Here is a 43,026-nt window from a genome sequence, read left to right on the forward strand (position 1 = left end):
GACCAAGAGTAGTCAAGAGGGTGAAGAAACACGCTACTTTATCTTGAGTAGTCAGGTTAGTGCGAAGGAATTATGCGACTATGTACGAGGTCATTGGCAGATAGAGAGTATGCATTGGTTATTAGATATTGTTTTTCGAGAAGATGCGAATAAAACTTTGAACAAGCAGTTAGCGTTTAATTTGAATGTGATGGACAAATTCTGCCTAGCTGTCCTAAAACGGTTGGATTTTGGAAAGAAAATGAGCATGCGTCGTAAGAAATATGTCCTTAGTCTATCCTTTGACCAGTATTTAAAACGATTACTTTAAATCAAAAAAGTGTTTGAGGTAGAAAAAAGCCGAAGACCGTTTCATGCGTTTGTCGTGGCTAAAATAACAAATCCCTTGCCAAATCCTGTGAAATTTGGTAAGATGATAGAGTTGCGATACGCAATAAATACTCATCTCAAATCCATTGTGGGCCTGTTGCCAAAAGGTTGGACTGCAAGCTGACGTTTGAGAGAGGAGAAAAAACAAAAAGGAGACATTACTCATGGCAGTAATTTCAATGAAACAACTTCTTGAGGCTGGTGTTCACTTTGGTCACCAAACTCGTCGCTGGAACCCTAAAATGGCGAAATACATCTTTACAGAACGTAACGGTATCCACGTTATCGACCTCCAACAAACTGTAAAATTGGCTGACCAAGCATACGACTTTATCCGTGATGCAGCAGCAAATGATGCAGTAATCTTGTTCGTTGGTACGAAAAAACAAGCTGCAGAAGCAGTGAAAGACGAAGCTATCCGTTCTGGCCAATATTTCATCAACCACCGTTGGTTGGGTGGAACTCTTACAAACTGGGGAACAATCCAAAAACGTATCGCTCGTTTGAAAGAAATCAACCGCATGGAAGAAGAAGGAACATTTGACGTTCTTCCTAAGAAAGAAGTAGCCTTGTTGAACAAACAACGTGCTCGTCTTGAAAAATTCTTGGGCGGTATCGCAGACATGCCACGTATTCCAGATGTCATGTTCGTTGTTGACCCACATAAAGAGCAAATCGCTGTGAAAGAAGCAAAAAAATTGGGAATTCCAGTTGTTGCGATGGTTGACACAAACACTGACCCAGATGATATCGATGTAATCATCCCAGCAAACGATGATGCAATCCGCGCTGTTAAATTAATCACTGCGAAAATGGCTGACGCAATTATCGAAGGCCGTCAAGGTGAAGATAGCGTTGAATCAGTAGAAGCAGAATTGGCGGCTACTGAAGCAGAAGTAACATCAATCGAAGAAATCGTTGAAGTTGTAGAAGGCGACAACAACTAATCACTCGAAAACATCCTAAGGGGCGGGGCTCAGCCCTCCCCTTTTTTACTTAAATATTAAAATAGGAGATATACTATGGCAGAAATTACAGCTAAACTTGTAAAAGAATTGCGTGAAAAATCTGGTGCTGGTGTCATGGACGCGAAGAAAGCCCTTGTTGAAGTAGATGGTGACATCGAAAAAGCGATTGAATTGCTTCGTGAAAAAGGAATGGCAAAAGCAGCTAAGAAAGCTGATCGTGTAGCAGCAGAAGGTTTGACTGGTGTTTACGTGGATGGAAATGTAGCAGCAGTTGTTGAAGTAAATGCTGAAACAGACTTCGTTGCGAAGAATGCTCAATTCGTTGAATTGGTCAATGAAACAGCTAAAGTAATCGCAGAAGGTAAACCAGCTAACAATGAAGAAGCTCTTGCTCTTACAATGCCTTCAGGTGAAACGCTTGAAGCAGCTTACGTAAATGCAACTGCAACAATCGGAGAAAAAATCTCATTCCGTCGCTTTGCCTTGATTGAAAAAACAGATGCCCAAGCATTTGGTGCTTACCAACACAATGGCGGACGTATCGGTGTTATCTCTGTCATCGAAGGTGGCGATGAAACGCTTGCAAAACAAGTATCAATGCATATCGCTGCGATGAAACCAACTGTTCTTTCATACAAAGAATTGGATGAGCAATTCGTGAAAGATGAATTGGCACAATTGAACCACGCAATCGAACAAGACAATGAAAGCCGTGCAATGGTTGGTAAACCAGCCCTTCCATTCTTGAAATATGGATCAAAAGCACAATTGTCTGACGATGTGATTGCACAAGCAGAAGAAGACATCAAAGCAGAATTGGCTGCTGAAGGCAAACCAGAAAAAATCTGGGATAAAATCCTTCCAGGTAAAATGGATCGCTTCATGCTTGACAACACAAAAGTTGACCAAGCTTACACACTCCTTGCACAAGTCTACATCATGGATGACAGCAAGACAGTTGAAGCTTACCTTGACTCAGTAAACGCTAGCGTTGTAGCATTTGCGCGCTTCGAAGTGGGTGAAGGAATTGAAAAAGCAGCAAACGACTTTGAATCAGAAGTTGCTGCAACAATGGCTGCGGCTCTTGGTAAATAAGAAGTGTAACTAAAAAGAGAGGAACAAGTGTTCTTCTCTTTTTTACTGTTTATCGTAGGATATAAGTATCCCAATGTTCATCTGTGACATCTGTAAAGACTGATTTAAGCGTCATCGCACAGGGATCCACATCATCTGCTTCAAAGATAATGGAGCTATATTGCTGAAAGAGGTAGGGAATCAGTTAATTGAGAAAGACTTGGAGGCAGTCTATGCTCTTTGCCCACAGATAGGCAATTTCATTTCCGTCAAGAAAAGCTAGACAAGTGATATCGTCTTTTTCAATGTGATAGCAAACAGTGGAAGGAAGTTCCTTGAAAAACTCGTCTTTCTCTCCTGTAAATGGACTGATTGCCTGATGTGTATTCTGGTAATGATTCAGCAACAGATTGCAACAACGATAGTAGATGTTTTCCGTTTGTTCTGCTATTTGAAATTGAATGGGGACAGGATTTCCAAGGTAATCTTGTATGCTAACTTCCATCTCATAGCATTTTCGCAGGCATTTAAAACCTCCTGCCTCTAAAAAAGCGATGAGGGTCTGGTCTGTAGAATCAAGCGTGACCTGTAAAGGGCGCTTGGTATGCTGGAGAATGGCTTGAAAAAGCGAAGGAGCAAGGCTTATATCATACTGCTTCAACTGAAAATTTAGATAAATATTTTGGTTGTGATAAGGATTTTCCTTGAAATAGATTGTTCCAAATGATTGATTTTTGTGGTAGAGGGTCACAGAATCGGTCTGAAACTGAAATTGTAGAGCTGTCATATTAGCCTGCTAAGAAGTGACGGATTTCTTCTTCTGTCATAGAACTGTCACAGCGAACCTGAACACCCGCTGCACTTGTGTATAAGAGGGCTGGAACTGTAGCTACTTGGTAGCGCTGACGAAGTGCTTGGAGTTGTGGATCAGGATTAGAGCTGTCGATAAAATAGACGGTTAATCCAGCAGCTTGTGCAACGTTATGGAGTTTTGGTACAAAACGTTGGCAATAAGGGCAGGTCGCACGTCCTAAAAAGAGAATGGCTGGTTCTTCCTGCGCGAGTAAACGTTCGGCTTCTTCGATAGAAATTGCTGTAAAATCTTGTACGAGCTTTTGAAATGAATTGGTAAACATCGTAACTCCTTTCTATATCTTAGTATAGGAAAAATGAGGAAGAAAGGCAAGAGATAAAGAAGTATAGTCCAATTTGTAGGTGAAAAAATGGACTGATACTCCCTAATGTATATTACCATTTATATCCCTTGAACAAACAGAACAGCGTGGCTTTTGCTTTTCAAAGTTTGTGATTTACGATATAATAGTCAAAGATAGTCAGAGAAAGAGGTGGATTCTATGGTGATGAAAAATACATCTGATTATATCGAAGAGCATATTAAGGCGCTTTTAGAGCAAGTAAGTGTAGCAGAGTTGCGTAGGAGTGAGTTGGCTAGTCGGTTTGAAGTGGTACCAAGTCAGATTAATTATGTGATTAAGACACGGTTTACGGCTAGTCGTGGCTATATTGTCGAAAGTAAGCGTGGTGGCGGTGGCTACATCCGCATTGGGCGTGTCACCTTTTCGGACAAGCATGAGTTGGTTCACGACTTACTACATAATATGGGGAAAGAAGTGTCTGGCACGGTCTTCGCGGATATTTTACAGCTGTTATTTGATGAGCAGCTGATGACAGAGCGAGAAGGCAATCTCTTGTTGTCAATTGGGAGCGATGAGGTGTTGGGAACGGATGCCCCTGCCATCCGTGCACGGATGCTACGACAACTACTACGACGATTGGATAGGAAAGAGGATTAGGATGAAATTTTCAAAAGGATTACAACGTGCCTATGAAGATGCGCAGTTTATTGGACAGCGCTATATGTGTGACTACCTAGAAACTTGGCATTTATTATTGGCTTTTGTGATCAATCCAGATACGATTGCAGGAGCTGTTTTGGCAGAATATCCTACAGATATTGCAGACTATGAGCAGGCAACTCGTCTGGTAACAGAGCGTAGCTATCGTGAAGAATTGGAAGAGTTTGCGCTGTTGCACACGTCAAAACGTTTGAATGAAGTGATTGGGTTTGCCCATAAGATTGCGGAAATTGTCAAAGCAAAGCAGGTGGGAACAGAGCATGTTTTTATGGCAATGTTACTCGATAAACGTTCGGTTGCTTCACAGATTTTAGATAGGGCCGGTTTTCATTTTGAAGATTCAGATGATAAGATTCGCTTTATTGATTTGCGGAAGAATTTAGAGGCAAAAGCTGGATTTACGAAAGAAGATTTGAAAGCTATTCGTAGTACGATGAAAGGTAGTCGTGCCAATCGTCCAACTATGGCCAATATGATGGGCATGTCACCAGCACCGCAGACAGGTGGTTTAGAAGACTATACACGAGATTTGACTGCGTTGGCTCGTGCAGGACAGATTGAGCCAGTGATTGGACGTGAGTCAGAAATTTCTCGAATGATTCAAGTTTTGTCACGCAAGACCAAGAATAATCCTGTCTTAGTAGGAGAAGCAGGGGTTGGGAAAACAGCGCTTGCCTTGGGGTTGGCTCAACGGGTAGCAGACGGTGAAGTGCCAGCTAGTCTAGCTAAGATGCGGGTCTTGGAGTTGGACTTGATGAATGTCATTGCAGGAACACGTTTTCGTGGCGATTTTGAGGAACGAATGAACAATATCATTAACGATATTGAAGAAGATGGGAATGTTATCCTTTTTATTGATGAGCTCCATACGATTATGGGATCAGGTAGCGGAATTGATTCGACTTTAGATGCAGCTAATATCCTAAAACCAGCTCTTGCACGGGGAACTTTGCGAACAGTTGGTGCAACGACCCAAGATGAATATCAAAAACATATTGAAAAAGATGCGGCTCTCTCCCGTCGATTTGCCAAGGTGACAGTCGATGAACCAAGTGTGGCTGATAGTATTGCTATTTTACAAGGATTAAAACCGGCCTATGAACGCCACCATAAAATACAGATTACAGAGGAAGCTGTTCGTACGGCTGTGCTGTTTGCTAAACGGTACTTGACCAGCAAAAATTTGCCAGACTCAGCTATTGATTTACTTGATGAAGCGAGTGCAACAGTACAAAATCAGCAAAAAACCAGCGGTAAACAGTCTGAATTGTCTGCGGCTGATCAGGCACTGATGGATGGAAAGCATAAGACAGTCAGTCAGCTGTTGATGAAGGAGTTAGAGGAAGAAAACCAAGAAATACTAGGTAATGCCAAAGTAACAGAAGAAGATGTGTTGCTAACTCTTAGTCGCTTATCCGGTATTCCAGTTGCGAAGCTGAGCCAGACAGATGTGAAAAAATATTTGAATTTAGAAGCTGCATTGCATAAGCGTGTGATTGGGCAAGAAGCTGCTATTTCGGCGGTCAGTTGTGCTATTCGCCGAAACCAATCTGGCATTCGGACAGGCAAGCGTCCTATTGGTTCCTTTATGTTCTTAGGCCCTACTGGGGTCGGAAAAACAGAGTTGGCAAAGGCTTTGGCTGAGGTATTATTTGATGATGAATCGGCTCTCATTCGTTTTGATATGAGTGAGTATATGGAAAAATTTGCGGCTAGTCGGTTAAATGGTGCCCCTCCAGGCTATGTTGGCTACGAAGAAGGCGGTGAGCTGACGGAAAAAGTCCGTAACAAACCCTATGCGGTTCTATTATTTGATGAGGTTGAAAAAGCACACCCTGATACCTTTAATCTTCTCTTGCAGGTATTAGATGATGGAGTCTTGACAGATAGTAAGGGACGGAAGGTTGATTTTTCAAATACCCTCATTATCATGACCTCCAATCTTGGTGCAACAGCCTTACGCGATGATAAGACAGTTGGTTTTGGAGCACTTGATTTGTCACAAAGTCAGGAACATGTTGAAAAACGTATTTTTGAAGAGTTAAAAAAAGCCTATCGCCCAGAGTTCATCAACCGAATTGATGAGAAGATTGTCTTCCATAGTTTGAGTGATCACGATATGCAAGAAGTGGTGAAAGTGATGATTCGTCCCCTTCAAACCGTGATGGATGAAAAGGGTATTCAGTTCAAGATTCAACCTTCTGCATTGAAATTACTAGCAAAAGAAGGTTATGACAGAGAAATGGGAGCGCGACCACTCCGTCGTATCATCCAAAAGAAAGTCGAAGATCCACTAGCAGAAATGATGCTGCGTGGGGAATTACAAAATGGCAGTACACTAAAAATTGGTGTAAAAGCCGGCGAATTGAAATTTGATAGTACCCGATAGGGCAAAATAAGAGGTTGGGCACGTTCGTCCCAACCTCTTTAACATGTTTTGATGATGTTGCTGATCAGATATTGATTTTTATAGAGCATGACAAGCTGTGCAGATCTGTTTTGCGACCTTATTTTTTATAATTTTCACGTGCTTGGTTAAAGAGTGCTTCAACTTCTGCAACAGTTTCGGCACGGGCGACTGTTCCACGGATCTTAGCGGCACCAGCTGTTCCACGTAGATAATGGGGAGCCAATCCACGGAATTCACGGACGGCAATGCTTTCTCCTTTGAGGTTGACCAAGCGAGTAAGGTGTTCAAAGGCAATCTTGAGCTTATCTTCAAAACTCAAATCAGGCAAGATTTCGCCTGTTTCGAGATAATGATTGATTTGCTCAAAGATATAAGGATTCCCCATAGCAGTTCGTCCGACCATAACAGCATCTGCACCGACTTCTTCAATCCGTTGGCGAGCGTCTTGGACGGTGCGAATGTCGCCGTTTGCGATGAATGGAATTTTAGTGAGGGCCTTTGCGACCTTGCTGAGGGTGTCAAGGTCAACAGTTCCTGTATACATTTGTTCCCGAGTGCGACCGTGCATGGCAAGAGCAGCTACTCCAGCACTTTCTGCAGCGAGCGCATTTTCAATAGCTAGGCTAGGATCAGCCCAACCAGTCCGCATTTTTACAGTGAGAGGAATGTCAAGAACAGATGTTACTTGCTTGATAATGTGGTAAATTTTATCAGGGTCTTTGAGCCATTTGGCACCTGCTTCATTTTTGATGACCTTGTTAACGGGGCAACCCATGTTGATGTCCACGATATTTGCCTTGGTATTTTTTTGGATAAATTCTGCGGCACGAGATAATCCGTCAGCGTCTCCACCAAAGAGTTGGATAGACATTGGGGCTTCGTTTTCCTCGATATGCAACATGTGCAAGGTTTTTTCGTTGTTGTAGAGCAGTCCTTTTTCAGAAATCATTTCCATGACCACGAGCCCTGCGCCCATTTCTTTTGCAATAGTACGAAAGGCAGAATTAGTGACACCAGCCATAGGGGCTAGGACTGTTCGATTGGGGATTTTGACATTTCCAATCATAAATGGGGTGTTGAGATTAGTCATTGATGAGTTCCTCCAAGTCGTTTTCGTCAAAGTGATAATGGGTTTGGCAGAATTGGCAGGTAATGTCTATCCCCTTATCTTCTTCCTTCATTTCTTGTAAATCTGTTTTTGGCAAGCTAGCAAGAGCATTTAAGAAGCGGTCTTTTGAGCAATCACAGTTAAAGCTGAGTGTGTCTTCCGATAAACGTTTGAAAGGTTGCTCACCATAAATAGCTTCCAGTAGGGATTCGATATGATTGTCAGACTCAAGCAAGCTAGAAATAGCAGGCATATTCTGAATCCGTTGTTCAAATTGTGCAATTTCTGCTTCTGTGGCATCTGGTAAGGCTTGCACCAGAAAACCACCTGCCACCTTGACCTTGTCTTCTTCGTCAAGCAAGACATTGAGTCCAACTGCTGACGGCGTTTGTTGGCTTTCAGTCAAAAAGTAGGCAAAATCTTCACCGATTTCTCCTGAAATCAGCGGTGTCATCGAGTGGTAGGGATGTCCCATACCATAGTCGGTAATCACTAAAAATTGTCCTTGGCCAACTAGCGGCCCTACGATAACTTCTCCTGTTGCTGTTTTTTTCAAATCGATGTCTGGGTTTTGAATATAGCCCTTGACATGACCATTTGTATCTGCCACGCTGATAATGGCACCAAGTGAGCTGTTGCCAAGGATTTTAAGGGTCATTTTGGTATTGCCCTTTTCATTTGCAGCCAGTATCTGGTTGGCGATTAAGGTACGCCCCAAGGCCACAGTTGATGAAGCCATAGTATTATGTTTTTCTTGAGCAGTTTGAACCGTTTCTGTGCTATCTAATACAAAGGCACGAAAGTGCCCATTTTCTGAAATTGTTTTAATCATTTTGTCCATAGGAATTATTATAGCACAAGAGTGGTAAAATGCCAGTAGATGGGCTTTAAGGGAAATATGAAAAGACTGAAAACTGCTTCAGTCTTGCTAAATGATCTCAGGGAACAATTTTGCGATAATCTTGGGTGTTAGTTCTTGGCCTGGCCCTTGGTAGCAATAGGTGTGCATATACATGGACGGATTGAAATTGAGTTCGATACAGGTACAGTTTGGTTTGCTTTTGGTAGCCGGCAGTGTTAGATCTGGAATAATCAAGTCAACACCGCACGCCCAAGCTCCGATAGCTGTAGCCATATCAGCTGCTAGTTGCTTATAGCTCTCATCCATTTGATCTGTTACATCAATTGAGTCACCGCCTGTTGAAATATTGGAGTTACCCCGTAGCTCAGCTTTTTGATCAGCTTCTAGAACGGTATCTGGCTGATAGCCCTGCTGGCTCAGCATGAGCTTTTCAATGTCTCCTAACTGAATGATTTCAAGGGGAGAACGGTGGTCACGTCCACGCAGTGGATCTTGATTTTTGAGGTCAACCAATTCGCGGATTGTATGAATCCCATCTCCTACCACATTTGCAGCTACACGTAGTAATACAGCCTCGCATTTTCCGTCTAGAACAAAGAAACGGTACTCAGTGCCTGCAATGAATTCTTCCACCAAGACCTGTGTGTCTTCGGTAAAGGCGATGTTAAGGGCTTTTTCATAGTCTTCTAGGCTAGCGCCATCTTGGAAAATAGAAATACCTAGACCGAAGTTGGTTGATTTTGGCTTGATAACAATGGCCCGCTTTTCAATCTGTCCGTAGTAGCGTAGGGCATCTTCCTTGGTTGAAAATTCTGCCCCTACTGGGACTGGAAATCCAGCAGCTGCGAGGATTTTTTTAGTGACCGTTTTATTGGCCATAGCAAGAGGGACAACATAGTTGTCTTTTGAGGTCATGTTGCCATTTTTGACATACTCGACATGATCCTTGTGCCAGAGTTTGAGAAATTGATCTTCTTCATCAAGAATCTCAAGGTTAATTCCTTTTTGCAGAGCATCAAATATCAGCATTTGAGTAGAAAGTTCCATGTTTTCATAGCCTTTAAGAGCGTAGGGCGCATTCCAAGCATAGGCATGAAAGTCTCGTCCTTGTTGGCGTCCAAAATCCTCTAAGGAAAGACCTTCTAGTTGGTCGACCAATCGTCCTGATAGGGTCAGTTGTGGTTGAGCAACTTGCTGTTTGACAGTTTCTACTAATTCTTGATACTTCTCATCTAATTGGAAATGACTAACAACAGCCTGCATGGCTTCAATAATAGTTTGCGTATCAGCCTCTTTTGGTAGGGGAGTTAGAGGATGAGAAAGGGCAATTTTGTCGTTTAGTTGAGCAGCGGCTAAAAGTGCATCATCTATATTTTTAGGGCAATCAATCCAAAGGAGGGCAAGAGCAAAGAGATGGACAGTATCTAAGGTTTCTTGACTAATGGCCAGAAAATCAAAAGGATTTAGGTCAAAACAACGAAACTCGAGATAACGAATGCCTTTTGTGAGATAGTCTCGATTGTGCTTGTGACCCCGCAGGCGGACGGCTGAATAAAATTCTTTTTCAGCAGAAAGCTGCCCTGTTTTGACATAGTGCTCAATATCATGGACATAGGTTTCTAAATCAGCAAAGGAAACATGAATATCCGCAGAATTAACATAACCATAGGAGCTGTTGCGCAAGGAACGAACAGGGAGATCTAATGCTTCCTGTAAAAATCCTGTTTCGGCTACTACACTAGCACCGTACAAATAGGTTAAAAACCAGCGATAGCGTAAAAATTGCTGTGCTAACTTGAGATAGAGATCATTTTTAAATGTAAGTAATGAGCTATAGTGGCTTTGTTCAAACAATTGCTGGATAAGGTCTGCGCCTAGTTCTATATTATAATGAATCCCAGACATGGATTGGAGTAATTTTCCATAGCGCTGACCAAGACCTTGTCGGTACTGGTATTCATATTCATTTGCCAGTTGAGCAATGCGAATCTCATCTTCTCCTGCTTGAGGAGGCATAGATAGTGGCCAGAGATATTCCTCTGGATTCATGGAGCGATAGGCAACTTCTGTGATGGCGCCTAGCACCCGTCTAGCTTCGATTGTCGAGTTGCTAACTGGGGTAATCAATTCCAATTGAGATTCGCTATAGTCGGTCTGTATATAAGGGTGGAACTCCCTAGAACCTAGTTTTTCGGGATGAGCAGTTTGCGTGATACGGTGTTTGGTATTCATGCGTAGTGATTCGCGTTCTAGCCCAAAACGAGCCTGCAAAATAGGAAGATTTTTCGGTGCTTGCTGCAGTAGATGGTTCATATTCATAGTCGTATTCCTCGTCCTATCTGATAGTAATATTGTAGCGATTTTAGAATTGAAAAACAAATTTTTGCTACATTTCTCTAGCGTTCCTTCTTGTGAAATGGAAAATAGTAGAAGGTTTTTTCTGAAACGTGGTATAATATAAACTGCATAAGGAGACATCATGGTTGCAATAGGAAGATCAACAGGAAAGATTATTTTAATGGGAGAACATGCAGTAGTTTATGGTCAGCCAGCTATTGCCATGCCCTTTTCTGCTGTTCAAATTACGGCTGAAGTTCGAGCTGAAGGCCATGCGCTTTCTGTTAGTTGTGATTTTTATCAAGGTCTGGTTCATGAAATGCCCAAAATCTGGGAAAGTTTGAAACATGCCATCCGATTCTCGCTTTATCGGATTGGGGCACCGACTGATCCCGCTATTCATATTGAAATTCACTCAACCATTCCGGCAGAAAGAGGGATGGGTTCTAGTGCAGCAGTTGCTACCGCAGTGGCACGAGCTTTATTTACTTTCTATCAAAAAAACTTGTCAGATGAAGAACTGTGGGAAATCGTCCAGTCGTCTGAAAAGATTGCGCATGGAAATCCGTCAGGAATTGATGCGACAACGGTGACAGGGACCTCACCTATCTTTTTTGTGAAAGGTCAAGCAATTGAGTCGGTGGCCCTTTGCTTGAATGCTTATCTGGTTGTCGCAGATACAGGAAAGACGGGAAATACCCTAGAAGCGATTACTGATGTAGCACACCTTTGTCAAGAGCAGGAAGAAGCTATCCATTGGATTGAGGCTCTGGGAGAGTTGACCAATCAAGCGAGGGATTATTTGGCGCAGAATCAAGCTGTTGAACTTGGTCAAGTTATGAACCGTGCACATAGTTATTTGCAGAAGTTGAGTGTATCTGATGAAAGTTTAGATAGATTGGTTGCGATTGCGCGCCAAAAGGGGGCATTGGGGGCCAAATTAACTGGTGGTGGCCGGGGAGGTTGCATGATTGCTCTTGCAAAGACCAAGGCAGAAGCGCAAAATATTGCTCAGGCACTCGCATCAGCAGGTGCAAGCCAAACATGGATACAGTTTTTAGGAGAAGGACATGAGTAAGAAAGTGGGAATTGCGCGTGCCCATACCAATATTGCGTTAATTAAATATTGGGGAAAACGGGATAAGGATTTATTTTTACCGATGAATTCCAGTTTATCCTTGACCTTGGATGCCTTTTATACAGATACCAAGGTTGTCTTTGATGATTCATTGACGACAGATGAGTTTTTTTTGAACGACCAAAAGCAATCTGAAAAAGAAGTAAAAAAAATTTCGCAATTTTTGAATTTGTTTCGCGAATATATAAGTGAGGGCAGATTTGCCCGTGTAGAAAGTTTGAATTTTGTCCCAACGGCTGCTGGTCTAGCTAGTTCAGCTTCCGCTTTTGCAGCTTTGGCATTAGCTACTGCAACTGCTTTGGACTTGGACTTGTCTCGCGAGGAATTATCAACCTTTGCTAGACGAGGGTCAGGCTCTAGTACCCGTAGTCTTTTTGGCGGCTTTGTCGAATGGGATATGGGGACAGGGTCAGCAGATTCTATGGCACATCCAATTGACGATGCGGATTGGGACATTGGGATGATTGTTCTTGCTGTTGATACGGGAAAGAAAAAGATTGCTAGTCGTGAGGGCATGGAGCATACGGTTCAGACTTCCCCGTTTTATCCGATTTGGGTTGAAACCGCTGCTCGAGATTTGCAAAACATCAAGGCTGCCATTGCGCAGCGAGATTTTGAGCGAGTGGGTCAACTGACGGAACACAATGGCATGAAAATGCATGCGACCACCTTGTCCGCGAATCCTCCCTTTACCTATTGGACAGCGGATAGTCTAAAAGCGCAGGAGGCTGTTCGTCAGGTAAGAACGGACTTGCATTTGCCGGCTTATATGACCATGGATGCCGGTCCGAATGTCAAAGTGCTTTGTAGAGCTAGTGATATGGATCGTTTAGTCACAGCCTTGAAAGCATATTTGCCAGCAGAGCAAATTTTAACTAGTCTTCCAGGGTGCGGGGCCTATGTTTTATCAAGCGCAGACTGGCAGGAATCAGAACGTAATTTTTCTAGAGGTGTGGAGCATGATTGAAGCAAGCGCACCGGGGAAATTGTATTTAGCGGGTGAATATGCAGTTGTTGAAGCTGGTTATCCGGCAGTGATTGCAGCGGTTGAACAGCGATTGTTTGTTTCTTTACAAAAGGCAGAGGTAGGGACGATTCATTCTACTCAAAATCCTGAACTGGAAGTGGCTTGGTCCCGTCAGGGGCATCAGATTTGCGCAGGTTCGTCTAATTCCTATCAGTTGATTATCAGTAGTATGCAGGTGGTTGAAGACTATGTCCGCACGTTGGGCGTAGATGTATCTGCACTCTATCGCGTTGCAGTACGATCGGATTTGGATGATCAAAAATCAGGTACCAAGTATGGCTTGGGCTCCTCAGGAGCTGTAACGGTTGCAGTGATTCGGGCCTTATTAGCCTATTATCAGCAAGAAGTTGTACCGATGTTGGTGTATAAACTGGCAGCAATTGCTCAGTTAAAAATTGATATGGTAGGTTCCTTTGGTGACCTTGCTGCCTCCAGTTTTGGTGGGATTGTCGCCTATCATTCTGTTGATCGGACTTGGCTTAAAGACGCGATGGAGTACTTACCGATTCTTGAATTACTCGCACAAGACTGGCAAGGCCTGTTTATCGAGTCACTTGCTTTACCAGATGGTCTAGACTTACTGGTTGGCTGGACTGGGTCGGCAGCTTCGACAGACCAATTGGTGGTAACCATGCATCGTCAGCTGAATCAGGAAGAAAAAGAAGTTCACTACCGGCAATTTTTAACAGAAAACAAGCACTGTGTACAAAAAATGATTCAGGCTTGTAAAGAAAATGACAAGGAATCCGTTAGAGAAGCTGTGGTGATGAATCGTCAACAGTTACAGGAGTTTTCGACAAGTATGGGGATTATCATCGAAACACCTAAGCTCGCCCAACTATGCCAATTAGCAATAGAGCAAGGAGCTGTTGCTAAATCCTCTGGAGCGGGAGGCGGTGATTGTGGGATTTGCTTGGTAGAGTCCGCTGGTCAAAAAAGAAGAATTGGTCAGGCTTGGCAGCAGGTAGGAATTGTCCCCCTCAATATTTCTATAGCTCGAAAAAAATAAGGAGATATCATGTTTGAATACGCATTTACTGGTCCAAATCGAAAAGATCAACACGTGGCATTAGCCAATCAGCAGTTTCATATGGAGTCTGCAAAAGATTTTGAACAAACGCGCTTTGTACATCAATCGTTACCTGAATTAAAGGTAGAGGATGTTTGTTTGCAGACCTCGGTAGCTGGTTTGACCATGGCAACACCATTCTTTGTTAACGCTATGACAGGTGGTAGCGAACGAACAAAGTTAATCAATCAATTGCTTGGCATCATCGGCCATTTAACAAAGGTGCCATTGGCTTCAGGTTCGGTGAGTGCAGCTCTAAAGGATCCAAGTGTAGCAGACAGTTTCCGTATTTTACGTGGGGAAAATCCGCATGGGATTATCTTTGCGAATCTAGGCGCGAACCACGATCTTGAGAATGCAAAACGAGCAGTTGATTTGCTGGAGGCAGATGGTCTACAAATTCATCTCAATGCCCCACAAGAATTAGTGATGCGCGAGGGTGATCGTGATTTTTCGATATGGTTGAAAAATATTGAAGCCATTGTTCGTGGAATTGAAGTTCCTGTTATTGTGAAAGAAGTTGGTTTTGGAATGAGCCGTGAAACGGTTGCACGTCTAGCTTCTATTGGTGTACAGACGGTAGATATCTCAGGCACAGGTGGGACAGATTTTGCCTTGATTGAAAATATTCGTCGTGGCGGAGATGGTTATCCACTGTTAAATGGTTGGGGGCAGTCGACAGTTATTTCTCTTGTAGAAGCAATGAGCTTACCAGAAGAGGGGCGTCCAGAAGTGATTGCTTCTGGTGGTATCAAAAACGAGCTCGATATTATCAAGTCTTTGGCGCTTGGAGCAGAACTTGTAGGAATTTCAAATCGGATTTTGCAGATGGTTCAAAATAGCCAAAATATTGAGCGAGCTATCTATGAGGTGAGACGCCTTACGGAACGAGTTGCGGAGATGATGGTACTGGTTGGTGCGAAAAATATAGTAGAGCTGCGTCAGAAAGATCTCATTTTAGGGCCGGATGTACAGGCGTGGTGTAATGCCAGAGAAATTGACTGGAAGCAGTATGCCAACCGCTCAATCAAGCACCTATAAATAAAAAATGAAAAGAGATTGAGGTACAAGCTATACTCTCTAGTCGGAGTATGGCAACTACCCAATCTCTTATGTTTTAGACTGACTTTTTGAACTGAAGGAAGAAGCGCATGACAGGGTGATCTGTTGGTATTTACAAAAATATCGGCAACATCTTTGCCGATTGGACGCTTCTTTTTTTGTGTTATACTCATTGAAATTCAAAAATAACCAACTTAGCCACCATTTATAACCATAAAAAATATAAATTGGTTGCATCGACAAAGTTAGGTTAGTGCTTGTGTCAGGTTGGAAATCCAGTAAGCCGAAGGAGATTGCTTGCGTCCGCACTATCTAATAAAGTATCGAAAAATGCTCATTTTGATAGTAATAGAGTATTACTGTTTTTGAATCGCAACCTGCATTTTGATAAACATATCGCGTTCTTGCTCGAATAGATTTGGTTGTTCGTGGATGACTTCGCAGATATAAGGACCAATTGGAGTCAATTGCTCGGCTATTAGCGATTTAAAAAAGAGAGGGAGGCGGGTAATTTCTTCCTCAAAGGAAGAGCAATAGCTAACAGCATATGAGCCAGCTGCTAGTGTGACTTCTTTGACAGCAGGGGAGTGAAGGTAGGGATTATAGAGGAGGGCAAATTGAGTAGAAATCCACTGTTGATTACTGAAATCCTCTAACTGCATGAGCGAGCCGACTTTACCAAAGTGTTCATAAAATGGATTTTGTGAGAAGATTTCTTGCTTTAAGTAACGGAGATAGAGCTCGTATTCTTCTTGGTTCATCTGGTAGATGTTTTTCGGCAAATCAAAGGTCCAAATATTTCGTTCAGGTAGAATTTCTATCTCAAGATCCTTACTGGTTTTGTGTTCGGTATATAATAAAGCCCCTGAGCGGAAGACTTCGATTTCTGCAATCCGATGTTCCAGAGCCTTCTTTTCTCGAAGTAAATCTTGATAGCGATCCTCAATCAGTTGATGAAGATGGGGACTGCTCTTATTAGATAAAATTTCCTTAATGTCTTCGAGAGAAAAATCCAGTTGTCGCAAGTATTGAATGGAATCGACGATAGAAGATTGCTTGATATGATAGTAGCGGTAATTGGTCTCTGGATCAATATGATAGGGGTGGAGTAAGCCGATTTGGTCATAAAAGCGTAAGGTTCGGATAGAAATACTATTTATTTTGGAAAATTCACCGATTCGTAAAATATTTTTCATTTTTTTGAAACTCTCTATTGACTCTCTAGTTACTAGAGACATTATACTATAATTGTGAAATAAATAACAATAAAAAGGAGGAGTTCACAATGAGAACTTCAAAAGTACGCGCAGTCCAATATGGTTGTGGAAAAATGTCCAAAGTTTTGTTCCGCTATTTGGTGGAGCATGGGGTAGAAATTGTTGGGGCAATCGATAATAATCCAGCTGTTGTTGGCCAAGATGTCGGTGATTTTGCAGAGCTAGGATATAAGACAGGGGTTATTATCTCAAATGATGCAGATGCAGTATTTTCAAGTTGCGATGCAGATATTGCTATTGTCACTATTTTCTCTTACATGCCTGAAATGTACAATTTCTATGAAACAGCCATTAAACATGGGGTAAATGTCATTTCAACCTGTGAGGAAGCCATCTATCCTTGGACAACTTCTCCGTCAGAAACAAATCGTCTTGATAAATTGGCAAAAGAGCATGGTGTGACCATTATGGGCTCAGGTATGCAAGATATTTACTGGATTAATATGCCATGTCTCATGATGGCAGGAATGAATAAAATCACCAAGATTAAAGGTGCTGTAAGCTATAACGTTGAAGACTACGGACTAGCCCTTGCTGAAGCGCATGGTGCGGGTTATGATGTAGAACGTTTTGAAAAAGAAATTGCTTCTGCTGAAAGTTTCCCTTCTTACATGTGGAACTCTGCTGAAGGCATCTGTGCAAAAATGAACTTGACCATCAAAGATATTTCTCAAAAGAGTGTGCCATATATCCTCGATGAGGACATTTATTCTGAAACACTTGGTCGGACGATTCCAGCAGGAGAAGTGACAGGAATGTCAGCTGTTACAACCATTCATACCAACCAAGGCATTGAGTTAGAAGTAGAATGTATCGGAAAAGTGTACCGTGAAGATGATGGGGATATGTGCGATTGGGAAATCTTTGGTGAACCTGATTTGGTATTCTCTGTTAATAAACCAGACACAGTGGCGCATACTTGTGCGACAATCGTAAACCGTATCCCGACCGTAATGGATGCACCAGCCGGATTTGTAACATGTGAAAAAATACGTGACGTAGAATACTTGACATACCCAATGCACACGTATGTAGGAAAATAATCGATAAAACCAATTCTATATGCCAAATGGCAAAAGAGAATGATAATGGCTTGTTCCCTTATTGTCGGGGACAGGCCTTTTCTAGCTTTTTTCCGAATATTTTTTTAAAAATGATAATGACTTTTAGAGCTTACTTTGCTTTTATGGTACAATGGTGTCTAGAAAATAGAAGAAGCGAGGTAGAAGATGATAGCAACCCTATTTTTTGTGACAGAATGTCCAGATACAGCTCCGTTTGTGGCTGGCTTAAAAGAATTGTCCTTCGACTATGAAGATGTTGAAATTACGGCTAATCTGGCCAATTTTAAGCGTTTTATCCGTTTGCGAGACCAGCATCCAGCCTTTCAACAAGCGAAAGAAAATGGCTATGTAGGAATGCCAGCCTTGCAAATCGGAGAAGAGGTCTTTTTAGATCTTTCTGAGGTCAAAGACTTTTTGGACAATGTGAAATGATGTAGAAAAAGAAAGAGGAATGGTATGAAAGCAATTATTACAGTTGTTGGGAAAGATAGGACAGGTATTGTAGCAGGAGTTTCTGCTAAGATTGCAGAATTAGGGCTTAATATTGATGACATTTCCCAGACCGTTTTAGATGAATTATTCACGATGATGGCAGTGGTGTCAAGCGATGAGAAAAAGGATTTTACAGCCTTGCGTCAGGAATTTGATGCCTTTGGTGAGAGCTTGAATGTCAAAATCAATATCCAAAGTGCGGCAATTTTTGAAGCCATGTATAACATCTAAGAGGTAGCGGAATGGATATTAGACAAGTGACCGAAACCATTGCTATGATTGAGGAGCAGAATTTCGATATTAGGACCATTACCATGGGGATTTCGCTTCTTGATTGTATTGATTCGGACATCGACCGTGTGGCTGATAAGATTTACGAGAAAGTGACGACCAAGGCGCGTGATTTGGTCGTAGTTGGCGATGAGATTGCGGCTGAGTTGGGGCTTCCCATTGTCAACAAGCGGGTCAGTGTGACTCCGATTGCCTTGATTGGTGCAGCAACAGATGCAACTGACTATGTTCCTCTAGCCAAAGCGCTGGACCGAGCAGCCAAGGAAATTGGAGTTGATTTTATCGGTGGATTTTCTGCCTTGGTGCAAAAAGGGTATCAAAAAGGAGATGAAATTCTCATCAACTCTATCCCTCGCGCGCTTGCAGAGACCGATAAGGTCTGCTCTTCGGTCAACATCGGCTCTACCAAGGCAGGTATTAACATGACAGCCGTGCGAGATATGGGACGGATTATCAAGGAGACAGCCAGCCTTTCTGAAATGGGCGCCGCAAAACTCGTTGTCTTTGCTAATGCAGTCGAGGACAATCCTTTTATGGCTGGGGCTTTTCACGGTGTTGGCGAAGCAGACGTGGTCATCAATGTTGGTGTATCAGGACCTGGAGTTGTCAAGCGTGCTTTAGAAAAAGTTCGTGGAGAGAGCTTTGATGTTGTAGCTGAAACCGTTAAAAAGACAGCTTTTAAGATTACCCGTATCGGTCAATTAGTGGGGCAAATGGCGAGCGATCGTCTCGGTGTGAAATTCGGGATTGTCGATTTGAGTCTAGCTCCAACACCCGCTGTTGGTGATTCGGTAGCACGCGTTTTAGAAGAAATGGGACTTGAAACAGTTGGAACGCATGGAACGACAGCAGCCCTTGCCCTCCTCAATGACCAAGTGAAAAAAGGCGGTGTGATGGCTTGTAACCAAGTTGGTGGTCTGTCTGGTGCCTTTATTCCTGTCTCTGAGGACGAGGGCATGATTGCGGCTGTTCAGTCTGGCTCGCTGAATTTGGAAAAATTAGAAGCCATGACAGCTATTTGCTCGGTCGGACTTGACATGATTGCTATTCCAGAAGAAACGCCTGCTGAAACCATTGCAGCCATGATTGCAGACGAAGCAGCAATCGGTGTTATCAATCAGAAAACCACTGCTGTGCGGATTATCCCAAAAGGTAAAGAAGGGGATATGATTGAATTTGGCGGTCTCTTAGGAACAGCTCCTGTCATGAAAGTTAACCAAGCCTCATCTGCTGATTTTATCGCTCGTGGTGGACAAATTCCAGCGCCAATCCATAGTTTTAAGAATTAACAAAGTAGGAAACGATTGTCTTAGGCAGTCGTTTTTTGATATAATAGAATGAGGAAAACGAGGAGGAACAACAATGGCAGAAACTAGATTATATATTGCTCGCCATGGCAAAACCATGTTTAATACCATTGGTCGGGTGCAAGGTTGGTGTGATACTCCCTTGACAACGACAGGTGAGATTGGTATTCGCGAATTAGGTCTTGGTTTGAAAGAAGCTGGTTTGGAATTTAAGGTTGCTGTATCCAGTGATTTAGGTCGAACAGTTCAGACGATTACCATTGCTCAAAGAGAATTGGGGATTCTTGGTAAGATTCCTTATTATCAAGATAAACGGATTCGTGAATGGTGCTTTGGTAGCTTTGAAGGGATGTATGATGCAGAATTGTTTAGTGGCGTATTGCCACGAATTAGCGGCATTGTCGATGCTAATACGATGACCTTTGAAGAAATTGCCAATGGTGTGCATGAAGCGGATTCTGCTAATTGGTCTGAGCCGTGGGCTGTCTTAAAAGAGCGTATTTTGACAGGCTTTGAAAGTATTGCAAAAGATGTGGAAAAACAAGGTGGAGGGAATGCCTTGATTGTTAGTCACGGTATGACGATTGCAACTTTAGTAAATCTCTTAGAACCAGAACGTCCAACCAATTTAGCACTAGACAATGGTTCGATGACTATTTTGAGATATGAAAATGGGCAATTTAGCATAGAAGCAGTAGGAGATATGTCGTATCGTCACCGTGGGGCAGAAATCATAATGCAAGGACAATAAAAAGAGGCATTTGCCTCTTTTTCTGTGCTTAACTTTCTTTTTGCACATAAACTTGAATGGTATCGCAGACATATTGAGCAACACCTTGCCCAAATTTGTCAATGTTACCTTGAAATTCTGGATTATCCACATAGCCTTTGCCGATAAAACCAAAGACTTCAAGTGAACAGTCAAAGCTATAGGTACGGATATGTTGCAAAAGTTGAACTGCTAGCTCCTGATTTTCTTTTGCCTCAACTGTAAGTCCAGAGACTAGGTTATCTGCAAATTGTTGGAAGATGGTATTAAAACCTTCCGTTACTTCTATTTCATGCCCTTTCTGCTTGTCCAAACTGTTTTCAATCATTTCTTTACCATATTTTTGAATGGCTTCATCTTGATAAGCGAGCCCATCTTCGTAGCGAAAGCCGATAAATTTTTCTTCTGTGGTCATTTGAATTATTCCTTTCTTGGTTTGAATCGTTTTTGTCAGGGTGTCAATAAGGCTGGCTAATCGCTTTTGCTCAGCGGTCAATAAGAGGAGTTGATCCTCTAGTTGAGCAAGATAATCTGTGTCGTTTCCCAAGAGTTCCCTGATGTTCTTGAGTGGAAAGCCCAGATATTTATAGAAGAGAATCTGTTGTAATTGTTCAAGATTTTCTTCTGTATAGTAGCGATAGCCATTTTCTGCCTTCCATGGGCAAAGAAGGCCAATATGATCATAGTGGTGTAGCGTTCGGATGGAAACGCCTGAAAGTTGCGCAACTTCTTTAACGAGATACATATCTTCCTCCTGACGATTTTATTATAAACCATTACGATGCGTGAGGGTCAATACTTTTTAAACATTTTTTCAAAAAACTTGATACCTACATCGAGGTGTGATATACTTTGTATATCGAAATGCGATATATCGAACTGAAAGGGGTGATAAAATGGAAGAAAAAATCAGACGGGTCTATCTTCCAATGACGGAAACAGCATTTTATATCTTGTTTGCCTTGCAGGAAGAGCGGCATGGGTATGACATTACCCAAAAGACCAAGGAATTGACAGATGGTCAGGTCGGGATTAGTCCAGGGACCATGTACGGAACCCTTTCTAAAATGGAAAAGGACGGTCTGATTGCCTTTGTCCGCGAGGAGGAAAAGCGCAAGCTCTATCTGATAACGGAGTTAGGACGAGAGGTTTTGGGCATTGAATTAGCTCGGATTGAGCGCCTTTATCGAAATAGCCGAGGTGAGCGATATGAAACAACAGAAATTTAACAAATTTAATCCTAGCCAAACAGAAAAGCATTTAAGCCAGATGCACTTATCAGGTCAGGCTTTAAAGCAGGTATCGTCTTGGAGTGGGAAGATGGAATTTGTAGCCTGCCCTTCTGAAGCAATGTTCTATCGGATTGATGTGTATCAGCCTAGTAAGAAAGAAGTCGGATTTTTTCCAGAATACGATGCGCATTATCTGAGTTTCTTTCAAGATGCAGGCTGGGAAATGGTCTGTGGTGTATCACCTTATGTTGTCTGGCGCAAGCCTGCCTCAGCAGTAGAGCTTCCAGATGAATCGCTCCTTTACAATGACCGCGACAGTATCTACCAGTACCAGAAGAAAATTGTGAGATACCGTATTTTGACCACATTCATCATTCCTTGGCTGTCCCTTAGCAATAGTTCGGCTTGGCGCATTGCGGAGTGGAAATGGCAGCAGTTTGCCTGGAATGGGACTATTTTACTGATTTGGATCGGTTTTGTAGCTTGGCAGCTTTGGAAGTTGCATCGCTTGAAAGAGGAGTTGTAAGATGAAAAAAGAATGGAAGTTGTTCTTCATTACAGATTTTGAAAAGGAAGAAGAGTACTTAACCGACATGCACCGTAAGGGTTGGAAGCTAAAAGAAGTACGCTTTCCCTGTCTATTCATTTTTGAGAAATGCCAACCGGAAGAAGTGGCCTATTGCCTTGATTTCAAGCCGAGATTGGGAGAGGATCAGGATGCCTATTACCAAATGTATGAGGACTACGGCTGGAAGGAGCTCGGAACTTGCAATAATTTTGTCTATTTTCGCAAACCTGTGACACCAGATGAAGAAGCAACTATTTATAGCGACCGCCAAAGCAAACTTGACATGATTGGACAAATCTTCAAGTGGCGATTTTTGGCTGTCGTACTAATCGGACTAGCTGTCTTTTGGCGGGTTCTTTATCCGCGAGATGTGAATGATTGGTCCTTGTGGATGTGGAGAGTTTTGTCTCTTGCCTACCTTTTTGTCTTTTTCTATTGCGGGATTGGTTTTTACAAATTGAGAAAGCGTTACGCTGAAAGGAGTTAAGATGAACAGTAAACAGTGTCCGAAAGTAGCAATTGCAGCCATACCTATGTTAGTTATCAATTTTTTGCTAAATCTGCATCGGTTGCGATTTGAGCAGTTGACACTTGCCAAGGTAATCACCGATGTGATAGTGCTTATTCACCCCGTCTTGATAGGGGTTATCTTGTACCGCTTCTTGAAAGGGAAGAACACAGAACAGGACTAGACAGGTAGTTGGTTATCTATTACACGTCTAGGTCTTCAGACTGATTTTTAGCACTCTTGGCAAAAGAGTGCTAATTTTTTGGTTTTTTCCCTTGACTTTAAGAATAATCAGTGTATAATAGAATCATGAGTTAGCACTCGAAAGATTAGAGTGCTAAAGGTGGAATTCTTGATTGGAGGTGAAGGTTTGGTAACAGAACGCCAACATGAAATTCTAAATTTGATTGTTGAAATCTTTACGAAAACGCACGAGCCAGTCGGCTCAAAAGCCCTTCAAGATAGTATTGCCTCAAGTAGTGCAACCATTCGAAATGAAATGGCGGTGCTCGAGAAAAAAGGGCTACTTGAAAAAGCTCATACTTCGAGCGGCCGAATGCCTAGTGTAGAAGGTTTCAAATACTTCGTGGAGCATTCTTTGACTTTTGATAGTCTTGCTGAAGAAGATATGTATCAGGTTGTCAGAAGTTTTGATCAAGAATTTTTCCGACTGGATGATATCTTGCAAACGGCGGCGACAATCTTGTCGGATTTGACGGGCTGTACGGTAGCGGTGCTTGATGTTGAACCTAGTCAGCAGAAACTCACAGCTTTTGACATCGTTATTCTTAGTCAACATGCAGCTTTGGCTGTGATGACCTTGGATGAATCAAAAACTCTGACCAGACAATTTGCCATTCCTAAGAATTTTCTCCGTGAAGATTTAAGGGAAGTCAGAAATCTGGTACTGGAACGACTGCTGGGAAAAACAGTACTGGATATCCACTACAAACTTAGGACCGAAATCCCGCAGATTATCCAACGGCATTTTGTCACGACAGATAATGTACTTCAGCTATTTGAACACATCTTCTCAGACCTCTTTACAGAGGATGTCGTGACTGCTGGAAAGATTCGCTTGCTTGATTTTGCAGATATTAGAGCCTATCAGTTCTTTGATTTTCCGCAAAAAGTAGCCCTTGAAATGCGAAGCAACCTAGCAGAAGATGAAATGCAGAGCGTCAAGGTGGCAGACAGTAGAGAACAATCACTCTCTAGTCTAACCGTAGTGACGACCAAGTTTCTGATTCCCTACCGTGGATTTGGGCTCTTGTCTGTTATCGGACCAATCAACGTGGATTACAACCGCATGATGAGTCTCATTAACCTCGTCAACCGCGTCCTCATGATGAAACTCACCGATTTCTATCGCTACTTAAGTAGCAACCATTATGAGGTGCATTAAGATGTGAGAGTGTTAAAAAGTAAGGACACTATATACAGGCGTTAGAGAATAGTTGAAATAAATAAAAAGGAGGTTTCGTGTGACCGAAGAAATCAAAAAAGAAGAACAGCTTGAGGAAGTGGAAGGAACAGAAGAAGTTGTTCAAGAAGAAACTCAAGAAAAGTCAGAATTAGAACTTGCAAATGAACGTGCTGAGGACTTTGAAAATAAGTACCTACGAGCTGTAGCAGAAATGCAAAATATCCAACGTCGTAGCAATGAAGAACGTCAAACCTTGCAACGCTATCGCAGTCAAGATTTGGCTAAAGCAATCTTGCCGTCGCTTGATAACCTAGAGCGTGCGCTAGCTGTAGAAGGGCTAACAGATGATGTAAAAAAAGGTCTTGAAATGGTTCAAGAAAGCCTGATTCAAGCACTAAAGGATGAAGGAATTGAAGAAGTAGCCGCAGACGGAGAATTCGATCCAAATGTCCACATGGCTATCCAAACCATGCCGGCAGACGACGAACACCCGGCTGACACCATTGCACAAGTCTTCCAAAAAGGCTATAAACTGCATGAAAGGGTGTTGCGCCCTGCTATGGTAGTGGTGTATGCTTAAGATGTGAGAGCGTAAAAAAGTTGGAACAAAAATAGGAGATTGGCGCAGTGAGCGATGCTCGCAAGACAAGCTATCTTTTTTGCCAAACTTTTAGCTCGAACTCAATTCTGCGTCCTCTTTCATTTTATACTTTGTTAGCTCTCCTTGCCGTACGCTCAGTACTGTCATCGTCGAGCTACCTCGTCTAAAAGAAAAGATAAACGCTTCAGAATGATTAGAAAACGCCTTGTCTAGATTAAAAATAGAATCATTTTGGACCGAAATGTCAATAAACTAATTAAAAAGTAATAAAAAAGAAAAACTTATTTTAAAAATTCGAAAGGAATTGAACGTTATTTTCAGTCGCTAGAGGAAGAAACCTACGTTTTCTCTATTCCCCGATTGAAACAGTCCACAGGACTGTTCCAACGTTCTTGGTATCTTATATTATGTCTAAAATTATTGGTATTGACTTAGGAACTACAAACTCTGCAGTCGCTGTTCTTGAAGGAACAGAAAGTAAAATCATTGCAAACCCAGAAGGAAATCGTACAACTCCATCCGTTGTATCATTCAAAAATGGTGAAATCATCGTTGGTGATGCAGCAAAGCGCCAAGCTGTAACAAATCCAGATACGATTATCTCCATCAAATCAAAAATGGGAACTGCTGAAAAAGTTGCCGCAAATGGCAAAGAATACACACCACAAGAAATCTCTGCGATGATTCTTCAATACTTGAAAGGGTATGCGGAAGAATACCTTGGTGAAAAAGTAACCAAAGCAGTTATCACAGTTCCAGCTTACTTCAACGATGCCCAACGTCAAGCGACAAAAGATGCTGGTAAAATTGCAGGTCTTGAAGTAGAACGTATCGTCAACGAACCAACAGCAGCAGCCCTTGCTTACGGTCTTGACAAGACAGACAAAGAAGAAAAAATCTTGGTGTTTGACCTTGGTGGAGGAACATTTGACGTTTCAATCCTTGAACTAGGTGACGGTGTCTTTGACGTTCTTGCGACTGCTGGGGACAACAAACTTGGTGGTGATGACTTTGACCAAAAAATTATCGACCACATGGTTGCTGAATTCAAGAAAGAAAATGGCATTGACTTGTCCGCAGATAAAATGGCGGTTCAACGCTTGAAAGATGCGGCTGAAAAGGCGAAAAAAGATCTTTCAGGTGTGACTTCTACTCAAATCAGCTTGCCATTCATCACTGCAGGGGAAGCAGGACCTCTTCACTTGGAAATGACTCTTACTCGTGCGAAATTCGATGACTTGACGCGTGACCTTGTAGAGCGCACAAAAGAACCAGTTCGCCGTGCTTTGTCTGATGCAGGACTTTCTATTTCAGAAATTGACGAGGTTATCCTTGTTGGTGGTTCAACTCGTATTCCAGCGGTTGTAGAAGCGGTGAAAGCTGAAACTGGTAAAGAGCCAAACAAATCTGTAAACCCAGATGAAGTAGTCGCTATGGGGGCTGCAATCCAAGGTGGGGTTATCTCTGGTGATGTCAAAGACGTTGTTCTTCTTGACGTAACACCATTATCACTTGGTATTGAAACAATGGGTGGTGTCTTTACAAAACTCATTGACCGTAATACAACTATCCCAACTTCTAAATCACAAGTCTTCTCAACTGCAGCAGACAATCAACCAGCGGTAGATATTCACGTTCTTCAAGGTGAGCGTCCAATGGCGGCAGATAACAAAACACTTGGTCGTTTCCAATTGACAGATATTCCAGCTGCACCTCGTGGTATTCCTCAAATCGAAGTAACCTTTGATATTGACAAAAATGGTATCGTATCTGTTAAAGCCAAAGACCTTGGTACTCAAAAAGAGCAAACTATCGTTATCCAATCAAACTCAGGATTGACAGACGAAGAAATCGACCGCATGATGAAAGATGCAGAAGCAAACGCAGAAGCAGATAAAAAACGCAAAGAAGAAGTAGACCTTCGTAACGAAGTAGACCAAGCAATCTTTGCAACTGAAAAAACAATCAAAGAAACAGAAGGCAAAGGATTTGACGCTGAACGTGATGCGGCACAAGCAGCTCTTGACGAATTGAAAGCAGCTCAAGAAGCGAATAACTTGGACGACATGAAGGCGAAATTGGAAAACTTGAATGAAAAAGCTCAGGGTCTGGCTGTTAAGATGTACGAACAAGCGGCGGCAGCACAACAAGCAGCAGGGGGTGCAGAAGGTACAGCGAACCCAGGCCAAGCAGGCGATGACGTAGTAGACGGAGAGTTTACTGAAAAATAACTCGTTAAGAATGACTAACCACTAAAGTGGTTGTCATTCTACGGCAATCGCTATGGCGAATTGCCTAAACGACTTACTAGCTCGAAAAGCATTTAATGTCGAAATGCTTTTCTCACGTCGTAAAACAGTCAACAGTAAATCTCAAAAATATTAACTATCAAAACTCAATCACAGAGGTTGAAATCCAGCCTCTGTTTTTGGGTAAGTAACATATGCTGTAACAGAAAATATTTTATAGATTTGAATACGCCTACGAATCTGTGAAAAAAGATAAACGTTACCTAGGTGCAAGGCATCGTCATCAGGTTTCTCATTTTTCTTCAATTTGTTTAACGGCTTACTATCTTGATATGATTGAATGCGAGTAAAAAAGCTTGTTCCTATTCCAATATTTTACAAGAAAGGATAGATGGTTTAAGTAATTGAACCCGCCCGAACGTCTGTGTCAAAAAGACAAACGTTTCCTAGACGCGAGCGTCTTCGTCACATTTGCTATTTTGACTTTGCTCAATCTACATTTTTATAGAAAGGAATACAAGTGTTCTTAACTGAACACGGGCTACTACGGACTGTGCCAAAAAGATAGATTTTCCTAGGACGTAAACGTCCGTTGTCAAATCTTCTATTTTGACTTTGTCCGCTTAACGCCCTTTGTATCTTAACAGAAAGGAAATGAACCCGCCTAATGTATGCGGGAAGCTTGTCTCCATTTTAACTTTACAAGAAAGGAACTAAATTGAACGCGAGCGGAAAGCTAGGAAAAAAGATAAAACTTCTAGTGTCTACGACACGTCGGCGTTTTCCTATTTTTCAGTCGCTTTCTGATCGCTCTTAGTATCTTAATTATGAACAATACAGAATTTTACGATCGTCTTGGGGTGTCTAAGGATGCGTCTCAGGATGAGATTAAAAAGGCTTATCGGAAGATGTCCAAAAAATACCACCCTGATATCAACAAGGAGGCTGGTGCGGAGCAAAAATACAAGGACATTCAAGAAGCTTATGAAACGCTTAGTGATAGTCAAAAACGGGCTAGCTATGATCAATTCGGAGCTGCTGGCGCCCAAGGTGGTTTTGGTGGTGGAGGTTTTAGTGGCTTTGACGGAGCAGGTTTTGGAGGCTTTGAGGATATTTTCTCTAGTTTCTTTGGAGGTGGTGGAGCAAGCCGCAATCCAAATGCACCGCGTCAGGGAGACGATCTTCAATACCGAATTAATTTGAAATTTGAAGAGGCGATTTTTGGGGCAGAAAAAGAAGTCAGCTATAATCGTGAGGCGACCTGTCGAACTTGTACGGGTTCTGGTGCCAAACCTGGTACTAGCCCTGTAACCTGTGGTCGCTGTCATGGTGCTGGAGTTATTAACGTTGATACCCAAACACCGCTTGGTATGATGCGCCGTCAGGTAACCTGTGATGTCTGTCATGGTCGTGGAAAAGAAATCAAAGATCCATGCCACACGTGTCATGGTACAGGTCATGAAAAGCAGGCTCATACAGTTACTGTAAAAGTTCCTGCTGGTGTGGAAACAGGACAGAAAATCCGTCTTGCAGGTCAAGGGGAAGCTGGATTTAACGGTGGTCCTTACGGAGATTTGTTTGTAGTGATTCAAGTGCAGGCTTCAGACAAGTTTGAGCGTGATGGAACGACCATTCACTATAAATTAAATCTAAACTTTGTTCAGGCTGCCTTGGGTGATACAGTACATGTACCGACAGTCCATGGCGATGTCGATTTGGTGATTCCTGAGGGTACGCAAACGGGCAAGAAATTCCGCTTAAAAGGAAAAGGGGCGCCGAGTCTGCGTGGAAGTGTTGTTGGTGATCAATATGTGACTGTCAATATCGTCACTCCAACTAATCTCAATGACAAGCAAAAAGCAGCTTTGAAAGAATTTGCGGCAGCAGGAAATATCGCTGTTCACCCACAGAAAAAAGGATTTTTTGATAAGGTCAAAGATGCTTTTGACGACTTATAAAAAACGAGTTTGAGATACTGTATTTATCTCAAACTTTTTTAATTCTTTTCCATCTTGATTGTAAACGTCTAAATTGGGAACCGTCTTATGTAGTATTCTACACCGAATTTGATAATTCAGAATTGGAAAAAATCATATGATTTTCTTACTCAGCAAGTCCGACTTGCTGATTTTTCTATTTCGTGATAGGCTAGCATTTAGAGGGCAGAATGGCTAAACGAGACTTGAAAAGGAGAAGGACAATGTACCAAGATGCGACAGCTATGGCAGAGGCTATTAGAAATGGCGTGGTGTCAGCGGAAGAATGTGTTAAAGCAAGTATTGACAAGATTGAGGAATTGAACCCAGTTTTGAATGCAGTTGTAAGTACTCAATATGAGCGAGCGCTGGAGCAGGCTAGAAATGTGAAAATAGATAATCAACCCTTTGCAGGTGTTCCGATTCTGTTAAAAGATTTGGGGCAGGAGCAAGAAGGGGAATTATCCACATCTGGCTCTCGCTTGTTTGCTAACTATAGGGCACAAAAGAGTGACCTTTATACGCAGCGTATGGAAGCGCTAGGTTTTATTGTGCTAGGACGGACCAATACGCCAGAATTTGGTTTTAAGAATATTTCAGACAGCCAAGTGCATGGTCCTGTGAATTTACCGATGGATGTGATGCGAAATGCAGGTGGATCAAGTGGTGGTTCAGCAGCTGCTATCGCATCTGGTATGGTGCCTCTGGCGGGTGCCTCCGATGGCGGTGGTTCTATCCGTATTCCAGCTAGTTTCAATGGCTTAATTGGTTTAAAGACTAGTCGAGGACGGATACCAGTTGGGCCTTCTTCTTATCGAGGTTGGCAAGGGGCTTCTGTCCATTTTGCTTTGACCAAATCGATTCGAGATACCAAGCGATTACTCTATTATTTGCAGACCTATCAAGTGGAAGCACCTTTCCCTTTGCAAACCCTATCTTGGGATTGTTTGTTTGCTCCAGAAAAAAGACCGCTCAAAATTGCCTTTTCGCTTAAATCCCCCATTGGAACGCAGGTAGAAAAAGAAGCACAGGAGGCTGTTTTAAGTATTTTGCCGCTCTTGAAGCAAATGGGACATCAAGTAGTTGAATTGACGAGAGATCCGCTAGATGGGATAGAAGCCATTCGTTCTTATTATATGATGAATAGTGTTGAGACGGCACAGATGTTTGCAGAAATTGAACGTGGTTTGGGGCGCAAGGTGACAATTGATGATATGGAATTGATGACCTGGGCGATTTACCGCAGTGGTCTAACAATCCCAGCCTATCGTTATAGTCAGATTTTACAGGACTGGGATCAATATAGTGCAAAAATGGCAGCTTTTCACCAACAGTATGATATCTTGTTGACTCCTACTGCGGCAAATGTTGCCCCCAAACATGGTCAATTTGCACTAGACAAGCATATAAAAGAAAAGCTACGGAATATGGATGAGTATGATATGGAGGAGCGGCAAGAATTGATTTGGCAGATGTTTTCGAATAGTCTAGCTTGGACTCCATTTACTCAGCAAGCCAATCTAACAGGTCAACCCTCTATCAGTTTACCGATTTACCAAACAACTCAAGGTCTGCCAATCGGGATTCAACTAACAGCCGCTAAAGGGCGTGAGGACATTCTCCTATCCCTATCAGAAGAACTTGAAAATGAAGGAAACTGGTTTGGTAAAGCGCTTTAAATTTTCAGTTAAAATAATTGCGAAAAGCATCTTGATGTGGTACCATTTTCTTGTATGTTTTTTGGTCTTGAGATAGAGACTATTCAACCAACAAAAGGAGATTTTTATGTTGAAAAAATTACTTGCCTCAGCTATACTTATGTCCTCCTTGGCACTAGCTGCGTGCTCTGGAAATGCAGAGAAATCCTTTTCCGCAAATCAGACAGAGTGGAATCGCATTAAAGAGGCAGGAGTGCTGAAAGTCGCAACCCCAGGAACGCTCTATCCAACGTCTTATCATAATGATGACAATGAATTGGTTGGATATGAAATTGATATGCTCAATGAAATTGGTAAGCGATTGGACATTAAAGTTGAATACCAAGAAATTGGTGTGGCGGAGGCCTTTACATCTGTCGATAGTGGAAAGGTTGACATTGCTGTAAATAATTTTGATACAACAAAAGAACGGTTAGAAAAATACAATTTCTCCATTCCTTACAAATACTCTATTGGTGGTATGATTGTTCGTGAAGACGGTTCATCAGGTATTGAAGCAGCTGATTTGAGCGATTGGAAAGGCAAAAAAGCTGGCGGCGGTGCTGGAACCCAGTACATGAAGATTGCAGAGAAATTAGGTGCGGAGCCTGTGATCTATGATAATGTTACAAATGATGTCTACCTGCGTGATGTATCAACAGGTCGAACAGACTTTATTCCAAATGATTATTATACTCAAGTGATTGCGGTGAAATATATTACGCAACAATTCCCAGATATCAAGGTGAAAATGGGAACCGCTAAATACAATCCGACTGAGCAAGGGATTGTCATGAGTAAGGCTGATACGAGCCTGAAAGAAAAGCTAGATGAAGCCCTCAAAGCGATGAAAGAAGATGGAACGCTCAAGGCAATTTCTGAAAAATACTATGCTGGTCAAAACTTGACAGAACCTGAAAAAGGAGTAGAAAGTTTACCAGTTATTGATACATCAGATGTCAAATAGATTTGTAGCAAGAGAATAAATGGGAGTGAAGAAGAACCGGTTTGAATCGAACTGGGAACTTCCGCTCCCTTTTCTATGGTGGAGGAGAAAATATGAATTGGCAAGCTATTTTTAATTTGGAGCTAGCAAGAGAGGCGATTCCTAAGATTTTAGAAGGTTTGCCTTACACTCTTTCCTTATCCCTCATTGGTTTTGTCTTGGGGACTATTTTGGGCTTTTTTGTAGCCCTGTGTCGGATGTCACGCCTAGCTGTTTTTCGCTATTTAGCTATGCTCCATATTTCCTTGATGCGAGGGATTCCGCTAATGGTCTTGCTCTTTTTTATCTATTTTGGTTTACCTTTTATGGGATTGGAGCTTGATGCGATTAGCGCTAGTATCATCGCATTTACCCTCATGTCGAGTGCCTATATTTCAGAGATTATTCGTTCCTCGCTTTCTGCGATTGATCACGGGCAATGGGAGGCGGCTCGTTCTCTCGGATTAAAGACTTCGATTATTTATCGGAAAGTGATTATTCCCCAAGCTTTTCGGATTGCAGTGCCGCCCCTTAGCAATGTTTTGTTAGATATGGTAAAAAGTACCTCGCTGACTGCTATGATTACCGTACCAGAATTATTTAATAAGGCTAAAATTATCGGTGGAGCTAAGTCAGACTACATGACAGTTTATATCTGTGTGGCCTTGATCTACTGGCTTATTTGTACCCTCTATGCACTAGGACAAGTTCATCTAGAAAAACGCTTGGCAACCTATTGAAGAATGAAAAAAGCCTAGGACAGAAACGATAATTCCTGTTCTAGACTTTTTTGTGTTTATTGGCAATCTGGGCAAATGCCATAAATGGTTAAGAGTTCTTTGGTAATCTGATAGCCTGTCTGAGCCTCTACCTGATGTTCGAGGCTGGGCATATTTTCAGCGATTAAATCAGTGATTTTTCCACAGCGTTCGCAGATGACATTTAAATGGTCGTGCCCCATGAAGTCATAGTAGGTGGTTGTATCGTTATTGCGTTTTAATTCAGTGACAAATCCTTCTTCGACTAAGACCTTGAGATTGTTATAGACAGTGGCTAAACTCATATTGGGATAATTTGGGCGTAGGTCTTTGTAAATCATCTCGGCACTTGGATGGTCGGAGCTGTCAATAAGATAGCGAATGACCGCTTTTCTGGTCTCGGTCATCCGCACTCCCTTTTCTTTTAGGTGATTGACGACGTGCGCATAGGCTTCTTGATGATCAGTATGATGAATAGGACTGGACATGGCACGCCTCTCTTTCTAATAGTTTTCTTTATTATACATTATTTGGGACAAAAGAGCGAATAAAATTTCCTTTCTCTATCTGTCATAGGACAGATGAGTATTAACCATCTTGCAAGAGAGTTTTAGACTGTGATACAATCATGCTATGACAAGATATAAAGCGATTATTTCCTATGATGGATACGATTTTTCAGGTTTTCAGCGACAACCCCATGCACGGACTGTTCAAGAAGAATTGGAAAAGACCTTGCGACGTTTAAATAGTGGACAAGAAGTAGTAGTACATGGAGCGGGACGGACAGACAGTGGGGTACATGCTTATGGACAAGTCATTCATTTTGACTTGCCAGGCGCCCGTGATGTCGAAAAGCTACGCTTTGCACTGGATACGCAAAGTCCGGAAGATATTGATGTGGTAGCTGTTGCGCAAGTGGCAGACGACTTTCATTGTCGTTATGCTAAACACCAGAAAACCTATGAATTTTTAGTGGATATTGGTCAGCCGAAGAATCCTATGATGCGACGCTATGCGACTCATTTTCCTTATGATTTGGAATTGACCCGAATGAAAGAAGCGATTCAGTCTTTAGTTGGGACTCATGATTTCACAGGTTTTACAGCCTCTGGGACTGCAGTGGAGGACAAGGTACGGACGATTACGGAAGCGCGTGTGGAAGTAGACACGGCTCGGAATTTACTGGTTTTCACCTTTACCGGAAATGGCTTTCTCTATAAACAGGTGCGTAATATGGTGGGGACCTTGTTGAAAATTGGCAATCATCGTATGCCGGTTGAACAGGTAGAGTGCATTTTGAAAGAAAAAGACCGACAGTTAGCAGGTCCTACTGCTGCGCCAAATGGCTTGTACTTAAAGGAGATTCAGTATGAAGAGTAAATACATAGTAGCCCTTTCAGGAAATGATATCTTTAGTGGTGGCGGACTGCATGCGGATTTGACAACTTATACGGTCAATGGATTGCATGGTTTTGTGGCAGTGACTTGTTTAACAGCTATGACAGAAAACGGCTTTGAAGTCCTGCCGATTGATGAAGCAGTCTTTGCGAAACAGTTGGCTAGCTTAAAAGATGTCCCCTTTGCAGGTATAAAATTGGGGTTACTGCCCAATGTAGCCATTGCCAAACTAGCGTTTGAGTTTGTACGTTCTCATCAAGATATTCCGATTGTTCTTGATCCGGTCTTGGTTTGCAAGGAAACTCATGATGTAGAAGTGAGTAATCTGCGCGATGAGTTGCTAGCATTTTTACCCTATGTTACCATTGTCACTCCGAATGTGGCAGAAGCGGAGCTATTGACCAAAAGAAAAATCCAAACGCTTGATGAAATGAAAGAAGCTGCCCAGATCTTATACGATTTAGGAGCTAGTCATGTGGTCATTAAAGGTGGTAATCGCCTCAATCATGAACGTGCGCTGGATGTTTACTATGATGGAAAGACAGTTCAAGTGCTAGATTCGCAGATTTTGAACAACAATAATACAGGAGCTGGTTGTACATTTGCCTCAAGCATTGCCAGTCAGTTGGTTTTAGGCAGCAAGGTAGAAGATGCGGTGACAGAAGCTAAAGATTTTGTTTACCGCGCCATTCAAGCAGCAGACGAATATGGAGTAGTACAATATGAAAACTAATCAAACGCAACGAATCGTGTTATTGTCCGTTTTAACGGCTTTGACAGTCGTTTTGGGCTACTTACACGTTCCTACCCTAACAGGTTTTATTACATTATTAGATGTCGGTGTTTTCTTTACAGCCTTTTATCTTGGGGCAAAAGAAGGAGCGATTGTTGGTGGCTTATCAAGCCTTTTGCTCGATCTCTTACTAGGTTATCCACAATGGGCCTTCTTCAGCCTGCTCTTTCATGGTCTGCAAGGCTATGCGGCTGGCTGGTCAGGGAAAGGTCGGATTGTTGGGCTATTTTTAGCTTCAATTGCCATGGTCGGTGGCTATTTCATAGCGAGTATGTTCCTGTATAATGTTGCCAGTGCCTTAGATAGCCTTATGGGAAATCTTATTCAAAATGCAGTCGGAATCATTCTTGGATCAATCCTTGCAGGTGCAGTGACCAGGATTCGAAAGGTGGCGGTCTAGATGATGGATGTGGAAATAATCAGACAGGAAACCTTGACGGTCTTAGAAGAGGTGCTGGAACTCAGCCAAATTCAAAAAGGGCAGTTGTTTGTCTTGGGTCTTTCTTCAAGTGAGGTTTTGGGAGGTCCTATCGGCAAGCACTCTAGTCTGGAAGTCGGCCAAGTGATTGTTAAGACCATCTTAGATACTCTTGCGGAGCGAGGAATATACCTTGCTGTTCAAGGCTGTGAACATTTAAATCGTGCCTTGGTAGTGGAAAGAGAATTTGCGCTTGCTAAAGATTTAGAAATCGTCAACGTGCTTCCGAGCTTGCATGCGGGAGGTTCTGGCCAGTTAGCAGCTTTTGAGTATATGACAGACCCTGTTGAAGTCGAATTTGTTACAGCCTATGCGGGTCTTGATGTCGGAGATACATCGATTGGTATGCACATCAAACATGTTCAGGTGCCTCTGCGACCGACATTACGCCAGATTGGGCAGGCTCATGTCACGGCTCTTGCTAGTCGACCAAAGTTGATTGGCGGAGCTAGGGCATCGTACCAAGAAGATATCATTCGCAAAAGATAGGGGTGAGACTCAATCGTGATTTCGCAGAAGCCGATTGAGTTCACTCCTTTTGTGCTTCTAAACATTGAATAATTAGCTTACTGCTTGTATTGCTTTTTGGTTTCCGCATACTGATGGTCGGTATAGGTATTCAAGAGATGGAGTGCCGTGACAGCATGCATGCCTAAGAGTGAGATGAAGGCTACGCTAATGGGGACATTTTTCAAGGAAATGCCGATAAAAGTCACAATGTCCATAGCCACAATTTGAAGGATAGCGCTGATGAGATGTTTTTTCATGATGAACCTCCTGTTGGAAAGTGAGAATCGGTTGCGGTATATTTTTATTATAGTCCTTTTTGGTCAAACGATAAAGAAAATAGCGGGTTCTTATCGATGGAAATTATGAAAAGATTTGGCACAAAAATTTGGAGAATACAGTAAGATATGATATAATAGTGTGTATGCAATAAAATTTTAAGGAGAAATGACAGAATGTCTGTATCATTTGAATCAAAAGAAACAAACCGCGGTGTCTTGACATTTACAATCGCTCAAGATGCTATCAAACCAGAATTGGATCGTGTATTTAACAAGGTTAAAAAAGATATTAACGTACCTGGATTCCGTAAAGGTCATTTGCCACGTGCAGTTTTCAACCAAAAATTTGGTGAAGAATCATTGTACCAAGATGTTGTGAATGCCCTTTTACCAGCAGCTTATGAAGCGGCGGTAGCAGAAGCAGCTCTTGAAGTGGTTGCTCAACCAAAAATCGAAGTTGTGTCTATGGAAAAAGGTCAAGATTGGACGATTACTGCTGAAGTCGTTACAAAACCAGAAGTGAAACTTGGTGCTTATAAAGATCTTGAAGTATCTGTAGAAGTTTCAAAAGAAGTAACAGATGAAGAAGTCGATGCAAAAGTTGAACGTGAGCGCAATACGTTAGCAGAATTGGTGATCAAGGAAGCACCAGCTGCTGAGGGTGATACAGTTGTGATTGACTTCGTTGGCTCAATCGACGGTGTTGAATTTGACGGTGGAAAAGGTGAAAACTTCTCATTAGCTCTTGGTAGCGGTCAATTTATCCCAGGATTTGAAGACCAATTGGTAGGCCACAGTGCAGGTGAAGAAGTAAATGTAGAGGTAACCTTCCCTGAAGATTACCAAGCAGCAGACTTGGCAGGAAAACCAGCCCTCTTTGTGACAAAAATTCATGAAGTCAAAGCAAAAGAAGTGCCAGCGCTTGATGATGAATTAGCGAAAGATCTTGACGAAGAGGTGGAAACACTTGATGAGTTGAAAGCAAAATACCGCAAAGAATTAGAAGCTGCAAAAGAAATCGCTTTTGATGATGCCGTTGAATCAGCAGCACTTGATTTGGCGGTTGCGAATGCAGAAATCGTTGACCTTCCAGAAGAAATGGTTCACGAAGAAGTACACCGCGCTATCAACGAATTCCTTGGTGGTATGCAACAACAAGGTATTTCACCAGATATGTACTTCCAAATCACAGGAACCACACAAGATGATCTTCACAAACAATATGAAGCAGATGCTGAAAAACGCACAAAAACAAACCTAGTGGTTGAAGCGGTAGCAAAAGCAGAAGGTTTTGAAGCAACAGCAGAAGAAATCGAAGCAGAAATTACTGAATTGGCTGCAACATACAACATGGAAGTAGAACAAGTTCGTCGCCTTCTTTCAGAAGATATGTTGAAACATGACATTGCAGTGAAAAAAGCTGTTGAAGTGATTACAAGCACAGCCACTGTAAAATAAAAAATCGACTAATAGAGGTTGAGTTACGTCTCAGCTTCTATTTTTCTCTCATGCTAGCGAGAATGAAATTATCTTTGACTATTTACTGATTTTAGCGTAAAATAGTAAGGAAAGACAAAAAATGAATTCGTCCTAAGCCCTCGTTGCTGAAACGGATTCAGATAGACAGAAGGAGAATAGCCTTGGAATTAACGGTATTTGCAGGACAAGAAAAAAGTGAACTATCCATGATTGAGGTGGCGCGTGCTATCTTGGAAGAACGTGGCCGTGATAACGAGATGTATTTCAATGATTTGGTCAATGAAGTGCAAAATTATTTAGGAAAATCAAATAGTGATATTCGTGCGACCTTGCCTATTTTCTACTCTGACTTGAATGTGGACGGTAGCTTCATCCCTCTTGGCGAAAATAAATGGGGGCTTCGTTCATGGTATGCGATTGACGAAATTGATGAAGAAGTCATTACACTTGAAGAAGATGACGAAGACGCACCAAAACGGAAGAAAAAACGTGTCAATGCCTTTATGGATGGCGATGAAGATGCGATTGACTATGGAAATGATGATCCAGAGGACGAAGATGGCTATGGAACAACGACATCAACTGAATATGGCGACGATAATCCAGATGATGAGAAAGATGAAGTAGAGTCATACGATTCAGAAATCAATGAGATTATTCCAGATGAAGATTTGGTCGATGAAGAAGTTGAGCTAAATGAAGAAGATGATGATTATTCGGAAGAAGATGATACAGTCGACGAAGCTTAATGATCATTTGACAAATGCCTCTATTTTCGATATGCTATTAGTCGGGCACCTCTTTTGAGGTTAAGGCTCCCTGTTTCAGGGAGCTATTTTGTTTTTTAAAGGAGAATTGCATGACAACAAAGTATATTTTTGTGACGGGTGGCGTGGTGAGTTCCATTGGGAAAGGGATTGTAGCTGCTAGTTTGGGACGTCTCTTAAAAAATCGCGGTTTGAAAGTCACGATTCAAAAATTTGACCCCTACATCAATATTGACCCAGGGACGATGAGCCCGTATCAGCACGGGGAAGTATTTGTTACAGATGACGGAGCAGAGACGGACCTTGATTTAGGTCACTATGAACGCTTTATTGATATTAATCTCAATAAATATTCGAATGTGACGACAGGGAAGATTTACAGTGAGGTTCTTCGTAAGGAACGCAAAGGAGAATACCTTGGAGCAACGGTTCAAGTCATTCCTCATATTACAGATGCTTTGAAGGAAAAAATCAAACGGGCTGCAACGACAACGGATTCAGATGTGATTATCACAGAAGTCGGAGGAACGGTTGGAGATATTGAAAGCTTGCCGTTTCTTGAAGCTCTTCGTCAAATGAAGGCGGATGTGGGTGCTGATAACGTTATGTATATCCACACGACTCTCCTTCCCTATTTGAAGGCGGCAGGTGAGATGAAAACCAAACCAACTCAGCATTCGGTCAAAGAAATACGCGGACTTGGGATTCAGCCAAATATGTTGGTGATTCGGACAGAAGAGCCTGCTGGTCAAGGTATTAAGAATAAATTGGCCCAATTTTGTGATGTGGCACCAGAAGCAGTGATTGAGTCGCTTGATGTAGAGCATTTATATCAGATACCGCTTAATTTACAAGCACAAAACATGGATCAAATCGTCTGCGATCATTTGAAGATTGATGCGCCAGCAGCAGATATGACAGAATGGTCTGCTATGGTGGACAAGGTCATGAACTTGAAAAAACAAGTGAAGATTGCCTTGGTCGGAAAATATGTGGAATTGCAAGACGCCTATATCTCTGTTGTGGAAGCTCTTAAACATTCTGGCTATGCCAATGACGCGGAAGTGAAGATTGATTGGATCAATGCTAATGATGTGACGGCGGATAACGTGGCTGAACTCTTGGGGCATGCGGATGGCATTATCGTTCCTGGTGGATTTGGTCAACGTGGAACAGAAGGGAAAATTCAAGCCATCAGATATGCACGTGAACAAGATGTACCAATGCTTGGAGTCTGCCTTGGTATGCAGTTAACCTGTATCGAGTTTGCCCGCCATGTTCTTGGACTGGAAGGAGCGAATTCTGCAGAATTGGACGCAGCAACACCGTATCCAATCATTGATATTATGCGCGATCAGATTGATGTCGAAGATATGGGTGGAACGCTTCGCTTGGGACTTTACCCAACAAAACTTAAGAAGGGAAGTCGCGCTGCAGCTGCCTATGACAATCAAGATGTTGTCCAAAAACGCCATCGTCATCGCTACGAATTTAACAATCAATTCCGTGAAACCTTTGAAAAAGCAGGCTTTGTTTTCTCTGGTGTATCACCAGATAATCGTCTGGTCGAAATCGTGGAAATTCCAGATAATCAATTCTTTGTAGCTTGTCAGTATCACCCAGAACTCTCCAGTCGTCCAAATCGTCCAGAAGGCCTATACACTGCCTTTGTAACCGCAGCAATGGAACATCAGTCTCGCTAATTTGACTCATCATCTTTACCTTTGAAGGGGCGGTGTTTTTGGATAAAGTGAGCTGTAATACAAATAAGAATAGGTGTTTATTTGCTAGCAATTCCAGAGATAGATTGACATGACTTACTTGAAAAGGAGCTACAAAATGAAAAAGGGGTATTTCATCATCACGATTCTTGTCATTACCATCGTGGCAGCTACTAATGTGTATTTTAGCTATCAGACATCTCATATTGTGGATAGTGTGACTCAGCGAGATGGGACAGCTTTTCAACAGAATGTCGTCTGGATGCTAGTAGCTATGGTTCTACTGCTGGGAGCAGAGCTGATTCGGCAAATCTGTAACCAACGCTTTCTCAATCAAGTTTCATATCGGATTCATCAAAATGTGATTGCCCGTCTTTTAATGGGGAAGGGACTGATGAAACGGTCAGAAGCTGGTCATTATGTTTCACAAGTGAACAACGATATTGAAACGGTTAAGGATTTGTACTATGATACTATTTTTTCTCTCTATCAAGGTGTCATTTCCTTTGTGATAGCTAGTCTGGCTTTGGTCGTGCTAGACAGGAAAATAGCAGTCGTCATTTTGTTGACTTCTCTCTTACCGGTGGTGATTCCGTATGTTTTCAAAACAATTCGCGCACAGATTCAGAAACGATTATCACAAGAAAAAGCGCAGTATCAAGCCAAGATAAACGATTTGCTGTCTAGTCTTATTCTGGTGCAAAATATCGGACTGTCTCGAGAATTTTCTGAAATACTAACTAGTCAGTATCATCGAATCAACCAAGAAGAGAATCGGCAAGCCACATGGAAAGCAATTGTCAATGTCCTGTCAGCAGTACCGTTTTATCTGACCTTTGTTCTGATTTTATACTTGGGTGGACAAGCTGTGTTTGCAGGGCAGTTGAGTATCGGGTCTTTAGTAGCTATTTACACGATTTCGTTAGAATTATCCATGCCCATTTTGCTAGTTGCAGGCGCTGTTTCTGATATGACCTCCGTAGGAAGCATTCGCAAAAAGTTAATGGAATCTTCTATGCTACCTGTAGTTCCTGCGTCAATCAAGTTTTCCGATTTTCGAGATATCGAGCTTCGTGGTCTAGTGTATCAAATCGAAGACAAGCGCATTTTTAGCAATCTAACGCTGAAATTTGAAGCAGGGAAAAAATACTTAATCCAAGGTGAAAGTGGTGTTGGCAAATCAACATTAGCTTATCTACTAACGCAAAACACTGAACAGCAAGTGAGAGGGATTTATATCAATGGGATAGAAACTACTCAGCTCTCCTACCAGACTGTTCAGTCGTATATGAGTTTTCTTCCCCAAAAAGTCAGCTTGTTCCACACAAGTATTTGGCATAACCTTACCCTAAACCGTCCTGTGAGTGAAGCAAGTGTCTTTGAGTGGCTGGACCGCTTTGGGCTGTCTGATCGTTTTCCGTCAAGACTTGCGATGGAACATGAAATCGTTGATGCTGATAGTAGTCTGTCGGGAGGTCAACAACAGCGATTGGTTCTCATTCGGAACTTGCTACTAGAAAAACCAGTTTTGATACTGGATGAGACTTTGTCAGGGTTGGATGATGCGACTTTTTCTGCTGTTGAAAGAGCTTTGCTGGAGCAGGAAAATATAACCTTACTCCATATTAGCCACCGGACCTATTATGAACAAAGATATGATCGGCAAATAATTTTATAAAAAATATTCGGAAAAGTATTGACAAGAAATCCCCTCCTTGGTATACTAGTAAGGTACTCAATCGCGGGGATGGCGGAATTGGCAGACGCGCAGGACTAAGGATCCTGTGACCGCTTTAGGTCGTGAGGGTTCAAGTCCCTCTCTCCGCATAGCTTAGACTGGTTTTGCCAGTCTTTTTTCTTGTAAATAGACTGTGAAAGTTATCGCATTTTTCAAAAACTAGATTGAAAGAGCAGAAAAAAAGTGGCGTTTTTATCGAAAACGTGATAAAATAAACAATGTAAGTGGGAGAAGCCCACAAAAATTAAGAGGAGGCTAGAAAATGCCAGTCGTTTCAGCAGAAAAATTCGTCCAAGCAGCTCGTGACAACGGTTACGCAGTTGGTGGATTTAACACAAACAACCTTGAGTGGACTCAAGCTATCTTGCGTGCAGCAGAAGCTAAAAAAGCTCCTGTTTTAATCCAAACATCAATGGGTGCAGCGAAATACATGGGTGGTTATAAAGTAGCTCGTAACTTGATTGCAAACCTTGTAGAATCAATGAACATCACTGTTCCAGTTGCAATTCACCTTGACCACGGTCATTACGAAGATGCACTTGAGTGTATCGAAGTTGGTTACACTTCAATCATGTTTGACGGTTCACATCTTCCAGTTGAAGAAAACCTTGAAAAAGCACGCGAAGTGGTTAAATTGGCACACGCAAAAGGAATTTCAGTTGAAGCTGAAGTTGGAACAATCGGTGGAGAAGAAGACGGAATTATCGGTTCTGGTGAACTTGCTCCAATCGAAGATGCCAAAGCAATGGTAGAAACAGGTATCGACTTCTTAGCAGCTGGTATCGGTAACATCCACGGTCCATACCCAGCAAACTGGGAAGGTCTTGACCTTGATCACTTGAAGAAATTGACAGAAGCTGTTCCAGGTTTCCCAATCGTACTTCACGGTGGTTCTGGTATTCCCGATGAGCAAATCCAAGCAGCTATCAAACTTGGTGTAGCAAAAGTTAACGTAAATACGGAGTGCCAAATCGCATTTGCAAATGCAACTCGTAAATTTGCAGCAGCTTATGAAGCAAACGAAGCAGAATACGACAAGAAAAAACTCTTTGACCCACGTAAATTCTTGGCTGATGGTGTAAAAGCTATCCAAGCATCTGTTGAAGAGCGTATTGACGTTTTCGGTTCTGAAAACAAGGCTTAATTAGCTCCAATATCGAACAACTTCTCAATTGAGAAGTTGTTTTTGAATGGCAAAAAACAGTCTAAAAGGAGTGAATTAAGCGACTATTCCGAAAGTTCTAAAATGAAGTTAGCCAGTCAAGGGTATTAAAAAACATCTCAGAGAGATATAATTGTAATCACCACAACAACAATTAGAAAGACTCTGAGATGCAACACTATTATACACCAAAAAGAA

General features: G+C 42.1%; 43 protein-coding genes and 1 tRNA gene. 35 read left to right on the plus strand and 9 right to left on the minus strand.

The window, feature by feature from the left end:
• The 3 genes from ABPH35_RS02605 to tsf all read left to right on the plus strand — a co-directional run.
• The coding region (locus tag ABPH35_RS02605) for an ISAs1 family transposase (RefSeq protein WP_349988132.1) at positions 1-310 on the plus strand (310 nt) is incomplete at its 5' end.
• A 223-nt stretch (positions 311-533) separates the two neighbouring features.
• Positions 534-1,316, plus strand: a complete 783-nt coding sequence (gene rpsB / locus ABPH35_RS02610) for a 30S ribosomal protein S2 (protein ID WP_349988133.1) — start codon at positions 534-536, stop codon at positions 1,314-1,316.
• A 75-nt stretch (positions 1,317-1,391) separates the two neighbouring features.
• The gene (tsf, locus tag ABPH35_RS02615) at positions 1,392-2,432 is read left to right on the plus strand and encodes a translation elongation factor Ts (RefSeq protein WP_349988134.1); all 1,041 of its coding nucleotides are present in this window, start codon (positions 1,392-1,394) and stop codon (positions 2,430-2,432) included.
• A 184-nt stretch (positions 2,433-2,616) separates the two neighbouring features.
• Here tsf and ABPH35_RS02620 read toward each other — a convergent pair whose 3' ends face one another.
• Both ABPH35_RS02620 and traF read right to left on the minus strand, forming a co-directional pair.
• Complete coding sequence (locus ABPH35_RS02620) at positions 2,617-3,198, minus strand: hypothetical protein (protein ID WP_349988135.1); 582 nt, start codon at positions 3,196-3,198, stop codon at positions 2,617-2,619.
• A gap of 1 nt (position 3,199) precedes the next feature.
• A complete protein-coding gene (gene traF / locus ABPH35_RS02625) occupies positions 3,200-3,547 on the minus strand; it encodes a conjugal transfer protein TraF (RefSeq protein WP_368849579.1) in 348 nt (115 codons plus the stop codon).
• 219 nt (positions 3,548-3,766) lie between these two features.
• On the opposite strand from traF, the gene ABPH35_RS02630 reads away from it, so the two are divergent.
• Entirely contained in the window at positions 3,767-4,225 is a 459-nt protein-coding gene (locus ABPH35_RS02630; protein ID WP_368849580.1) for a CtsR family transcriptional regulator, read from the plus strand.
• Position 4,226: 1 nt separating this feature from the next.
• A complete protein-coding gene (locus ABPH35_RS02635) occupies positions 4,227-6,677 on the plus strand; it encodes an ATP-dependent Clp protease ATP-binding subunit (protein ID WP_349988138.1) in 2,451 nt (816 codons plus the stop codon).
• A 118-nt stretch (positions 6,678-6,795) separates the two neighbouring features.
• Here ABPH35_RS02635 and dusB read toward each other — a convergent pair whose 3' ends face one another.
• The 3 genes from dusB to gshAB all read right to left on the minus strand — a co-directional run bounded on the left by dusB (position 6,796) and on the right by gshAB (position 10,987).
• Positions 6,796-7,788, minus strand: a complete 993-nt coding sequence (gene dusB, locus ABPH35_RS02640) for a tRNA dihydrouridine synthase DusB (RefSeq protein ID WP_349988139.1) — start codon at positions 7,786-7,788, stop codon at positions 6,796-6,798.
• Positions 7,781-8,647, minus strand: coding sequence for an Hsp33 family molecular chaperone HslO (gene hslO, locus ABPH35_RS02645; protein WP_349988140.1), 867 nt, complete (start codon positions 8,645-8,647; stop codon positions 7,781-7,783). The genes dusB and hslO overlap by 8 nt, the downstream gene beginning before the upstream one ends.
• Positions 8,648-8,734: 87 nt before the next feature.
• Complete coding sequence (gene gshAB / locus ABPH35_RS02650) at positions 8,735-10,987, minus strand: bifunctional glutamate--cysteine ligase GshA/glutathione synthetase GshB (RefSeq protein ID WP_349988141.1); 2,253 nt, start codon at positions 10,985-10,987, stop codon at positions 8,735-8,737.
• Between the two features lie 160 nt (positions 10,988-11,147).
• Between gshAB and mvk the strand changes: the two genes are divergently transcribed.
• From mvk to fni, 4 genes are read left to right on the plus strand one after another with little or no spacing between them, the layout of a single operon-like run.
• Complete coding sequence (mvk, locus tag ABPH35_RS02655; protein ID WP_349988142.1) at positions 11,148-12,083, plus strand: mevalonate kinase; 936 nt, start codon at positions 11,148-11,150, stop codon at positions 12,081-12,083.
• A complete protein-coding gene (mvaD, locus tag ABPH35_RS02660; RefSeq protein ID WP_349988143.1) occupies positions 12,076-13,110 on the plus strand; it encodes a diphosphomevalonate decarboxylase in 1,035 nt (344 codons plus the stop codon). Before mvk ends, mvaD begins: the two co-directional genes overlap by 8 nt.
• A complete protein-coding gene (locus tag ABPH35_RS02665) occupies positions 13,103-14,179 on the plus strand; it encodes a phosphomevalonate kinase (protein ID WP_349988144.1) in 1,077 nt (358 codons plus the stop codon). The genes mvaD and ABPH35_RS02665 overlap by 8 nt, the downstream gene beginning before the upstream one ends.
• Positions 14,180-14,188: 9 nt before the next feature.
• Positions 14,189-15,280 (plus strand): type 2 isopentenyl-diphosphate Delta-isomerase, encoded by a 1,092-nt coding sequence (gene fni / locus ABPH35_RS02670; RefSeq protein ID WP_349988145.1) that lies wholly within the window; start codon positions 14,189-14,191, stop codon positions 15,278-15,280.
• A gap of 377 nt (positions 15,281-15,657) precedes the next feature.
• On the opposite strand, the gene ABPH35_RS02675 is transcribed toward fni, so the two are convergent.
• Positions 15,658-16,497 carry a MerR family transcriptional regulator gene (locus ABPH35_RS02675; protein ID WP_349988146.1) on the minus strand — a complete coding sequence of 280 codons (840 nt, stop codon included), beginning with the start codon at positions 16,495-16,497 and terminating at the stop codon, positions 15,658-15,660.
• A gap of 89 nt (positions 16,498-16,586) precedes the next feature.
• On the opposite strand from ABPH35_RS02675, the gene ABPH35_RS02680 reads away from it, so the two are divergent.
• The 5 genes from ABPH35_RS02680 to ABPH35_RS02700 all read left to right on the plus strand — a co-directional run bounded on the left by ABPH35_RS02680 (position 16,587) and on the right by ABPH35_RS02700 (position 20,483).
• Positions 16,587-17,621, plus strand: a complete 1,035-nt coding sequence (locus ABPH35_RS02680) for an NAD(P)H-dependent amine dehydrogenase family protein (protein WP_368849581.1) — start codon at positions 16,587-16,589, stop codon at positions 17,619-17,621.
• Positions 17,622-17,807: 186 nt separating this feature from the next.
• Positions 17,808-18,074: a hypothetical protein gene (locus ABPH35_RS02685; protein WP_368849582.1), complete on the plus strand. Its 267-nt coding sequence runs from the start codon at positions 17,808-17,810 to the stop codon at positions 18,072-18,074.
• A 24-nt stretch (positions 18,075-18,098) separates the two neighbouring features.
• Positions 18,099-18,365: an ACT domain-containing protein gene (locus tag ABPH35_RS02690; protein WP_368849583.1), complete on the plus strand. Its 267-nt coding sequence runs from the start codon at positions 18,099-18,101 to the stop codon at positions 18,363-18,365.
• 11 nt (positions 18,366-18,376) lie between these two features.
• The gene (locus tag ABPH35_RS02695; protein WP_368849584.1) at positions 18,377-19,714 is read left to right on the plus strand and encodes a PFL family protein; all 1,338 of its coding nucleotides are present in this window, start codon (positions 18,377-18,379) and stop codon (positions 19,712-19,714) included.
• Between the two features lie 73 nt (positions 19,715-19,787).
• Entirely contained in the window at positions 19,788-20,483 is a 696-nt protein-coding gene (locus ABPH35_RS02700) for a histidine phosphatase family protein (RefSeq protein WP_368849585.1), read from the plus strand.
• Positions 20,484-20,511: 28 nt separating this feature from the next.
• Here the strand turns inward: ABPH35_RS02700 and ABPH35_RS02705 are convergent, their stop codons facing one another.
• Positions 20,512-21,246, minus strand: coding sequence for a TipAS antibiotic-recognition domain-containing protein (locus ABPH35_RS02705; RefSeq protein WP_368849586.1), 735 nt, complete (start codon positions 21,244-21,246; stop codon positions 20,512-20,514).
• 151 nt (positions 21,247-21,397) lie between these two features.
• On the opposite strand from ABPH35_RS02705, the gene ABPH35_RS02710 reads away from it, so the two are divergent.
• The 11 genes from ABPH35_RS02710 (at position 21,398) to ABPH35_RS02760 (ending at position 32,483) form a co-directional block, all read left to right on the plus strand.
• On the plus strand, positions 21,398-21,730 hold the full coding sequence (locus tag ABPH35_RS02710) for a helix-turn-helix transcriptional regulator (protein WP_368849587.1): 333 nt from the start codon (positions 21,398-21,400) through the stop codon (positions 21,728-21,730).
• On the plus strand, positions 21,711-22,259 hold the full coding sequence (locus ABPH35_RS02715) for a DUF2812 domain-containing protein (RefSeq protein ID WP_368849588.1): 549 nt from the start codon (positions 21,711-21,713) through the stop codon (positions 22,257-22,259). The genes ABPH35_RS02710 and ABPH35_RS02715 overlap by 20 nt, the downstream gene beginning before the upstream one ends.
• Position 22,260: 1 nt before the next feature.
• Positions 22,261-22,788: a DUF2812 domain-containing protein gene (locus tag ABPH35_RS02720; RefSeq protein ID WP_349988154.1), complete on the plus strand. Its 528-nt coding sequence runs from the start codon at positions 22,261-22,263 to the stop codon at positions 22,786-22,788.
• 1 nt (position 22,789) lies between these two features.
• Positions 22,790-22,993 carry a hypothetical protein gene (locus ABPH35_RS02725; RefSeq protein ID WP_349988155.1) on the plus strand — a complete coding sequence of 68 codons (204 nt, stop codon included), beginning with the start codon at positions 22,790-22,792 and terminating at the stop codon, positions 22,991-22,993.
• A gap of 186 nt (positions 22,994-23,179) precedes the next feature.
• The gene (gene hrcA, locus ABPH35_RS02730; RefSeq protein ID WP_349988171.1) at positions 23,180-24,214 is read left to right on the plus strand and encodes a heat-inducible transcriptional repressor HrcA; all 1,035 of its coding nucleotides are present in this window, start codon (positions 23,180-23,182) and stop codon (positions 24,212-24,214) included.
• Positions 24,215-24,275: 61 nt separating this feature from the next.
• Positions 24,276-24,815 (plus strand): nucleotide exchange factor GrpE, encoded by a 540-nt coding sequence (gene grpE / locus ABPH35_RS02735; RefSeq protein WP_405054555.1) that lies wholly within the window; start codon positions 24,276-24,278, stop codon positions 24,813-24,815.
• A gap of 428 nt (positions 24,816-25,243) precedes the next feature.
• Positions 25,244-27,067 carry a molecular chaperone DnaK gene (gene dnaK / locus ABPH35_RS02740; protein ID WP_349988157.1) on the plus strand — a complete coding sequence of 608 codons (1,824 nt, stop codon included), beginning with the start codon at positions 25,244-25,246 and terminating at the stop codon, positions 27,065-27,067.
• An 845-nt stretch (positions 27,068-27,912) separates the two neighbouring features.
• A complete protein-coding gene (gene dnaJ, locus ABPH35_RS02745) occupies positions 27,913-29,043 on the plus strand; it encodes a molecular chaperone DnaJ (RefSeq protein WP_349988158.1) in 1,131 nt (376 codons plus the stop codon).
• Positions 29,044-29,285: 242 nt separating this feature from the next.
• On the plus strand, positions 29,286-30,740 hold the full coding sequence (locus tag ABPH35_RS02750; RefSeq protein ID WP_349988159.1) for an amidase: 1,455 nt from the start codon (positions 29,286-29,288) through the stop codon (positions 30,738-30,740).
• 106 nt (positions 30,741-30,846) lie between these two features.
• On the plus strand, positions 30,847-31,725 hold the full coding sequence (locus ABPH35_RS02755) for a transporter substrate-binding domain-containing protein (RefSeq protein WP_349988160.1): 879 nt from the start codon (positions 30,847-30,849) through the stop codon (positions 31,723-31,725).
• Positions 31,726-31,817: 92 nt separating this feature from the next.
• Positions 31,818-32,483, plus strand: a complete 666-nt coding sequence (locus ABPH35_RS02760; RefSeq protein ID WP_349988161.1) for an amino acid ABC transporter permease — start codon at positions 31,818-31,820, stop codon at positions 32,481-32,483.
• 56 nt (positions 32,484-32,539) lie between these two features.
• On the opposite strand, the gene ABPH35_RS02765 is transcribed toward ABPH35_RS02760, so the two are convergent.
• On the minus strand, positions 32,540-32,989 hold the full coding sequence (locus tag ABPH35_RS02765; RefSeq protein WP_349988162.1) for a Fur family transcriptional regulator: 450 nt from the start codon (positions 32,987-32,989) through the stop codon (positions 32,540-32,542).
• 145 nt (positions 32,990-33,134) lie between these two features.
• On the opposite strand from ABPH35_RS02765, the gene truA reads away from it, so the two are divergent.
• The 4 genes from truA to ABPH35_RS02785 are packed head-to-tail and all read left to right on the plus strand — an operon-like array spanning position 33,135 to position 35,662.
• Entirely contained in the window at positions 33,135-33,884 is a 750-nt protein-coding gene (gene truA / locus ABPH35_RS02770) for a tRNA pseudouridine(38-40) synthase TruA (RefSeq protein ID WP_349988163.1), read from the plus strand.
• Positions 33,874-34,635, plus strand: a complete 762-nt coding sequence (locus ABPH35_RS02775; protein ID WP_349988164.1) for a bifunctional hydroxymethylpyrimidine kinase/phosphomethylpyrimidine kinase — start codon at positions 33,874-33,876, stop codon at positions 34,633-34,635. The genes truA and ABPH35_RS02775 overlap by 11 nt, the downstream gene beginning before the upstream one ends.
• Positions 34,625-35,095, plus strand: coding sequence for an ECF transporter S component (locus ABPH35_RS02780; protein ID WP_349988165.1), 471 nt, complete (start codon positions 34,625-34,627; stop codon positions 35,093-35,095). The genes ABPH35_RS02775 and ABPH35_RS02780 overlap by 11 nt, the downstream gene beginning before the upstream one ends.
• 3 nt (positions 35,096-35,098) lie before the next feature.
• Positions 35,099-35,662, plus strand: a complete 564-nt coding sequence (locus ABPH35_RS02785) for a TIGR01440 family protein (RefSeq protein WP_349988172.1) — start codon at positions 35,099-35,101, stop codon at positions 35,660-35,662.
• Between the two features lie 77 nt (positions 35,663-35,739).
• On the opposite strand, the gene ABPH35_RS02790 is transcribed toward ABPH35_RS02785, so the two are convergent.
• On the minus strand, positions 35,740-35,940 hold the full coding sequence (locus ABPH35_RS02790; RefSeq protein WP_349988166.1) for a hypothetical protein: 201 nt from the start codon (positions 35,938-35,940) through the stop codon (positions 35,740-35,742).
• Between the two features lie 195 nt (positions 35,941-36,135).
• Here ABPH35_RS02790 and tig point away from each other — a divergent pair, with 195 nt between their 5' ends.
• The 6 genes from tig (at position 36,136) to ABPH35_RS02820 (ending at position 42,810) form a co-directional block, all read left to right on the plus strand.
• The gene (gene tig, locus ABPH35_RS02795) at positions 36,136-37,419 is read left to right on the plus strand and encodes a trigger factor (protein WP_349988167.1); all 1,284 of its coding nucleotides are present in this window, start codon (positions 36,136-36,138) and stop codon (positions 37,417-37,419) included.
• 182 nt (positions 37,420-37,601) lie between these two features.
• Positions 37,602-38,189: a DNA-directed RNA polymerase subunit delta gene (gene rpoE / locus ABPH35_RS02800; RefSeq protein ID WP_349988168.1), complete on the plus strand. Its 588-nt coding sequence runs from the start codon at positions 37,602-37,604 to the stop codon at positions 38,187-38,189.
• Between the two features lie 110 nt (positions 38,190-38,299).
• The gene (locus ABPH35_RS02805) at positions 38,300-39,910 is read left to right on the plus strand and encodes a CTP synthase (protein WP_368849589.1); all 1,611 of its coding nucleotides are present in this window, start codon (positions 38,300-38,302) and stop codon (positions 39,908-39,910) included.
• Positions 39,911-40,046: 136 nt separating this feature from the next.
• A complete protein-coding gene (locus tag ABPH35_RS02810) occupies positions 40,047-41,606 on the plus strand; it encodes an ATP-binding cassette domain-containing protein (protein WP_368849590.1) in 1,560 nt (519 codons plus the stop codon).
• Positions 41,607-41,669: 63 nt separating this feature from the next.
• Positions 41,670-41,755 (plus strand) — tRNA-Leu (locus ABPH35_RS02815).
• Between the two features lie 173 nt (positions 41,756-41,928).
• A complete protein-coding gene (locus tag ABPH35_RS02820) occupies positions 41,929-42,810 on the plus strand; it encodes a class II fructose-bisphosphate aldolase (protein WP_119875979.1) in 882 nt (293 codons plus the stop codon).
• The last annotated feature ends 216 nt before the right edge of the window (positions 42,811-43,026 follow it).

This window comes from Streptococcus handemini, assembly GCF_040984445.1.
In the GTDB taxonomy this organism is placed as follows: Bacteria; Bacillota; Bacilli; order Lactobacillales; family Streptococcaceae; genus Streptococcus; species Streptococcus handemini.

Excerpts from the sequence above, each read along its gene's own strand:
- dnaK (WP_349988157.1), top strand. The coding sequence starts at position 25,244 with ATGTCTAAAATTATTGGTATTGACTTAGGAACTACAAACTCTGCAGTC.
- ABPH35_RS02690 (WP_368849583.1), top strand. The coding sequence starts at position 18,099 with ATGAAAGCAATTATTACAGTTGTTGGGAAAGATAGGACAGGTATTGTA.
- ABPH35_RS02680 (WP_368849581.1), top strand. The coding sequence starts at position 16,587 with ATGAGAACTTCAAAAGTACGCGCAGTCCAATATGGTTGTGGAAAAATG.
- tsf (WP_349988134.1), top strand. The coding sequence starts at position 1,392 with ATGGCAGAAATTACAGCTAAACTTGTAAAAGAATTGCGTGAAAAATCT.
- fni (WP_349988145.1), top strand. The coding sequence starts at position 14,189 with ATGTTTGAATACGCATTTACTGGTCCAAATCGAAAAGATCAACACGTG.
- ABPH35_RS02695 (WP_368849584.1), top strand. The coding sequence starts at position 18,377 with ATGGATATTAGACAAGTGACCGAAACCATTGCTATGATTGAGGAGCAG.
- traF (WP_368849579.1), bottom strand. The coding sequence starts at position 3,547 with ATGTTTACCAATTCATTTCAAAAGCTCGTACAAGATTTTACAGCAATT.
- mvaD (WP_349988143.1), top strand. The coding sequence starts at position 12,076 with ATGAGTAAGAAAGTGGGAATTGCGCGTGCCCATACCAATATTGCGTTA.
- hslO (WP_349988140.1), bottom strand. The coding sequence starts at position 8,647 with ATGGACAAAATGATTAAAACAATTTCAGAAAATGGGCACTTTCGTGCC.
- ABPH35_RS02750 (WP_349988159.1), top strand. The coding sequence starts at position 29,286 with ATGTACCAAGATGCGACAGCTATGGCAGAGGCTATTAGAAATGGCGTG.
- ABPH35_RS02780 (WP_349988165.1), top strand. The coding sequence starts at position 34,625 with ATGAAAACTAATCAAACGCAACGAATCGTGTTATTGTCCGTTTTAACG.
- tig (WP_349988167.1), top strand. The coding sequence starts at position 36,136 with ATGTCTGTATCATTTGAATCAAAAGAAACAAACCGCGGTGTCTTGACA.
- rpsB (WP_349988133.1), top strand. The coding sequence starts at position 534 with ATGGCAGTAATTTCAATGAAACAACTTCTTGAGGCTGGTGTTCACTTT.
- ABPH35_RS02805 (WP_368849589.1), top strand. The coding sequence starts at position 38,300 with ATGACAACAAAGTATATTTTTGTGACGGGTGGCGTGGTGAGTTCCATT.
- ABPH35_RS02725 (WP_349988155.1), top strand. The coding sequence starts at position 22,790 with ATGAACAGTAAACAGTGTCCGAAAGTAGCAATTGCAGCCATACCTATG.
- ABPH35_RS02810 (WP_368849590.1), top strand. The coding sequence starts at position 40,047 with ATGAAAAAGGGGTATTTCATCATCACGATTCTTGTCATTACCATCGTG.
- ABPH35_RS02820 (WP_119875979.1), top strand. The coding sequence starts at position 41,929 with ATGCCAGTCGTTTCAGCAGAAAAATTCGTCCAAGCAGCTCGTGACAAC.
- gshAB (WP_349988141.1), bottom strand. The coding sequence starts at position 10,987 with ATGAATATGAACCATCTACTGCAGCAAGCACCGAAAAATCTTCCTATT.
- ABPH35_RS02620 (WP_349988135.1), bottom strand. The coding sequence starts at position 3,198 with ATGACAGCTCTACAATTTCAGTTTCAGACCGATTCTGTGACCCTCTAC.
- ABPH35_RS02700 (WP_368849585.1), top strand. The coding sequence starts at position 19,788 with ATGGCAGAAACTAGATTATATATTGCTCGCCATGGCAAAACCATGTTT.
- ABPH35_RS02755 (WP_349988160.1), top strand. The coding sequence starts at position 30,847 with ATGTTGAAAAAATTACTTGCCTCAGCTATACTTATGTCCTCCTTGGCA.
- ABPH35_RS02665 (WP_349988144.1), top strand. The coding sequence starts at position 13,103 with ATGATTGAAGCAAGCGCACCGGGGAAATTGTATTTAGCGGGTGAATAT.
- ABPH35_RS02675 (WP_349988146.1), bottom strand. The coding sequence starts at position 16,497 with ATGAAAAATATTTTACGAATCGGTGAATTTTCCAAAATAAATAGTATT.
- ABPH35_RS02760 (WP_349988161.1), top strand. The coding sequence starts at position 31,818 with ATGAATTGGCAAGCTATTTTTAATTTGGAGCTAGCAAGAGAGGCGATT.
- ABPH35_RS02685 (WP_368849582.1), top strand. The coding sequence starts at position 17,808 with ATGATAGCAACCCTATTTTTTGTGACAGAATGTCCAGATACAGCTCCG.
- ABPH35_RS02710 (WP_368849587.1), top strand. The coding sequence starts at position 21,398 with ATGGAAGAAAAAATCAGACGGGTCTATCTTCCAATGACGGAAACAGCA.
- ABPH35_RS02790 (WP_349988166.1), bottom strand. The coding sequence starts at position 35,940 with ATGAAAAAACATCTCATCAGCGCTATCCTTCAAATTGTGGCTATGGAC.
- mvk (WP_349988142.1), top strand. The coding sequence starts at position 11,148 with ATGGTTGCAATAGGAAGATCAACAGGAAAGATTATTTTAATGGGAGAA.
- truA (WP_349988163.1), top strand. The coding sequence starts at position 33,135 with ATGACAAGATATAAAGCGATTATTTCCTATGATGGATACGATTTTTCA.
- dnaJ (WP_349988158.1), top strand. The coding sequence starts at position 27,913 with ATGAACAATACAGAATTTTACGATCGTCTTGGGGTGTCTAAGGATGCG.
- dusB (WP_349988139.1), bottom strand. The coding sequence starts at position 7,788 with ATGACTAATCTCAACACCCCATTTATGATTGGAAATGTCAAAATCCCC.
- ABPH35_RS02715 (WP_368849588.1), top strand. The coding sequence starts at position 21,711 with ATGAAACAACAGAAATTTAACAAATTTAATCCTAGCCAAACAGAAAAG.
- ABPH35_RS02705 (WP_368849586.1), bottom strand. The coding sequence starts at position 21,246 with ATGTATCTCGTTAAAGAAGTTGCGCAACTTTCAGGCGTTTCCATCCGA.
- ABPH35_RS02635 (WP_349988138.1), top strand. The coding sequence starts at position 4,227 with ATGAAATTTTCAAAAGGATTACAACGTGCCTATGAAGATGCGCAGTTT.
- ABPH35_RS02785 (WP_349988172.1), top strand. The coding sequence starts at position 35,099 with ATGGATGTGGAAATAATCAGACAGGAAACCTTGACGGTCTTAGAAGAG.
- ABPH35_RS02765 (WP_349988162.1), bottom strand. The coding sequence starts at position 32,989 with ATGTCCAGTCCTATTCATCATACTGATCATCAAGAAGCCTATGCGCAC.
- ABPH35_RS02630 (WP_368849580.1), top strand. The coding sequence starts at position 3,767 with ATGGTGATGAAAAATACATCTGATTATATCGAAGAGCATATTAAGGCG.
- ABPH35_RS02720 (WP_349988154.1), top strand. The coding sequence starts at position 22,261 with ATGAAAAAAGAATGGAAGTTGTTCTTCATTACAGATTTTGAAAAGGAA.
- ABPH35_RS02775 (WP_349988164.1), top strand. The coding sequence starts at position 33,874 with ATGAAGAGTAAATACATAGTAGCCCTTTCAGGAAATGATATCTTTAGT.